We start from the raw sequence: 54,526 nt of genomic DNA on the forward strand, positions 1-54,526 counted from the left end.
TGTGTTTGCTCGCACGAACATCATCAATCAAATCGGCGTTCTTGTTTCTGTGTTTCCCGGGATTCCGTGAAGAACCATTTTTTTGTCTGGCGTTTGTCAGTGATAGAACTGCTGAAAGGTTTTTTCGTACACGTTCAGGGGCGTTTACGACGGGCGTTTTTCTGCGGCCAATGGCTTACATGATTGAAGGAATATTAGGGCCTTTGTTTTTTCCCAGAGCGCGCTAGAATGCGCCCCGAACGTGCGGAGAACTGTATGTGGCAACAGACTCTGATTACCCTGCGGGCGCGGCCCCGGGGCTTTCATCTGGTAACGGACGAGTTACTCGCCGGCTTGCCTGAACTCAAGGCGTGTCGGGTCGGTCTGTTGCATTTGTGGCTGCAGCATACCTCGGCGTCGTTGACCATCAACGAGAACGCCGATCCGGCGGTACGTCGCGACTTCGAACGATTTTTCAATCGTCTGATCCCACAAGGAACAGACGGCTATGAGCATAACGACGAAGGCCTGGACGACCTCCCGGCGCACTTCAAGGCCAGCGTGCTTGGCTGTCAGCTCAGTTTGCCGATCTCGGCAGGCCGACTGGCGCTGGGGACCTGGCAAGGTGTTTATCTGGGCGAGCACCGTGATTTTGGCGGTGCCCGTAAAGTCCTCGCCACCGTGCACGGTGAAGAGGCATGAACCGCTGGTCACCAGCGGTTATTGAATTTTTCCGGCAGCTGTCGACAGACGGTAAAGCTGGGCTATAACTAATCTGCTTTTCGCAAGAGTCATGAGGTAGAACATGAGCGACGATGATCTGGAAAACGACGACCTCGAAGTAGGCGACGACGACGAAACCGAAGAAGGTCTGGAAGCAGCGGCCGAAGACGTCGCTGAAGACGACGGTGGTGAAACGCCCGTTCCGACCGCCAAAGGCAAAGCCAAGGCTGCGGTATCGGTCGATGAGCTGCCGAGTGTCGAAGCCAAGAACAAGGAACGCGATGCTCTCGCGCGGGCCATGGAAGAGTTTTTGGCCAAGGGCGGCAAGGTGCAGGAAGTGGAGGCCAACGTGGTCGCCGATCCTCCCAAGAAGCCTGATAACAAGTACGGCAGCCGGCCTATCTAAGCGTCTGCCCTTGCTTGCTGAAAAAGCCCGCCGTCGCTGCGGGCTTTTTCATGGGTGAAACAAAACTCTTGAGCTCGACACGATCCCCTGTGGGAGCGAGCCTGCTCGCGAAGAGGCCCTCACATTCAAAATCCATGTCGGCTGACCCAGCGCTTTCGCGAGCAGGCTCGCTCCCACAGTTTTTGCGTCAACCCGAGACGGAGTTCCACAGGGCCAACAACGCCGGCAATTCAATCAGGCTGCGAATCTCCGCGTCCGGTGCCTTATCGGCTTCCCACGCTTTGCCTTGCGGGTTAAACCAGATCGCCCGCAACCCTGCCTGCTGTGCCCCGGCAATGTCATCACCCGGATGATCACCAATGTGCACTGCCGTCTCGGGCGTTGCCCCACCACGTTGCAACGCCTCATGAAACAACCGCGCATCCGGTTTGGCGATGCCGATATCTTCGGCGCACAACGCAAACTTGAAGTAATCCGCCAGCCCTAACCGACGCACATCGGCGTTGCCATTGGTGACCACGCCGAGGGCGTAGTGCTTGGCCAGTGTTTCCAGGGTCGGCTCGACGTCGGGGAACACGTCGATCTGATGCCGCGCATGCAGAAACACTTCAAAGCTTTGGTCGGCGAGATCGTTGGCCTGGTCATGGTCGTAACCGGCCTCTTCCAGCGCATGGAACAACACGCGGCGACGCAACGCGCTGATGCGATGTTTGAGCCCCGGTTCGCTGCTGAGGATCCGCTCGCGAATCGCCCACAAATGCTCCACCGGCACCGCCCCAAGGTTCGGCGCATGCTCGGTCAGCCATTCACGCAATACGGCTTCGGCGCTGAGGATTACCGGGGCGGTGTCCCACAGGGTGTCGTCGAGGTCGAAGGTGATCAATTGGATGGTCATGAGTCATCGCCTTTAATGCGTTTGGCCCGTGGATGGGCGCTGTCGTAAACCGTGGCCAGGTGCTGGAAATCCAGGTGGGTGTAGATCTGGGTGGTCTTGATGTCCGAGTGGCCGAGCAGTTCCTGCACCGCGCGCAGGTCCTGCGAGGACTCGAGCAGGTGGCTGGCAAAGGAGTGCCGCAGCATGTGCGGGTGCAGGTTTTGCCCCAACTCGCGTTCGCCGGCAGCCTTGACCCGCACCTGAATCGCTCGTGGTCCGAGGCGCCGGCCTTGCTGGCTGACGAACACGGCGTCGTCGGCTGGATTGGTCATGGCCCGCAGCGGCAGCCACAGCTCCAGCGCTTCGCGTGCTTTCTTGCCGACGGGCAACAGACGGGTTTTGCTGCCCTTGCCCAGCACTTGAACCATGCCATCGGCCAGGTCAAGTTGATCCAGATTAAGCCCGGTCAGCTCGGAAAGGCGCAATCCCGAGGAATAGAACAACTCCAGAATCGCCTGATCCCGCCGCGCCAGGAAATCATCCTCCACCGCGCCTTCCAGCAGTTGCAGCGCGCGGTCGGTGTCGAGGGTTTTCGGCAGGCGGCGCTCACCTTTGGGCGGCGCCAGGCCATTGGCCGGGTCGTGGTCGCACAGGCCTTCGCGATTCAGATAGTGGTAGAGCCCGCGAACCGCTGATAACAGTCTGGCCAGGCTGCGCGACGATTGGCCCTGTGAATGCAGGCGGGCGATCAGGCTGCGCAGGCGCTGGATGTCCAGCGCGGCCCAGCTGCCGATGTTCTGTTTGACGCAGAAGCCCAGCACCTTATCGAGGTCGCGGCGATAGGCGTACAGCGTGTGCGGCGACACCTGTCGCTCACTGCGCAGGTGTTCGCAGTAAGCGTCCAGTTGCCGTTCCATGCTCAGCGGACCGAGCGCAGGGAGCTGTTGACCCGTGGTAGCACGCGGCCCATGACTTCGGCGATGTAGCTCAGGAACAGGGTGCCGACCGAGCTTTTGTAGTGCTGCGGATCACGGCTGGCAATGGCCAGGATGCCGTGAATGCCTTGATGACTGATCGCGACGACGGCGGTGGAGCCGATTTGCTTGCGCTGTTCTTCGCCGAACAGGAAGTCCAGTTCGTGTTCACGCAGGCTGCCGCTGACGCTTTTGTCTTCCGAGAGCAAGCCACCGATGGCCGTTTGCGCCTCGGCGTGAGTCACCCAGCGACCCACCGGCATCGGGTTGTCACCCAGCAGGATCAGGCTGACAAAAGGCACCTGGAAGTCCTGGCGCAAGCTGTCTTCGACGCTGATCACCACGTCTTCCAGGCTGGTGGCGTCCATCAGCGCGAGAATCAGGCGGCGGGTCTTGTCGAAGAGGCGGTCGTTGTCGCGGGCCACGTCCATCAAGTGCGACAGGCGATGACGCAGCTCGATGTTACGGTCACGCAGGATGGTCATCTGCCGTTCGACCAGTGAAATGGTGTCGCCGCGACGGTGCGGAATGCGCATGGCCGGGAGCAGTTCTTCGTGCTCGATGAAGAAATCCGGATGAGCCTCCAGGTACGCGGCAATCGCCGCCGCCTCAAGGCTTTCGGAAGGGGATTCGTCGGGCTGCAGGGCGGGAACCTGGGGCTTGTCGGTCATGGATTTCGCTCACTCAAAGACGCACTTGTCCTTCGTATACGCGGACTGCCGGGCCGGTCATCATGACCGGTTGGCCAGGGCCTGCCCACTCAATGGACAAGCGCCCGCCAGGCAGGTCGATCAATAGCGGCGAATCCATCCACCCCTGGCTGATCGCGGCCACTGCGGCTGCGCAGGCACCGGTTCCGCACGCCTGGGTTTCCCCGGCGCCACGTTCCCAGACGCGCAACTGTGCACGGCTCCGGTCGATGACCTGGAGAAAACCGACATTGACCCGCGCCGGAAAGCGCGGGTGGTGTTCGATTTTCGGCCCCAGTTCATGCACCGGTGCGTTATTGATGTCGCTGACCCGCACCACGGCATGGGGGTTGCCCATGGACACGGCGGCCAGTTCGACCGGCGTGCCATCGACGTCGACCGGATAGCTCAGCGCTTGCTCCGGGGCCACAAACGGAATGTCCGCCGGTACCAGGCGCGGTGCCCCCATGTTGACGCTGATCTGGCCGTCGCTACGCACGTCCAGTTCGATGATGCCGCTTTTGGTTTCGACGCGAATCTGCCGTTTTGCGGTCAGGCGCTTGTCGAGCACGAAGCGGGCGAAACAGCGCGCACCGTTGCCGCACTGTTCCACTTCGGAGCCGTCGGAGTTGAAGATCCGATAACGGAAATCCACATCCGGGTTGCTCGGCGCTTCGACGATCAGCAACTGGTCGAAACCGATGCCGGTGTGCCGGTCGCCCCATTGCTTGGCGTGCTTGGGCAGGATGTGCGCGTGCTGGCTGACCAGGTCGAGGACCATGAAGTCATTGCCCAGGCCGTGCATTTTGGTAAAACGCAGCAGCATGGGGTTACTCCGGCAGCAGGCTTTCGCCAGCAAACAACTCGGCTACCGTCTCACGGCGACGCACTTCAACTGCCTGATCACCGTCCACCAACACTTCAGCGGCGCGGCCGCGGGTGTTGTAGTTGGAACTCATGACAAACCCGTAGGCGCCAGCCGAATGCACGGCCAGCAGGTCGCCTTCTTCCAGGGCCAGCTGACGATCCTTGGCCAGGAAGTCGCCGGTTTCGCAGATCGGGCCGACGATGTCGTAGGCACGCGCCGCGGTATCGCGTGGGCGCACGGCAGTGACGTCCATCCAGGCCTGATACAGCGCCGGGCGGATCAAGTCGTTCATGGCCGCATCGACGATGGCGAAGTCTTTGTGTTCGGTGTGCTTGAGGTACTCGACCTGGGTCAGCAGTACGCCGGCGTTGGCCACGATGAAGCGGCCCGGCTCGAACACCAGCGCCAGGTCACGACCGTCGAGACGCTCGCGCACAGCCTTGATGTAGTCGCCAGCCAATGGCGGCTCTTCGTCGCGGTAACGCACGCCCAAACCACCACCGAGATCGATGTGACGCAGGTAGATGCCGCAGTCGCCGAGGCGATCGACCAGGCCCAGCAGGCGGTCGAGGGCATCGATGAAGGGCGGCAGGGTGGTCAGTTGCGAACCGATGTGGCAATCGACGCCGACAATTTCCAGGTTTTGCAGTTGCGCAGCCCGGATGTACACGTCTTCGGCGTCGGCAATGGCGATGCCGAACTTGTTCTCTTTGAGACCGGTGGAGATGTACGGGTGCGTGCCCGCATCAACGTCCGGGTTCACACGCAGCGAGATCGGTGCGCGAACGCCCAGCTCGGCGGCGACCACTTGCAGGCGTTCCAGCTCATCGGTGGATTCGACGTTGAAGCAATGCACGCCGACTTCGAGGGCGCGACGCATGTCGTCACGGGTCTTGCCGACACCGGAGAAGACGATCTTGTCGGCGCTGCCGCCAGCGGCCAGCACACGTTCCAGCTCGCCACGGGAGACGATGTCAAAACCGGCGCCCAGACGCGCCAGGACATTCAGTACACCGAGGTTGGAGTTGGCCTTGACCGCGAAGCAGACCAGGTGCGGCATGCCGGCCAGCGCATCGGCGTAAGCCAGGTACTGGGCTTCGATGTGCGCGCGGGAGTAGACGTAGGTCGGTGTGCCGAAACGTTCGGCAATGGCCGACAGGGCCACACCTTCGGCAAACAGCTCCCCGCCACGGTAATTAAAAGCGTCCATGGCGTTCCCTTATTGGTAGACGTCGTGCTTGTGTGCTTTGGAGGCAGGCTGTTTTTGCGAGGACTTGGCCTGCTCGACAGGGTCCTGGTCTTCGTCTGGCAGATACAGCGGGCCTTTTTGACCACAGGCCGACACAAGGCAGGCAACCGCGACGAGCGCAGCAAGGGAAGAGATCAGGCGCTTCATGGCGAAATCCTTGAAAATGCGTTAATTGCGCCGGAGTATACCGGCCACCCGTCAGCTTGCCTATGCGACGGGGCTCCCGTCCGGCGGGGCTTGGCACGATGCCGGTCAGCCAGGCGCAATCCCTGTGGGAGCGGGCTTGCCCGCGAAAGCGGTGGTTCAGTCAACAAAGATATTGAATGTGCTGGCCTCTTCGCGGGCAAGCCCGCTCCCACAGGTACAGTGTTTGATGTACCTAAATCGGTGCTTGATCGTTATCCTTTGCAATCACCGGGGCTCGCCCGTATCTTGCGGCGCTTGAGCGTGAACAGACACTTTTTGAGGTTGCCGCAATGAGTTTGACCGAAGCCCGTTTCCACGATCTGGTCGATGCCACCCAGCAGACGCTGGAGGATATTTTTGACGAGTGTGACCTGGATATCGATCTGGAGAGCTCGGCCGGTGTGCTCACCGTCAAGTTCGAAAACGGCAGCCAGTTGATCTTCAGTCGTCAGGAACCGCTGCGTCAGCTGTGGCTGGCGGCGGTGTCCGGTGGTTTCCACTTCGACTATGACGAAGAGAGCGAGCGCTGGATGTGCGACAAGAGCGAAGAGCAGCTGGGCGAAATGCTCGAGCGCATCGTCAAGCAGCAGGCTGACGTCGAACTCGATTTCGAAGGTCTGTGAGATCGTGACCGAGCCCGCCGTCGTTCGCCCACCCAAGCCGCTCTACAGTAATGTCAGCCCGGCGGTCCCTTCGCCGTGCAGTGGTGTGTGCCGGCTGGACGAACAGAAGGTTTGCCTGGGATGTTTTCGCCATGTCGAAGACATCCGCGAATGGCGCTCGGCGGATGATGAGCGCAGGCGGGTTATCTGCGCCCAAGCGGTCCAGCGCAAATCCTTGGCATAAGGGTTTTTGTGGCGAGGGAGCTTGCTCCCGCTCGGTTGCGAAGCGACCGCAAGATTTTCAGGGCCGCTTCGCGCCCCAGCGGGAGCAAGCTCCCTCGCCACAGTGGTCTACACAGGCCCATGGTCGCACCTGACTTGTATATTTATTGAGCTGTGATAGTGTCCGGAAACGCCTCAACTCATCGAGGCTCGTGAAAACCCCGCCTTTTTCTGGCGGGGTTTTGCTTTTTCTGTGCAGAAGAAAGGAGTCTGCCTCAATCATGACCGCACCTTCCATCACCCTTACTCGTCTGGACGTGCAACGTCTGGAGCGCCTGATCGACAGCCTGGACGACACGCTGCCGGGCGTTATCGCGCTGCAAACCGAACTGGACCGCGCCGATACCCTGGTCGGTCACGATGAAGTGCCGGCCGATGTCGTGACGATGAATTCCCGTGTGCATTGCCGCGAAGAAGGCAGCGGCAAGGACTATCACTTGACGTTGGTCTACCCTAAAGACGCCAATGCCGACGAAGGCAAGATTTCCATTCTGGCGCCGGTCGGCAGCGCACTGCTCGGTCTCAAGGTTGGTCAGCACATCGACTGGCCGGCACCGGGCGGCAAGACACTGAAACTGACCCTGCTGGAAGTCGAATCGCAGCCGGCCGAGGGTGGCCACTTTCCGGAATAACCCCCTTCAGACCTGTTCGAGCGCCTCGTTCAACGAGCGCTCCAGGTCAGCCTTGTAACGCAGATACAGATTGCTGGAACTCTGACCGTCACCGAGCAGGCCCGAGAGGTCCAGGTCGGTGATGTAGCAGCGATAGCGTTCGGTTTCGCGTCGCTGATCGACAATCTCCTGCGCGACCACGCTGAACAGTTGGTCGCCATGTTCCAGCTCTGAAAACTCTCGCTGATTGCAATACAACGTCACCTGCACCTCGCCTGGCGCGGCTTTGCCGATGATGGCTTGCACGTCGTAGAAAGGTTTGTTGACCGGCGTTTGCGGCGCTGGCCGCGCTTCGACCCGACGCGCCCGCCCGGGGCCGGACGGCAGCAGTTGGTAGTACAACGTGTCCATGCTCACGGGTTGAGCGGCATCCATCGGCAACAAGGCATCGCGCCGGTACTGGATGGATTGCAGGAAGCGTTGCAGCGGCACCAACAGGCTCTGTTCGTCGTGATAGGGCAGGCGTTGTTGCCACAGCGCATTGAGCTCATCCAGCACGTAGAGATCAGCCTGATCCTCGTTGGTTCTGTAGAACACCTGAATGCACTCGGGCTGGCCCATCGGCAGGATCAGCGCGAGGTCGTGGTCTTCCAGCGCCATCGGGTCCAGGTGCAGCGGGCTGTAGCCTGTCAGCTCCTCACCCAGGTAATCGATCAACGCCGGCAAGGTGGCGATGGCGACGTGATTGACTTGGCCCGGCACCAGTTCCAGCACGTGATAGTGCTGCTGGACCTGGATCAGGTAGCGGTGATTGAGGTTGCTCAACAGAAGGTTCTGTGCAGTGTCGATCACCTCTTCTACCCGGCGGGCAATGAACTGCGCACGGTTATGGCAGAAGCAGCGAACCCGCAGCTTGGGCTGTTGTAGCCCGCTCGGCAGGTTGTTGAGGTAAGCGCGCAGGCAGTCGAGCAGGGCGTGAGGGCCGTCATAGCGGCTGACCAGCACTTCGTTCCAGCTGTTGAGCGTGACCTGGTCCAGCGTCAGCACGAGGTTCTCGCGAACCCCGGCATAGCTCAGCGAGTCGGTGCGTTCTGTGGTCATCAGGATGTTCAAGTCGCGATGGTGCTTGAGCGGGTCGACGCCAACGTTCACCAGGATCAACACCTCGCTCGGTACGCTGGCGCGCAGCAAGGGCTCTTCCGCCACTGTGGTCAGGGGCAGGGCGATGCACTGTTGCAGGCTGCCGAGCAGGTTGAACAGTTCGAATTCGCTCAGGTCGCTAATGCCAGGGTGTAGGGCGAGGCGCGTGCTGCTGTCGATCACGCCGTTGCGATGGCACCAGGTCAGGAGTTCCAGCAATTGGCGGCTGCGCTTGATCGGCGCGAAATGCTCCCACTCTTGAGCAGTCAGGCTGCCGTTGTACAAACCCCACTGGGTTTGCCCCGGTTCCTTCTTGTTCGGCGCCTGCACCAGCGTCAGCGTGTCTTCGGCCAGGTCCGGGGCGATGCCGGGGTTGATGAATTCGACTTTGTCGGCCTTGCGCTCGAAGGCGGCATACAGCCGCCGGCCCAACACGTTCAGGTCGCGTTTGTTGATCAGGCTGACGGTGTCTTCGGTGCGGGCGAACTGTGTCAGGAAGCGGTAGCTGTAATTCAGTTCGTTGACCAGCGCGCGGCGTTCAGCACTGACCTGGCGGACTTTCCACTGGCTGCGGCTATCGAGCAGCGCCAGTTGCCGTTGGTCCCAACCCCATTCCTGGGCCAGCCGCTCAAGCAATGAACGCTGCCAGCTCTGGGTGCGGGTGTTGCCGGTCAGTTTGCGATTGACCTTCAGGTACAGCGCGCGGCGCACCAGTTCCAGCCGTTCCGGTTCGCCCTGGGCCTTGAGGTATTCCTCGATGCGCCGGTAGACCACGATGTACGGGTCCAGCTCGTCGAGGTCCAGTTGATTGGCGAACACCGCTTGCTTGAAACGCAGGCTCAGGCAATGAACCTTGGGGTGTTCGCTGGCGTAGACCTCGGTCAGCAGCAGCTTGAGTACGGACTTGTAGGGCGACTCGATGCCCTTGAACAACTGCCAGAGCCCGGCACCGATGAATTCCCCCGGCGGTATGAATGCCAGATGGCCCAGGTCCAGGCTTTCGTCGGCACGGATGAAGCGTTTGGACAGCAGCGTGTGGGTGTAGCGGTCGTAGGCGGACTCTTCGTAGACCGGCACCAGCCACCAGATCGGCGTGCGACCGGCCAGCCAGATGGCGGTGCGATAGAACTCATCCAGCAGCAGGTAATGCTGGGTGGTGCCGCAGTCTTCGGAACTCAACTGGGTGTCGCGCTCACCGAGCACGAAGCGCGTCGGATCGATCAGGAAGAAATGCGCCTCGGCGCCCTGGCTGGCGGCCCAGACCTCCAGCAGTTGGCATTTTTTGCGCAGCTCGGCGAGTTCGCTTTCGCTGAGGTCCGGCGCGTGGCAGACCCAGACGTCCATGTCGCTTTGATCGGCTTGAGCCAGCGTGCCAAGGCTGCCCATCAGGAACAGGCCGTGGATCGGTCGCGGCGGATTGCTGCCGTGTCGCGGCTTGTAAGAGAACGAGCGGGTCAGGCGCTGGGCTTCAGCGAGGGCATTGGCATCTGGCTCGAAGTTCGACAGCCCGGCCGGCGTAGCGCCGGAAACATACCCCGGTAATAACGGATGATTGACGTGGAAAAACAGCGGTAGCAGCGTCAGCACCGTTTGCTGGCGGGTCGACAACCCTTCCATGGCCCGGGCCATGCGGCCTTCATTGAGTTTTAGAAAGCGTGCGCGCAGTTGGCTGAGAACCTTGCGGTCGATTCCCTCGTCCAGATCGGGGCGGATTTCATGGGTGCGGGTCATGTCAGCTCAAACCGGCTCGCGAGGCTCGGACGTGGGGGCGGCGAATGAGGGGCAGTTTAGCGCCTCGGGCCTGCCACTTTTAAGCTGAATTTGTATTTTTGACGTCAGATTTTTATCGCGGGGCGACAGCAGGCGCCGGGTTTGCCCGCGGAAATCCCGTGACAGGGGTTTCCGTGGGCGAAGCGGTGTTCTTCAGGCTGTTTCTTCGGCGCGCAGAATGGTCAGCACGGTTTGTACATTTTGCGCGGCGTCACGACCCAGGCTGGTCAGGTAACCGCCATCGGGCTGGTCGGTCAGTTCTTTTTCAAAAAGGCGTTGGGCGGCGGCAATGTGTTTCGGGGCAGCGGTCTGATGAATTTTCAGACCTTCCTGGGAACTGTCCAGGTTGAAGAGTGCGAGGACTTCCAGTTCGGCAACCAACTCAGGGGTAAGCGACATAAGGACTCCAGACTTTCTAGGAATTGGACGACAGCGCCCCTAAGGTGAGCCCACTCGTGCGGCATGTCCAGTGCCTGCATCAGGGTTTTTTCACCTCGGGAAGCATTCCCCGGCGGCTGGTGCGGCAGCGGGGTGCGTACCAGTGTAGTCAGGGTATGGGGGAAGGCAGGATTGATGGGTGACAATTTGTGTAGGAGCGGATTGTGTGGCGAGGGAGCTTGCTCCCGCTGGGGCGCGGAGCGGCCCCAAAAGTTTTGCGACTGCTCCGCAGCCGAGCGGGAGCAAGCTCCCTCGCCACAGAAGCTTGCTGTCCATCAAATCGGGTTTACTTCTTTTCCGGCGGCAATTCCGGCAGCGCGCGCAGCGCTGTTTCGTACCATTCGGTATTGAACGCGCGGTCTTCTTCGAGGATCGCGTCGATTTCTACCGCCAACACGTGTGCCATCAAATTGAGGATTTCTTCACGCTCGTAACCGACCAGCGTCAACTTGTTGAAGGTCGCCTTGGCAGCCGGCGGGTTGTCGCTTTCGATCTGGTTTTCGATGGCTTCGATCAGGGTGGTTTCGGTAAATTCTTCTTCGTCGCTATCGATGTCGGTTGGCTCGCTCATGGCAGGCTCCTCAAGTTAAGGCGGCCAGTTTACCTGCATTCAACGCTGTGATGCTGCTGGCAAGAATAGCGCGGGCGTTCTATAAAACAGGACTGCCAACCCCGCACGGCCTGGAGGCTTTGTGATGCTCAAGCTTTATGGATTTTCCGTCAGCAACTACTACAACATGGTGAAACTGGCGTTGCTGGAGAAGGGACTGCCGTTCGAAGAAGTGCTGTTTTACCCTGGCCCGAGCCCAGAAGCGCTGGCCATCAGCCCGCGCGGCAAGGTCCCTGTGCTGGGCACCGAACAAGGTTTCATCAACGAAACCGCTGTAATTCTCGAATACATCGAGCAGAGTCAGAAAGGCACGCCGCTGTTGCCGAGCGATCCTTTCGAGCGCGCACAGGTGCTGGCGCTGGCCAAGGAAATCGAGCTGTATATCGAGCTGCCGGGGCGCATGTGCTATGGCGAGGCGTTTTTTGGTTCGCCGGTGCCGGACGCGATCAAGGAGAGGACCAAGTCCGAGTTGCTGCTGGGGTTTGCCTCGCTCGCGCGGCACGGCAAGTTCGCCCCTTATGTGGCGGGCGACAGCCTGAGCATTGCCGATCTGTATTTCCTGTACAGCGTGCCGTTGGCCGCCGCGGTGGGGCAGAAGTTGTTTGGCCTGGATTTGTTGGCCGAGATGCCAGAAGCCAAGGCATTGCTGGAGCGACTGGGCGAGAACCCGAATGTAAAGCGGATTGCAGTGGACAAGGAAGCGGCGATGCCAGCGTTTATGGCGATGATCGCGTCCAAGAAGTAGTTTTTTGGTGTTTGTAAGATAGCCTTCGCGAGCAGGCTCGCTCCCACAGGGGAAAGTGTTGAACACACCGGACCCTGTGGGAGTGAGCCTGCTCGCAATGCTTTTAGCGATTAGCGGCTGGCGAGCAGCGCCTGGCCGCGAACCACCGCCTGCTTGACCTGCGCCGGCGCAGTGCCGCCGATATGGTCACGGGCATTCACCGAACCTTCCAGGGTCAGCACGGCAAATACGTCCTGATCGATCTGATCGCTGAACTTGCGCAGCTCTTCCAGGCTCATTTCCGCCAGGTCCTTGCCGCTTTCCACGCCGTACTTCACGGCATGGCCAACGATTTCGTGGCAGTCGCGGAACGGCAAGCCGCGGCGCACCAGATAGTCAGCCAGGTCGGTGGCGGTGGAGAAGCCACGCAGCGCCGCTTCGCGCATCATCGCGTGCTTGGGTTTGATCGCCGGGATCATGTCGGCAAAGGCCCGCAGCGAGTCGCGCAGGGTGTCAGCCGCGTCGAACAGCGGCTCTTTGTCTTCCTGATTGTCCTTGTTGTAGGCCAGCGGCTGGCCCTTCATCAAGGTCAGCAAACCCATCAGTGCGCCGAAGACGCGGCCGGATTTGCCGCGAACCAGTTCCGGCACGTCCGGGTTTTTCTTTTGCGGCATGATCGAGCTGCCGGTGCAGAAACGGTCCGGCAGATCGATGAACTGGAATTGCGCGCTGGTCCACAGCACCAGCTCTTCGGAGAAACGCGACAGGTGCATCATCGCGATGCTCGCCGCCGAGCAGAACTCGATGGCGAAATCACGATCCGACACGTTGTCCAGCGAGTTGCCGCCGACGGCGTCGAAACCCAGCAACTGCGCGGTGAATTCACGGTCGATCGGGTAGGTGGTGCCGGCCAGCGCAGCGCTGCCCAGCGGCATGCGGTTGGTGCGCTTGCGGCAGTCGACCAGGCGCTCGTAGTCGCGGCTGAGCATTTCGAACCAGGCCAGCATGTGGTGCCCGAAGGTCACCGGCTGTGCGGTTTGCAAGTGAGTGAAGCCGGGCATGATGCTGCCGGCTTCGCGCTCGGCCTGCTCCAGCAAGCCTTTTTGCAGACGGGTGATTTCGCTGAGGATCAGGTCGATCTCGTCACGCAGCCACAGGCGGATATCGGTGGCGACCTGGTCGTTACGGCTGCGGCCGGTGTGCAGCTTCTTGCCGGTGACGCCGATGCGATCGGTCAGGCGCGCCTCGATGTTCATGTGCACGTCTTCGAGGTCGATGCGCCAGTCGAACTGGCCGGCCTCGATTTCACCCTGGATGGTGTTCAGGCCATCGATGATGCTGTCGCGCTCGGCATCGGTCAGCACGCCGACCTTGGCCAGCATGGTGGCGTGGGCGATCGAGCCCATGATGTCGTGGCGATACAGGCGCTGGTCGAAAGTGACGGAGGCGGTGAAGCGGGCGACGAAGGCGTCGACGGGTTCACTGAAGCGGCCGCCCCAGGACTGATTGGTCTTGTCAGTGCTCATGAATTCGCTCGTATCGGCTGGAGAAAAGTGACGTTGAAAGCTGTCGCGGATAATAACAGGGTTGCCAATCCTGTCGCTGACACTGGTCGATACGTTTTTTTCTTATGGCGCGGTCCATACTCAAGGTGAGCCTTTGGGAAATTGCGCAACGATATTTTTCAATTGAGCAATAACGTCCCGGCAACCGTCTACAGTTGGACAGTAGGATCAGCGCACTTTTTGGTGCGACCACTGACTATAAGAAGAGGGGGTGTTCATATTGTGTATCGGCAAACCCTACGGCGATCCCTCGCCAACGCGGGCCAGAGCCTCCAATCACGCGGCAGTTGAAAATTTAGCCGCCGATCTTGCGGCACTTTTTGGCCCTCGCGCTAGTCTTAGCGTGGATCGCGGTGACGGACGTCACTTCACCTGTCTACGCTATCCTTGTGCGAGACTCACGCAGGAATCCAGCGCAATATGAATGTCCTGATCGTTGATGACGAACCCCTGGCCCGCGAGCGCCTGAGCCGAATGGTCGGCGAACTCGAGGGATACAGTGTCCTGGAGCCCAGCGCCACGAACGGCGAAGAGGCGTTGGCACTGATCGACAGCCACAAGCCGGATATCGTGCTACTCGATATCCGTATGCCAGGCCTTGACGGCCTGCAAGTGGCTGCGCGGTTGTGCGAACGCGAAACTCCGCCCGCTGTGGTGTTTTGTGCAGGACCCGATGAATTTGCCGTGGAAGCCTTACAGGCCAGCGCCGTAGGCTATGTGGTGAAACCTGTGCGTACTGAACAGCTTCACGAAGCATTAAAGAAAGCCGAGCGCCCCAATCGTCTCCAGCTCGCCGCCCTGACGCGTCCCGCCGCCGAAAGTGGCAGCGGCCCCCGCAGCCACATCAGCGCACGAACCCGAAAGGGCATCGAGCTGATCCCGCTGGATCAGGTGGTCTACTTCATTGCCGACCACAAATACGTGACCTTGCGCCATGAAAGCGGCGAAGTGTTGCTGGATGAACCGCTCAAGGCCCTTGAGGATGAGTTTGGCGACCGTTTCGTGCGAATCCACCGCAATGCCCTGGTCGCCCGCGAGCGCATCGAACGCCTGCAACGCACACCTCTGGGGCATTTCCAGCTGTTCCTCAAAGGTTTGAACGGCGACGCTTTGATCGTGAGCCGGCGCCATGTGTCCGGCGTGCGCAAGATGATGCAGCAGCTTTAATTCGCCGTTCACGGGGCGATCTTCACACCCGCTTGCCGGACAACCAGGCCAGGGAGGCCATGCAGTACCTGATACAAGTCAAAGTGGATTTGGCTGAGCTGTTATTATCCGCCGTATCTATTCAGTACGGATTGATCCATGTCCTCTCGCGAAATCCGCATCGCCACACGCAAAAGTGCCCTGGCCCTATGGCAGGCCGAATACGTCAAAGCCCGTCTGGAAGAGGCCCATCCCGGTCTGCTCGTGACACTGGTGCCCATGGTCAGTCGCGGCGACAAGCTGCTGGACTCGCCGCTGTCGAAAATCGGCGGCAAGGGCCTGTTCGTCAAAGAGCTGGAAACCGCGCTGCTGGAAAACGAAGCTGACATCGCCGTGCATTCGATGAAAGACGTGCCGATGGACTTCCCGGAAGGGCTCGGCCTGTTTTGCATCTGCGAGCGTGAAGATCCACGCGATGCGTTCGTCTCCAACACCTACTCCAGCCTGGATGAGTTGCCACAAGGCAGCATCGTCGGCACCTCCAGCCTGCGCCGTCAGGCCCAGTTGCTGACCCGTCGCCCGGACCTGCAGATCCGCTTCCTGCGTGGCAACGTCAATACGCGTCTGGCCAAGCTTGATGCGGGTGAGTACGACGCCATCATCCTCGCCGCCGCTGGCCTGATTCGCCTGGGCTTCGAAGACCGCATCACCTCGGCCATCAGCGTCGACGACAGCCTGCCGGCCGGTGGCCAGGGCGCAGTCGGTATCGAATGCCGCACCGCCGACAGCGAAATTCATGCCTTGTTGGCCCCGCTGCACCATCTCGACACCGCCACTCGCGTGACCGCCGAACGTGCCCTCAACAAACATTTGAACGGTGGCTGCCAAGTGCCGATCGCCTGCTACGCCGTGCTGGAAGGCGAGCAGATCTGGTTGCGAGGCCTGGTCGGTGATCCAAGTGGCGGCCTGCTGCTCAGCGCCGAAGCCCGTGCCCCCCGCGCTGACGCCCAAACCTTGGGTGTGCAAGTCGCCGAGGACCTTTTGAGTCAGGGCGCCGACGATATCCTCAAAGCGGTGTATGGCGAGGCAGGTCACGAGTGACTGGCTGGCGCTTGCTGCTGACGCGACCTGCGGATGAATCCGCGGCGTTGAGCGATGTTTTGGCGCAAGCGGGGATTTTCAGTAGCAGCTTGCCGCTTTTGGCAATCGAGCCGATCCCGGCCTCTGACACAATGCGCGGGCTGATTCAGGCACTGGATCGCTTTTGTGCGGTGATCGTGGTCAGTAAACCCGCGGCCAGAATCGCTGTTGATTTGGTCGACCAGGTTTGGCCGCAGCCCCCTGCGTTGAAGTGGTTCAGTGTCGGTGCCGCCACCGCGCAAATCCTTGAGGACCGCGGGCTGGACGTGAGCTTTCCAGCCGAAGGTGATGACAGCGAAGCCTTGCTGGAACTTCCCGGGTTGCGCGAGGCTATCAGCCGGCCCGATCCGCGCGTGTTGATCGTGCGCGGGGAAGGTGGACGCGAACTCCTGGCAGAGCGTTTGCGCGAGCTTGGTGCTAGTGTCGAGTATCTGGAGTTGTACCGTCGCGGCCTGCCTCATTACCCGCTGGCGGCGCTGCCTGACCGGATTGAAGCGGAACGCTTGAACGGGCTGGTGGTCAGCAGTGGACAAGGTTTTGAGCACCTGCATCAACTGGCCGGCGTTGCCTGGCCACAATTGGCGCGGTTGCCGTTGTTTGTTCCAAGCCCAAGGGTCGCCGAGCTGGCACGTGCCGCCGGGGCTCAAACAGTTGTGGATTGTCGCGGCGCCAGTGCCGCGGCTTTGCTGACGGCGTTACGGGAGCATCCCGAACCCGTTCTCTAATGCAAAGGATGGATACGTGAGCGAAACTGCCTTGCCTAAAGATGACGTCCAGCCAGTGCTTGATGCACCGGTTGAAACTCCGGTTGAAACGACGCCACCCGCTGACGTGCAGCGTCGAGGCAATGGGCTGGCAATCGTCGCGCTGCTGCTCGGCGCTGCCGGTGTTGCCGTGGGCGGCTGGGGTGTCTGGCAGGTGCGTCACCTGCAAGCCAATAACCAGCAGCAACTGGCTCAGGTGCAAGCGCTGAACGACCAGGCGCAAAGCCTCAAGCTCAATGAACAGCGCATCAGCACCCGTCTGGAGCAGTTACCCGCCGTTGATGAACTGGAGGCGCGCGCCCGTCTGGTCACGCAGTTGCAGGGTGATCAACAACGCCTGAACCAGCGCCTGGAAACCGTCCTCGGTGCCAGCCGCAAGGACTGGCGTCTGGCCGAGGCCGAGCATTTGTTGCGTCTGGCCAGCCTGCGTCTCTCTGCCTTGCAGGACATCAGCAGCGCGCAGGCGCTGGTGCAGGGGGCCGACGATATTCTCCGTGAACAGAACGATCCGGGCTCCTTCGCCGCTCGCGAGCAAGTGGCCAGAACCCTGGTGGCGTTACGCAGTACGGAACAGCCGGATCGTACCGGGTTGTTCCTGCGGCTGGGCGCGCTGCGTGATCAGGTGATCGACCTCACCGAACTGGCACCCGAGTACAAGGACCGGGGCGAGTCTCTACTGGGCCTGACCGCTGATGGCGACGGTGCCAGTCGTTGGGCGCAATGGTGGGATCAGATCTCCCGTTACATCCGCATCGACTTCAGTGCTGACAAAAATGTCCGTCCACTGTTGGCCGGGCAGAGCCTGAGCCAGGTGCGGCTTGCCCTGAGCCTGGCGCTGGAGCAGGCGCAATGGGCCGCGCTCAATGGCCAGGCCGCGGTTTACACCCAGGCGCTGGCGGAGGCTCGGGATGTGTTGACCGGCAACTTCAACCAGGACAACCCCCAGAGCAAAGTGATGCTGGAGCAGGTTGGCGAGCTGAGCAAGCAACGGGTCACGGTCGTGACACCGGATCTGACCGGCACGTTGAGCGCGGTCCAGGGGTATCTGGAGCGACGTAATGTCAACGCTGAAGACTCGATCAAGCCAATGGCCAAGCCTGCTGCAGGTACCGCTCAGGAGGCAACGCCATGAAGCGCCTCTATGTGATCGTGTTCCTGGTGATCGCCGCTGCTGCCGCGCTGGGATTGGCGATTGCCGAGCATGCCGGTTACGTGCTGATTGCCTATAAGAGCTTTCGTTACGAATCGAGCCTGTGGGCGACCCTCGCATTGGTCGCGGTGTTGTGGCTGCTGTTCTGGGGCATCAAGGTGCTGGTCGAGCTGGTGATGACCTCCAGTGGCGTGGTCAATCCCTGGTCGCGGCGCAATCGCAGTCGCCGGGTGCAAGTGGCGATCGAGCACGGTCAGCTGGATCTGGCGGAAGGTCGCTGGGCGAGTGCACAGCGTCATTTGCATCGCGCTGCCGAAGCTGAGCGCCAGCCACTGCTGTACTACCTTGGCGCGGCACGTGCCGCCAACGAGCAGGGTCATTACGAAGAAAGCGACAATTTGCTGGAGCGTGCCCTCGAGCGCCAGCCGCAGGCCGAATTGGCGATTGCCCTGAGTCACGCCCAATTGCAGACCGACCGTGGCGATACCGACGGCGCCTTGGCCACCCTGCAAGCCATGCATGAGCGTCATCCCCATAACGCCCAGACATTGCGCCAGTTACAGCGCTTGCTTCAGCAGCGTGGCGACTGGTCGGCGGTGATTCGCCTGTTGCCCGAGCTGCGCAAGGATAAAGTCCTGCCGCCCGCCGAACTGGCCGAACTGGAGCGCCGTGCGTGGGGTGAAAACCTGTCGCTGGCGGCGCATCAGGAAGAAGATGGCAAGGTCGGTTTGCAATCGCTCACTCGCGCCTGGCAACAGCTCACGTCGGCTCAGCGTCAGGAACCGCAATTGGTGCTGGCCTATGCCGAGCAGCTACGACAACTCGGGGCGCAGGTCGAGGCGGAGGAGGTTCTGCGCACGGCCCTCAAACGCCATTACGACAGTCATCTGGCGCGACTGTATGGACTGGTTCGCGGCAGCGATCCGGCGCGCCAACTGCAGACTGCCGAGGGCTGGCTCAAGGATCATCCGGCCGACCCGAGCCTGTTGCTGACACTGGGCCGCTTGTGCCTGCAAAACAGCTTGTGGGGTAAGGCGCGAGACTATCTGGAGAACAGTCTGCGGATTCAGCGTAACCCGGAAGCTTGTGCGGAACTGGCGCGGTTGCTGGCGCAACTGGGCGACACCGAACGCAGCAATCAGTTGTTCCAGGAAGGCTTGGGCATGCTCGATGAGCGTCTGCTGGCGGCACCGCTGCCAGCGCCCGTTTACGCCTGAGGCTGGTCCTGTAGCCGCAGGCTTCGCCAGCGGCTACAGGGGCGGGGCGGCGCTCTCTGGGTTCGAAACGCGTCGCGTGTTTGGCCTTGTAGTCCCTGATCGGAATCCTCCTACAGAGGACTACACCGATTCCTCTCGACACTGTCGGGAATTCCCTACACTTCTGGTGAAGTGTCCGTGCCGGCCTGCCTTGAAAGGCTTGCGCGCTTTCCTCTACCGTAACCACCTGTCTCTACTGGTACGGAAAAGCCATGTCTTTGGCCTGCTCACGCTCCTTGTTTTTCATGGTTTTCATTACAGGTTCCCTGGCCTTGGGCATTTCCTATTACCTGGAATATGCGGTCGGACTCAAACCTTGCGGCTTGTGCGTTTTGCAGCGGGCTTGTCTGGCGCTACTCACGGGTATCTGCCTGGCAGCCTCCGTGCAGGGTCCGGGGCGCTTTGGATCGTTCCTGTATTGGTTGCTCGGATTCTTCTGCAGTCTCGCGGGCATGATTACGGCGTGGCGGCAGATACTGCTGCAAAGTGATCCCATGCATCAGCTCTTGACGTGCTCGTCCAGCCTGGAGGTGACCTACGAGAACATGCCTTGGTTATGCCGGGTCACGGAGATGTTCAAGGGGGAGACCGATTGTGCCGAGATTTCCTGGACGCTGTTCGACCTGAGCATCCCGGAATGGAGCCTGCTGTTCTTTATCGGGGTGACGATTCTGGGGGTTTATCAATTGCTTCGCGTCGTTTGGCTCGCGTGTGAGCGACCGCTCAGCGGCGTGTCGTCGCACCGGGTGCAGATGGGCGATTAAACACTTGTATGAACTTTATCTCCTGCGTACCTTGAAGCCACAGTCGTGCGGGCATAATCTGGCCCGCACGTGTCATTGGAATTATGTTGCTCGATGACGCTCTGCCTGACCGCCCATTGACTTAACAAGAGGCGAGCAGGCATTGAGCAGCTGACCCACAAGGGAAGAGAGATCACCATGCTCGAAAGTTGTCAGAATGCTCAGGAACGTTGGGGTGGAGTGCATCTGCTGATCGATCGTTGGTTGCAGGAGCGTCACGAACTGGTTCGGGCCTATGATGCTCTCGGCGCCAAGCCTGAGGCACTAGGCGAGAACCGCAAGCCGTTGCAGGAATTCTGCGGCGTGCTGGTCGATTATGTGTCGGCGGGGCATTTCGAGATCTACGAACAGCTCACCGGTGAAGCCAAGGCATTTGGCGACACGCGTGGTCTGGAGCTGGCCGAGACAATCTACCCGCGCATCGATGTCATCACCGAGAAGCTGCTGGCGTTCAACGACCTGTGTGATGCAGGCAAGTGCGTCGCGGAGAAATTCAAGGAGTTGGGCGGCCTGTTGCATGAACGCTTCGAACTGGAAGATTGCCTGATCGAAGTGCTGCATACCGCTCACAAGGAAGAGGATTCGGTTCAGGCCTGAATCCCTCCCGGCAAACTAAAAACGGTGCGCACTGCGCACCGTTTTTTTATGCCTGTAATTCAGCTGGTAGCGCCGCGCAATTCGACTTCAAATACCAGCGGGGTGAACGGTGCGATCAGGTCGCCGGCGCCGTCCGCGCCATAGGCTTGAGACGATGGAATCACCAAGCGCCATTTCGCACCGACCGGCATATTTTGCAGTGCGCTGCGCCAGCCGCTGATCACGCTGTCGAGACTGAACCACTGCGGCTGACTGTTCTGATCGAACACCGTGCCATCCGGCAGGCGCCCGACATACAAAACCTGGACCTTGCCATTAGGGCCGGCCTTGGCGCCGGTGCCGGGAGTCAGCTCCGTCAGCAACACGCCATCCGCCAATTCGCGAACACCCGGTTTGGCTTTTTCCTCGGTGAGAAAGCGCTGCTCTTTTTCCAGTGCGGCTTCGCTTTGCGGGAGCGCCGGCTGCTCGGCGAGCTGGGCTTCATGCTCGGCCAGGATTCGCTCGATCTGCTCGTCCTTCAACGCCAGTGGCTTGCCTTGATACGCTTGTTGCAGACCCTCCAGCAGTGCCTGAAGTTGCAGATCGGGGACCTCCTGACGCAGGCGTTCACCGAGGCTCGCGCCCAGGCTGTAAGCAAGATCGTGAGGGTTATTTGCGGAGGTTTTTTCGTCGGCTTGAGCCACTGAAAAAAACACGCACAGCGATAGAAAAAGGTAGCGCGACATGGGCACTCTCCGACCTGGAATGCGGTGGATTATGCCAGTGAGAATGGGCACAAAGGTGAACTGGTTTTGCGCAAGCGCAGAAGTTTTTCGATCCGTTGCAACGCAACGCTTTCGATACTGTCAACATGCCCTAGCGGCGGTAGCAGCAGAGGTCTAGTATGAGCCGCACCCACGTCAGCCAGGAGGTAAACCATGTCGGCCACCAAGAAGCCTGTAAATACCCCGTTGCACTTACTCCAACAACTCTCGGGCAGCCTGCTCGAGCATCTGGAAAATGCTTGTTCCCAAGCCTTGGCTGATGCAGAAAAACTGCTCGCCAAACTGGAAAAGCAGCGCGGAAAAGCGCAGGAAAAATTGCACAAGTCCCGTACCAAATTGCAGGACGCTGCGTCGGCCGGCAAAGCCAAGGCACAAGCCAAGGCGAAGGACGGCGTGCAGCAACTCGAAGACGTGCTCGATGCCCTCAAGGATCGTCAGTCCGACACCCGTGCCTACATTCTGCAACTCAAGCGCGATGCTCAAGAAAGCCTGAAACTGGCCCAGGGCGTCGGTCGTGTTCAAGAGGCTGTCGGCAAGGCGTTGTCCCTGCGTGCGGCCAAACCTGCTGCTACACCTGCCAAGAAAACCGCCGCCAAACCGGCTGCTGCAAAAGCACCGGCCAAGCCTGCTGCCAAGGCTCCGGTTAAAGCTGCTGCAAAACCTGCCGCTGCAAAAAACCCAGCCGCTGCCAGCGCTGCCAAACCGGCCGCTAAAACTGCCGCTGCGAAACCTGCCGCCAAGCCAGCTGCTGCGAGAACCGCTGCCGCCAAGCCAGCTGCAAAATCGCCTGCTGCCAAACCTGCTGCAGCAAGAACCACAGCCGCTAAACCGGCTGCCAAACCTGCCGCCAAAACGGCTGCTGCAAAACCTGCTGCCAAGCCAGCTGCTGCGCGAACCGCTGCTGCCAAGCCTGCCGCGAAACCGGCTGTAAAAGCTGCTGCCAAACCTGCTGCTAAACCGGCTGTAAAAGCCGCCGCTAAACCCGCTGCTAAACCTGCTGTAAAAGCTGCAGCCAAACCAGCCGCGAAACCGGCTGCTGCCAAGCCAGCCGCTGCCGCCAAGCCAGCCGCCGCTAAACCAGCAGCTAAACCAGCCGCTGCTAAACCGGCTGCAAAACCAGCAGCTAAACCTGCCGCTGCAAAACCAGCAGCCAAACCAGCTGCTGCAAAACCTGCCGTTGCCAAGCCGACCCCAGCGCCCGCTGCCAAGCCAGTGACTCCAGCGCCAGCAGCATCGGCTGCACCCGCAGCTACCACCTCGACAGCCACGCCTGCGCCAACGCCAGCCGCCCCGTCGAGCGCCAGCACCACCCCAACCAGCGCTTCCTAAGTGCCGGTTACCGCGACGCGCAGCTGATGCAGCGCGTCGCGGTCCAGGTTGGCGGCGCCTGCCGCCACACCTTCCAACCAGGCCGTCAGATCGGTCGCCTCACCCTGCGGCCAGCTCTGCGCCGTTCGCTCCAGCCGCAACAACAGATGCCGCTCGGCTTCCAACTCCAGTGCCTTCACGTGTTCACGCAGCTTTTTCAGCTCGGCATCGTCAGTCGCGACGACTTTCCAACGCATGCGCAAGGCGCGCAACGGTTGCACGACATCCCCATCCCAGGGCTCCGCCACTGTGCGCAGTAGCTTGATTCGCTGTTCATTGCAGGCGACGCCACGCTGTCCCAGCCATGCTGCGCAGAGCAGCAAACACACATTGACGCCATCCGACTGCAACTGCAGGCACGCGCGTTCAACGCCGGGACGGGCGTAAGTCGTCAGGGAAAAGCTCCACAGGTCAGAGGACATAGTGCTACTCGCGCCAGTTGCGAGCGAAGCTGGTAGACTCCGCCGCCATTATGATTCGACTTCAGAACCTGACTTTACAGCGTGGCCCTCAACGTCTGCTAGAAGACGCTGAGCTGACCCTGCACGCCGGCCACAAAGCCGGCCTCATCGGTGCCAACGGCGCCGGCAAATCGAGCCTGTTCGCCTTGATTCGGGGCGAACTGCACCCGGACTCGGGTGACTGCTTCCTGCCGGCCGACTGGCGCATCGCCCATATGCGCCAGGAAATCGAGACGCTCGAACGCCTGGCGGTCGACTACGTGCTCGATGGCGACCTGCGCCTGCGTGAGGTGCAACGCGACCTCGCCGCAGCCGAAGCGGCCCATGACGGTGCCGCTCAGGCCCGCCTGCACTCGGAACTCGACAGCGCCGACGGTTACACCGCCGACGCCCGTGCCAGAAAGCTGTTGGCCGGCCTTGGGTTCACCAACGAGCAGATGGATCGTCCGGTAGGAGATTTCTCTGGTGGCTGGCGGATGCGTCTGAATCTGGCGCAGGCTTTGATGTGCCCTTCGGACTTGTTGCTACTCGACGAACCCACCAACCACTTGGACCTCGACGCCATCATCTGGCTCGAAGAGTGGCTGAAAAGTTACCCCGGCACGTTGTTGCTGATTTCCCACGACCGGGATTTCCTCGATGCCGTGGTCGATCACGTGGCTCACGTCGATCAACGCAAGATCACGCTGTACCGCGGTGGCTATAGCGCTTTCGAACGCGCCCGCGCCGAACGTCTGGCCCAGCAACAACAGGCTTACGAGAAGCAGCAGGCGCAACGTGCGCACATGGAAAGCTACATCGCCCGCTTCAAGGCCCAGGCCACCAAGGCCCGTCAGGCCCAGAGCCGGATCAAGGCGCTGGAGCGGATGGAAGAACTGTCCGCCGCCCACGTCGATTCGCCGTTCGATTTCGTCTTCCGTGAATCGCAGAAAATCTCCAGTCCGCTGATCGACCTGTCCGATGCCCGTTTGGGTTATGGCGACAAAGCCGTGCTGGAAAAGGTCAAGCTGCAACTGACCCCTGGCGCGCGCATCGGTTTGCTCGGCCCTAACGGCGCTGGTAAATCGACCCTGATCAAGAACCTCGCCGGTGAGCTCGAACCGTTGTCCGGTCGCCTGACCCGTGGCGAAAACACCGTCGTGGGTTACTTCGCCCAGCATCAGTTGGACTCTCTCGACGCCAAGGCCAGCCCGTTGCTGCACTTGCAGCGTCTGGCCCCGACCGAGCGTGAGCAGACCCTGCGCGACTTCCTCGGTGGTTTCGACTTCCGTGGTGCGCGCATCGATGAGCCGGTGCTGAATTTCTCCGGCGGCGAAAAGGCCCGTCTGGCCCTGGCGTTGATCGCCTGGGATCGGCCGAACCTGCTGCTGCTCGACGAACCGACCAACCACCTGGACCTGGAAATGCGCCTGGCATTGACCATGGCGCTACAGGAGTTCAGTGGTGCGGTTCTGGTGGTTTCCCACGATCGTCATTTGCTTAAAAGCACGACCGATAATTTCTATCTGGTGGCGGACGGCAAGGTCGAGGAATTCGACGGCGACCTGGAAGACTACGCCCGTTGGCTGGTCGACTATCGCCAGCGCAATGCGCCGGTCAACACCACGCCGGTCAATCCGGACAAAACCGACAAGAAGGCCCAGCGCCAGGCCGCTGCTGCGTTGCGTCAGCAACTGGCGCCGCACAAGCGTGAGGCTGACAAGCTGGAAGCCGAGCTGGGCAAGCTGCACGAGAAGCTGGCGAAGATTGATGCCAGCCTTGGCGACAGCGATATCTACGAACCGGCGCGCAAGAATGATCTGCGCGATCTGCTGGCTGAACAGGCCAAGCTGAAGGTGCGTGAAGCAGAGCTGGAAGAATCCTGGATGGAAGCGCTGGAACTGCTGGAAAGCATGCAGGCGGAGCTGGAGGCACTGTCTTGATGGAGGCGTTCAAGCTGCCGTTGCCGGCGGTGTGGATCGAGCCCCTCTGGCTGGTCGTGCAGATTCTGCTGATTCTACTGGCCGGCTACTTCACCCAACGCTTTGTGGCCAAGGGCCTGACCCGGCTGGGCGAGCGCTATCCGTTTCCGCCGCAGTTGCTGATGCCGCTGCGGGGCGGGCTGCGCTGGCTGATCATGGGCAGCGCGCTGATTTTCGTGCTGGAACGCCTTGGCGTGTCAGCCACCGTACTCTGGACCGCGTTGTCCGGTTTCGTCGCGGTGGCGGCGGTGGCGTTCTTCGCCATGTGGAGTGTGCTTTCCAACCTGCTGTGCGCGATCCTGATTTTCACCGTCGGCCCGTTTCGCCTCGGCGACGTGGTCGAGTTGGTGGACACCACCGATAAGCCTGGCGTCAAAGGCCGGGTGGTGGCGATCAATCTGCTGTACACCACGTTGATCGAAGCGGAAGAACTCGGGACTGGCAGTGCGATGGTTCAGGTGCCTAACAGCCTGTTCTTCCAGCGCTCGGTTCGGCGCTGGCGGGGGAGTGATGTATTCCCTTCGAGCGGGTTTGAAAAGTAAGGCTTCTGTTGCCTGACATGCCGCCTTCGCGAGCAGGCTCGCTCCCACACTATTTTTTGGTCGTTCACAAAATGGGCTGCAAACGCTGGTCGGCAGCCGCAACATCCGGCAAAAAATCGATAGTCATCCGCCCAAAGCCGCATTAGCTTAGACGTCTGTCACGAGTCTGAGTCGAGGTGTGCAATGGAGCTTCAAACATGGCTGGCGTTTTTTGCCGCCTGCTGGGTGATCAGTCTGTCGCCTGGTGCCGGCGCCATTGCGTCGATGTCCAGCGGTCTGCAATACGGTTTCTGGCGCGGTTACTGGAATGCCCTGGGCCTGCAATTGGGCCTGGCGGTGCAGATCGCGATTGTCGGCGCTGGCGTGGGCGCGATCCTCACCGCTTCAGCGTCCGCCTTCTATGCGATCAAATGGTTCGGCGTGGCGTACCTGGTGTACCTCGCCATCAAGCAATGGCGCGCGTTGCCCAGCGACATGAGCGATGACGCGGCTGTGCGTCAGATCGGCAAGCCGATGGCGCTGGTGTTCCGTGGTTTCCTGGTCAACATCAGCAACCCCAAGGCGCTGGTGTTCATGCTCGCGGTGTTGCCGCAGTTCATTGATCCGCATGCACCGTTGCTGGCCCAGTACCTGATCATCGGCGTGACCATGATCTGCGTCGACCTGATCGTCATGGCCGGTTACACCGGGCTGGCGTCCAAGGTGCTGCGCCTATTGCGCACACCCCAGCAGCAAAAACGCATGAACCGCACGTTTGCCGGGCTGTTTATTGGCGCAGCGGCATTTATGGCGACGCTGCGTAAAGCCGCGGTGTAAACGCTGTCAGGCACAAAAAAGGCGACCTTTAACGGTCGCCTTTTTCATTTCAGGCGTCAGCGCAGAATGACCGGCGCGGTATCCGCTGGCAGGTCGTTGCGCGGCTCGGGTTGCCCCGACGGCTGATAACTGCCATCCCCGAGCTGCTCGCTCAATTGCCGCGCCACATCCTCACCCAGTGACCTGGACACTTCGCGCACCACCCGGGGTCGGTTCAGCGAGACGTGGGTGTCCCGATCATTCACCAGTTTGGTGTCTTGAGCCTCACCCATCGCGGTGAAGGCCGAGGTGATCTCGTAGGTCTTGGTGTTGATCAGGCTGAAGTCCGCCACCAGGGTCAGCGCCAGCACCGCCGAATAGCTGTCGGTGTTGGCCAGCTCGTTCATGTCCTGGGTGAAGTCGATGTCTGACAGCGTGCCGAACAGCACGTAGTCAGCACCTTCGAAATCACCGGCCTTGATGCGTTTGATCACGTCATACACATCGCGTTTGGCGTTGGCGGTGTAGGGCGTCCCCTGAATCAGCTGGAACATGCCGGTCTTGAGCATCTGACCTTTGATATCACCGCTGAACCGACGGATTTCGGTCTGTTCCAGATAACTGTTCTGGGTCGTGTACTCGTCATAACTGGACGAGCCGCTGGCGCCGTAATAGTCCTGCTGATGATCGTCACGGGACGAAATCACGTGGACGTATTGATCCACGCTGGCCTCGTAGGCGATGTCGGTGACAGCGATTTTCGGGGCGGCCTGAACGCCCAGGGCGCAAGTCAGGGCCATGATGCCAATCCATGCACGCATTGCTTAGCGCTCCGTGGTCTTGCGGATTTCTTTCTCGTCCATCCATTCGGCCAGCCCGCTTTCGACATCGATCAATTGCAGGCTGAATTTGTAGAAGACGTCCTTGTAATCGTTGCTGCGCTTGATGATCGAGCTGATCGAGCCTTCCAGGCGATAACGGGCGGCGATCATGTTGCCGGTTTTGGCCACCGTACTTTTCTTGTACAGGCCGCTCTGGTTTTGCAGCTTGAGTTGATCGACCTGGCTCTGCATGTCGGTGTTATCACTGGCAAAGCGTGCGGTGCCGGAGCGCATCAGTTGGGTCTTGATCGACGTGGTGATGTCGCGCGTGTCGATGTACTCGCTGGTCTTGTTCCGCACGTCGTACACCTGAACCACCGGCCGACCTTTCAGGACCCCGGACTGGGCAAGCGAGCGGGTCATGCTTTCAGCGATCATCTGCAGGTCGGTGGAGCCGAATTCGTTGGTCACCAGTTCCACGGCTTTCGGGTCGCCGTAACTGATGTTGCCGCTGCCCAGCACCGGCGACTTATTGGCCGCGCAGCCGCCGATCAGCAGGGCGCTCAAGGCAAGGAACGACAAGCGTACAAACATGGGCAGGTTCTCGTGTGGACGGTTCACGGTGTATTGATCTCCAGACGGAAATCCACGGCTTGTGGCACGGGAGCGATCGCCGGCAGGAAACTCGTCTGCTCGGCATACAGGGTCAGGCTTTTCCAGGACTCGGCTTCGGCCACTGGAAAACCTTCCGGTCCGAGCCACAGATAGCGGTAGTAGAGCGTTTTGTTACGGGTGTCGGCGTTGCTCAGCTGCGTGCTGACGGTCAGGAAACCGTTTTCCCGGGCCATGCGCATCGGGCCGATAGCCAGGTCCTCGATCGGTCCCGTGGCCAGGACTTTGCTGGCAGCACTGCCCGGTTCCGGTGGCGGTGGGGTGGCGCAACCGGCCAACAGGGCCAGCGCGACAATGGCGATGCATTTCAATCCCATGAAGATCTCCGTTCAGGGTTGAGCGCGGCTGGTGACAGCCTGCGGTGCGTAAGGGGGGTTGAGCTCCAGAGCAACATCGGCGGCGAAAATCCGGTTAGTCACTGCGCGCAGGCTGAAGGCTTGATGGGGCTGGTCGATCCTGAACCTGACCGGAGCTTGTTCCGGGGCATTGGGCAGGGTCAGTTGATGCTCGCCTTTCTTGAGTCGCAGGCGAGCGACCAGCGTCCTGTCCGGTAGCGTGCGCCAGCCTCGTGTGTCCGCATCCTCGCGTTGAGTTTGCTGCAGGAGCGTCTCCTCAATTTTCTCGGGTTTGTGTTTTTTCAGATAGGCCAGGTACTCGACATTGGACCGGGCGCGGTGGAGCGTGCGCTGGATGATGCCCGGCATGTCGTCACGCAAGGTGCGCCGCGACATGTCGCCATAGCTGTTGAGAAAGGTCAGCTTGTGTTTTTTGCCGTCCACGATGACGAAGTCCACCGGTGGCGTAGAGGTATCGGAGACAAGGATCGGGAACGACATGTTGGTGATGTAGGTTTCGCCCTCGACATCCACCGAAATCGGCACGCGCACCGAGTTGCGTGCAGGTGCCAGGCCGGTTTGCACGATCAGCAAGACATCGCTTTCGCCGGCCTTGAGCGGCGATTTGTCGAGATTGCGCAGCGCCTGCTCCAGCAGCGGTGTGTTGGGGCGCAACTCAATGGCCTTGCGATACCCCGGCGCGGCGAGGTCTTTTTCGTTCAGCGTTTCATAGACGAAACCTGCCAGGTAATGACTGAACGCACTTTGGTAGCTGTTTTTCAGGGCAATCACTTCGGGCGCATCAAGGGTCGCCACCGGGTAGCCCTGAAGGTTCTGGTATTTCAGGGCCGCGCCTTGTTCCTGGGCCTGGTTCTCCAGTGCCAGATATTGCAAGTCGCGCTTTTCGGCAATGGTTGCCTCGCGCTCGTGGGTTTTCTTGATCATCACCCGAGCGAGTTCGACGTCGGCACTGGACAGGCTTGTCAGGGCCATTTGCGTGGTCAGGGCGACCTTCTCGAAGTCGTAGCCATCGTACAAACGCACTTTGTCATTGGCGCCGTAACTGTTGAACTCGGTGAAGGCTTTGAAGGTGCCGAACAGTGGCGAGTTTTCCCACCCCTCAATCAGCCGGTCGGCGTAATCCCAACTGGCGTAACTACCGGTCATATCGCCAGTGAGCCGCAGCAGTTCGCCCTTCTCAAAGTTATAGAGCAGGTCGCCCGGGGCAATGGGATTGTTTCGGTCCAGTACAGCAACGGCGGAGTCGACCTGGCCGGCTTTGAAATAGTCGAGGGTCTCGCTCAGCTCCGCGTTGTAGTCCCGCATGGTAGGGCAACCACTCAGTAGCAAGCAGGCACCGAGTACAAATATGAAGCGCAGGCGGGTGGCCATGTGCTGTGTGTCTTCCTTGAAGATAAGCCGCCAAGAGGCGGCAAACTATAGAGGAGAATGATGGCACTTTGTTCCCCTTCCTCTGATCTCTTCTTGCAGACAAAGCTTGAGTGAAAGTGATTGGGAGGGAACAATGTGTTACTTCGTATTACCAATTGAGATTCATTCATGACTGCCCCGTCCCGTTTACTGGCCTGGCTGGTGTTTCCGCTGTTTGCCTTGTGCAGTTTCAATCTGCTGGCCGACACCTTGGAAGGCGCACCGCAAGCGCTGCATTTGCTCGACTTCATCAGCGCGGACTACCCGCAAACCGTGCAAGCGGGCAAGGTGATTGATGAGTCCGAGTACCGCGGGCAGCTGGAATCCATCAAGACGTTGCAGGGCCTGATCGCGGCGATGCCGGCCAAGCAGGAGAAGGCGGGTCTGGAGCAGGGCGTCGGTTCGCTGCGCAGTGCCATCGCTGCCCGTCAGGACGGCGCGGACGTCTCTCGTCAGGCCCGGCAGCTGGGTGCGAAACTGGCCGTGACTTATGAAGTCAGCCAGGCACCGATCATTACGCCGGACCCGACCCGCGGTGCGCCGCTGTATGCCCAACACTGTTCGGTATGCCACGGTGATGCTGGGGCCGGTGATGGCCCGGCGGGCGTGGGGCTAACGCCGCCACCGTCCAATCTGCGTGATGCGACACGCCTGGATCACCTGAGCCTCTACGCGCTCTACAGCACGCTGGGCCTGGGGGTTGAAGGCACCGACATGCCGGCCTTCGCCGATCAGCTGGATGATCGTCAGCGCTGGGACCTGGCGACCTACATCGCCAGCTTCAGCGCCGATCCGGCGGCTGCAAAATCCGACAAGACCTACAACATCGCCGACCTCGGGCGTCAGACTCCGGCCGAAGTGCAGGCCGCTGACGGCCCACAAGCCGCTGCGACGTTCCGTGCGCAACGGGCGCAACCGCCGCAGGTCAAGCGCGGCCCGGCGCAGTTGCTCGATTACACCGCGGCGACGCTGGACAAGAGCATCGCCGCCTACCGTGCCGGCGATCACGATCAGGCCTATGACCTGTCTGTGGCAGCGTATCTGGAAGGTTTCGAGCTGGTCGAAAGCTCTCTCGACAACGTCGACGCCAACGTGCGCAAAGACACTGAAAAGTCGTTGATGGCTTACCGTCAGTCGTTGCAGGACGGTTTGCCGGTGGCTCAGGCCCAGCAGCGTCTGGACACGGCCAAGGCCAAGCTGAAGGAATCCGCCGACCTGCTGGGCAGCGATGGCCTGAGCTGGACCTTGAGCTACATCTCCGGTTTGCTGATTTTGCTGCGTGAAGGCCTGGAGGCGATTCTGGTGCTGGCGGCGATCCTCGCCTTCCTGCGCAACACCGGCCAGCAATCGGCTGTGCGCAGCGTCAACGTCGGCTGGGGCCTGGCATTGTTGGCCGGTCTGGGGACCTGGGCGCTGGCGGCGTACGTGATCGATGTCAGCGGCTCGCAGCGCGAATTGCTGGAAGGCGCGACGGCGCTGTTTGCCGCAGTCATGGTGCTCTGGCTCGGCGTATGGATGCACGACCGTCGCCATGCGGCGGCGTGGCAGGATTACATCAAGAGCAGCCTGGTGGGCGGCGGCGGGCGTTTCGGCTTTGCGATCCTGGCGTTCTTCTCGGTGTATCGCGAGTTGTTCGAAGTGATTCTGTTCTACGAAACCCTGTGGCTGCAGGCCGGGCCTGCCGGGCACAACGCAGTGTTGGCCGGCGGCGCGACGGCGCTGGTGCTGTTGGTGGGTCTGGCGTGGGTGATCTTGCGCGGGTCGGCGAAGTTGCCGCTGTCGTTGTTCTTCAGCATCAACGCTGGCCTGCTGTGCGCGTTGTCGGTGGTGTTCGCCGGGCATGGCGTGAAGGCGTTGCAGGAAGCGGGTATTTTCGGCACCCGGCCGGTGCCGTTCTTTGATTTTGACTGGCTGGGCATTCATGCGGATGCGTATTCGTTGAGTGCTCAGGCGCTGGCGATCATTGCGATCGTTGTGCTGTATAGCCGCAGTCGGATGGCGGAGAAGCAGCGGGTGACTGCCTCTTAACGGCATTCGCTGCGCTCGTGATCGCGGGCAAGCCACGCTCCCACAGGTTTAGGGTTAACCTTGTGGGAGCGAGCTTGCTCGCGATTTTTTTTGGAAGAGGAAAACATGATGCGAGTCTGGATCGACGCTGACGCCTGCCCTCGGGCGGCCAAGGATCTGGTGGTGAAATTCGCCCTCAAGCGCCAGTACGAAGTGGTGCTGGTGGCGGGGCAGCCGCAGATCAAGCCGGGGCTGGCGCTGGTGAAGTTGATCGTGGTGCCGAGTGGCCCGGACGCCGCTGATGACTACTTGGTGGAGCACGCGGTGCCGGGTGAGCTGGTGATCTGCAGCGACGTGCCGCTGGCGGATCGCCTGGTGAAGAAGGGCGTGGCCGCGCTGGACCCGCGAGGCAAGGAGTTCGATGCGCAGAACATGGGCGACCGGCTGGCGGTGCGCAACCTGTTCACCGATCTGCGTGAACAGGGGCAGATGGGCGGCGGGCCGGCACCGTTTGGTGATCGCGAGAAGCAGGCGTTTGCCAATGCGCTGGACCGGATACTCACCCGGCTGACCCGTAAACAATGAACCAGACAGTGAACCCTGTGGGAGCGAGCCTGCTCGCGAAGGGGTCAGCACATCCAACGATGATGTTGATTGGCAGTCCGTCTTCGCGAGCAGGCTCGCTCCCACAGTTAGATCGGGTCAGGCGTCGTCTTCGTGGGTCAGCTCGAGGACGCGGTCGACCATTTTGTTGATGCCGGACGCGGCTTCGCTGATGCTCTGCGCCAGCATATACGCCGGTGTACTCACCAGTTTGCGCGCCCGGTCCTCGACGATTTCGGTCACCGCGCAATCAGTATGCGTCGCACCCATTTTGTTCATGGCTGCCGCGGTCTCGGCGTCGTTGCCGATGGTGCAGTTAACCCCCGGGCCATAGATCTTCGCCGCCAGCGCGGGCGAGATGCACATCAAACCGACCGGTTTGCCCGCTTCAGCGAATGCTTCGGTTAGCGCCAGGACATCCGGTTGTACCGTGCAACCCGCACCTTCAATCGCAAAGTTCGACAGGTTCTTGGCCGAGCCAAATCCGCCGGGAACGATCAACGCATCAAAATCGTCGACGTCGGCGTCGCGAATGTCCTTGATATTGCCCCGGGCGATCCGCGCCGATTCCACCAGTACGTTGCGCGACTCGGGCATTTCCTCTCCGGTCAGGTGATTGATTACATGCAATTGCGCAATGTTCGGCGCAAAGCACTGCACCTGAGCGCCACGCTGGTCCAGTCTCAGCAGGGTAATCACGCTTTCGTGGATCTCGGCGCCGTCGTACACGCCACAGCCGGAAAGGATCACTGCAATTTTTTTGCTCATGGGTTGTTCTCCAGATTCATGGCGTTAAATGTCCACTAATTTGTCGCTCGTTGCCATAGGGTAAATGGGCGGCTACACCTAGCATCTGTCCTCAAGATTCCGATCAGGGCGCGTCATGGACTTCATTCTGTATGCGGTGCCGTTTTTCATTGTGCTGATCGCTGTCGAACTGCTGGCTGATCGTTGGCGCGGGGTCAGTCATTATCGCGTGGCCGATGCGATCAACAGCATGAGCACCGGTGTGCTGTCGACCACCACGGGCCTGTTGACCAAGGGTGTCGGGCTGCTCACCTATGGGTTTGCCCTTGAGCATGTGGCGCTGTTCGAGCTGTCGGCCGACAGCGTCTGGGTCTGGGTGTTGGCCTTTGTCCTCTACGACTTCTGCTACTACTGGCTGCACCGCATGGGCCACGAACGCAATATCCTCTGGGCCGCGCACTCGGTGCATCACCAGAGCGAGGAGTACAACCTCTCCACGGCGTTGCGCCAGACCAGTACCGGCTTCCTGCTGGGCTGGATTTTCTACCTGCCGATGGCGGTGCTCGGCGTGCCACTGCTGGTGTTCGTCAGCGTCGCGGCGCTGAATCTGCTGTATCAGTTCTGGGTCCATACCAGGCACATTCCCAAGCTTGGCTGGTTCGAATGGTTCTTCGTGTCGCCGTCCAATCATCGGGCCCACCATGCGCAGAACGCTCTCTACATGGATCGCAACTACGGCGGGGTGTTCATTATTTGGGACCGTCTGTTTGGCTCATTCCAGGAAGAAGACGATAACGAGCCGGTGATTTTCGGTGTGACCACGCCGTTGGCGAGCTGGAATCCGCTGTGGGCCAACGTGCAGTTTTATGTGCAACTGTGGGATGACGCGCGGCGGGCCGAGCGCACGTGGGACAAACTGCGGATCTGGTTCATGCGCACCGGTTGGCGTCCGGCGGATGTGGCGGCCAGGTACCCGATGAACAAGCCCGACTTGAACCTGTTCCGCAAATTCGAGGTGCCGCTGGACGGCCGTCAGCAACTGTATGTGGCGCTACAGTTCTGCGCCTACATCGCGTTGGGCAGCTACTTGATGAATCTGGAGCGCAGCTTGCCAACCGCCGCATTGGTACTCGGCTGGAGTGCGGTGGCGCTGGGGTTGTTTACGTTGGGCGTGGCCCTGGAGAATCGCCCGTGGGCGTTGAAGCTGGAGCTGCTGCGATTGGCATCGAACGTGCCGTTGGTATGGCTGGCGCCAGTGGTCGGGCTGTGGCCGGCCAGCACAGTGGGCTGGATCGGCCTGCTCAGTTACAGTCTGCTTAGCGCTATCGGTCTCTACTGTTGCAGAAACCGCTTCACTCGCTTGGCGTCTTAGGCACTTCGGCGTGAGCCCTGGCGGCTTTCAGGGCTTGCTCGTCGGCGTAAATTTTCTTCGCCAGACGGGCATTCTTGAAACGCCGACGCAGCCACAGGCCCAGGCCCAGTACCAGCAACGCGCCGAGCACCCACAGCTCGTACTTCTTGACGCTGCCGAGCATGCCTTCCAACACGGCGCCAAAGTGGTAAGCCGCCGCCGCCAGGGCTGCCGCCCAGATCGCCGCACCAATGCCGTTGAGCAGCAGATAACGTCCCGGCGGATAACCTGACAGGCCGATGGCCACCGGCATCACCGTGCGCAAACCGTAGACAAAGCGGAAGCTCAGCACCCAGATGTCCGGGTGCTTGCGGATATGTTCCAGCGCCCGATCGCCCATCATCTGCCAGCGCGGCTTGCGGGCCAGCAATTTGCGCCCGTGCTTGCGCCCCAGGAAGTACCACAGCTGGTCACCGGCATAACTGCCGAAGAACGCCACGACCACCACCAGGTTGATGTCCATGTATCCGCGGAACGCGAGGAAGCCGGCGAGCACAAGAATGGTTTCGCCTTCGAAGAACGTGCCGAGAAACAGGGCAAAGTAGCCGAAGTCATGCAGAAATTGTTGGAGCATTGTCTGGGTGCTGGCGAAATGAACGCGCAGCCTAACCCTTCGTGCACATTCATGAAAGTGTCCAAATGTGTCTCGACGTGAACATTTCCTACAACGACAATGGAATGCGGCTACCTGTTACAGGGGTGCACATAACTGTAATACGTTCGTCATAATGGCCGCTTATAACTGTCACGCTCGCCCGTAAGCGCGGGCTCAGGAGTCTGCCGTGAGCTTTACCCCCGCCAACCGTCTGTTCCCCGCAACCCGCCTGCGCCGTAACCGTCGTGATGATTTTTCGCGTCGACTGGTCCGTGAAAACGTTCTGACCGTCGATGACCTGATCCTGCCGGTGTTCGTCCTGGACGGTGAAAACCGTCGCGAAGCGGTGGCCTCGATGCCGGGTGTCGAACGCCTGACCATCGACCTGTTGCTGGAAGAAGCGGCCAAATGGGTCGAACTGGGGATTCCGGCGCTGGCGCTGTTCCCGGTCACGCCGCCGGAGCTCAAGACACTGGACGCCGCCGAGGCCTGGAACCCGAACGGTATCGCCCAGCGCGCCACTCGCGCCCTGCGTGCGCAATTTCCGGAACTTGGAGTGATCACCGACGTTGCCCTTGACCCGTTTACCACCCACGGTCAGGACGGCATCATCGACGAAGAAGGCTACGTGCAGAACGACATTACCGTCGATGCACTGGTCCGCCAGGCCCTGTCCCACGCCGAGGCCGGCGCCCAAGTGGTGGCTCCCTCGGACATGATGGACGGCCGCATCCAGGCGATCCGCGAAGCCCTCGAGCTGGCTGATCACGTCAACGTGCGGATCATGGCCTATTCGGCAAAATACGCCAGCGCCTACTATGGCCCGTTCCGCGATGCGGTGGGTTCGGCGCTGAACCTGGGCAAGGCCAACAAGGCCAGTTATCAGATGGACCCGGCCAACAGCAACGAAGCCCTGCACGAAGTGGCGGCGGACTTGTCAGAAGGCGCGGACATGGTCATGGTCAAGCCAGGCATGCCGTACCTGGACATCCTTTACCGGGTCAAAGAAGAATTCAAAGTGCCGACGTTTGTTTATCAAGTCAGCGGCGAATACGCCATGCACATGGCGGCGATCCAGAATGGCTGGTTGAGCGAAGGGGTGATTCTCGAATCCCTGACCGCTTTTAAACGTGCAGGCGCCGATGGCATCCTGACTTACTTTGCCGTCCGCGCCGCTCAACTGTTACGAGAGCAAAAATAGCCCTCCCAGGAACATTCCATGAATACCGAAGGACTCACTGAAGTTGCCGTAAAAGAGGCTCAACCCCTGGTCGAGCAAATCGCCGAAACCCCACCGGAGCTGGAGCCTGCTCCGCCCGCGGTGGTGGCCGAAACCGCTGCCGCAGCCGCGGCGCCGGCGATTGCCATTCCCGGTCTGGATGACAGCAGCCTGTACATCCACCGCGAGCTCTCGCAACTGCAATTCAACATTCGCGTGCTGGAACAGGCGCTGGATGAGTCCTACCCTTTGCTGGAACGGCTGAAATTTCTGCTGATCTTCTCCAGCAACCTGGACGAGTTCTTCGAAATTCGTGTGGCCGGCCTGAAGAAGCAGATCACCTTCGCCCGTGAACAAGCCGGCGCCGACGGTCTGCAGCCGCATCAGGCCCTGGCCCGCATCAGCGAACTGGTGCACGGTCACGTTGACCGCCAATACGCGATCCTCAACGACATCCTGTTGCCGGAACTGGAAAAACATCAGGTCCGCTTCATCCGTCGTCGTTACTGGACCACCAAGCTCAAGACCTGGGTGCGCCGTTATTTCCGCGACGAGATCGCGCCGATCATCACCCCGATCGGCCTCGACCCGACGCACCCGTTCCCGTTGCTGGTGAACAAGAGCCTGAACTTCATCGTCGAACTCGAAGGCATCGACGCCTTCGGTCGCGATTCCGGTCTGGCGATCATCCCGGCACCGCGCCTGCTGCCGCGCGTGATCAAGGTGCCGGAAGAGGTCGGCGGCGCCGGCGACAACTATGTGTTCCTGTCGTCGATGATCCACGCTCACGCCGATGACCTGTTCCAGGGCATGAAGGTCAAGGGCTGCTACCAGTTCCGCCTGACCCGAAACGCCGACCTGGCGCTGGACTCCGAAGATGTGGAAGACCTGGCCCGTGCATTGCGCGGCGAGTTGTTCTCGCGTCGCTACGGTGACGCGGTGCGTCTGGAAGTGGCGGATACCTGCCCGAAACACCTGTCGGACTACCTGCTCAAGCAATTCAACCTGAGCGAGTCCGAGCTGTATCAAGTCAACGGTCCGGTGAACCTGACGCGTCTGTTCAGCATCACCGGCCTGGACAGCCAGCGCGAGCTGCAATACCTGCCGTTCACGCCGCAGATCCCGAAGCTGCTGCAAAACAGCGAAAACATCTTCAGCGTGATCAGCAAGCAGGACATCCTGCTGCTGCACCCGTTCGAATCGTTTACCCCGGTGGTCGACCTGCTGCGTCAGGCCGCCAAGGACCCGCACGTTCTGGCCGTCCGCCAGACCCTGTACCGTTCGGGTGCCAACTCGGAAATCGTCGATGCGCTGGTGGATGCCGCGCGTAACGGCAAAGAGGTCACGGCGGTGATCGAATTGCGCGCACGCTTCGACGAAGAGTCCAACCTGCAACTGGCCAGCCGTCTGCAAGCGGCCGGTGCGGTGGTGATTTACGGCGTGGTCGGTTTCAAGACCCACGCCAAGATGATGCTGATCCTGCGTCGCGAGGCGGGCGAAATCGTTCGTTACGCGCACTTGGGCACGGGCAACTATCACGCCGGCAACGCGCGCCTCTACACCGACTACAGCCTGCTGACCTCCGACGACGCTTTGTGCGAGGACGTCGGCAAACTGTTCAGTCAATTGATCGGCATGGGTAAAACCCTGCGCATGAAGAAGCTGCTGCATGCGCCGTTCACGCTGAAGAAGGGCATGCTCGACATGATTGCCCGGGAGACTCAGTTCGCTCTCGACGGCAAACCGGCGCACATCATCGCCAAGTTCAACTCGCTGACCGATCCGAAGATCATCCGCGCGCTGTACAAGGCCAGCCAGTCGGGCGTGCGTATCGACCTCGTCGTACGCGGCATGTGCTGCCTGCGTCCGGGCATCGCCGGGGTTTCGCACAACATCCATGTGCGCTCGATCATCGGCCGCTTCCTGGAGCACACCCGGGTCTTCTACTTCCTCAATGGCGGCGACGAACAGATGTTCCTCTCCAGTGCCGACTGGATGGAGCGCAACCTCGACAAGCGCGTCGAGACTTGCTTCCCGGTGGAAGGTCGCAAGCTGATTGTGCGGGTCAAGAAGGAGCTGGAGCTGTACCTCACCGACAACACCCACAGCTGGAGCCTGCAGTCGGACGGTCGTTACATCCGCAACACGCCGACCGGCAACCAGAACCCGCGCAGTGCGCAGGCGACGTTGCTGGAGCGTTTGGGCAGTCCGATCCTGACCGTTCGTTAACCCACAGGGGATTGTGTCGCTTGCTGAATCGCGAGCATAAAAAAGGCCTTCCGAAGAAGGCCTTTTTCAGTTTCAGCGGGCGTTCAGGACAATGTCGACACGGGTGAGCCATTCCGCTTCGATGGCGAAGTCGGCCTGGGTCAGTTGGTTGTCGTCCAGCCATTGGTCCGGGAACACCACCTCCAGACTGTTGCCATTGGCGTGCAGTTCCACCTGAGGCATTTGCTGAGTGCCGCGGATGTGATGGAACAGGATCGCAAAACGCAGCAGCACGCACAGGCGAATCAGCTTGATGCCGTCATCGCCGAACTCGGCGAATTTGTCCTTGGGAATGTTGCGTCGGTGACCACGCACCAACAGCGCCAGCATTTGCTGGTCCTCGCGGGAGAACCCGGCCAGGTCCGAGTGTTCGATCAGGTAGGCGCCATGCTTGTGGTACTGATAGTGAGCGATGTCCAGGCCCACTTCGTGGACCTTGGCGGCCCAGCCGAGCAGTTCGCGCCAGACACCGTCATCCAGGCCCCAATCCTTGGCCACTTGATCGAAGGCGTGCAACGCCTTGCGCTCGACCCGCACCGCTTGTTCCTGATCGACGTGATAACGCTCCATCAACGAACTGAGCGTGCGCTCACGGACGTCTTCGTGATGATGGCGACCCAACAGGTCGTAGAGCACACCTTCACGCAGGGCACCTTCGCAGTGGTCCATGCGCTGGAGTTCGAGGGCGTCGAAAATAGCCTCGAGGATCGCCAAACCGGCCGGGAAAATCGCCCGGCGGTCAGGCTTGATGCCGTCGAAGTCGATTTTATCGACATCGCCGAGCTTGATCAGTTTGCGTTTGAGCCAGGCCAGGCCTTCGGCATTCACCTCGCCCGTGCCGTGGCCGCCGGCCTTCAGTGCCAGGCCGATGGCGCGGATGGTGCCCGAGGAGCCGATGGCTTCATCCCAGGTCAGGCGGTGCAGGGCGTGCTCGATGCTCATGATCTCCAGCCGCGCCGCGGTGTACGCCTGGGCGTAACGGGCCGGGGTGATCTTGCCGTCCTTGAAATAGCGCTGGGTGTAGCTGACGCAGCCCATTTGCAGGCTTTCGCGCAGCAGCGGCTCGAAGCGCTGGCCGATGATGAATTCGGTACTGCCACCGCCGATGTCGGCCACCAGGCGTTTGCCCGGAGTGTCGGCGAGGGTGTGGGACACGCCGAGGTAGATCAGGCGCGCTTCTTCACGGCCGGAGATGACTTCCACCGGGTGCCCGAGGATGTCTTCGGCGCGGCGGATGAATTCGGCGCGGTTACGGGCCTCGCGCAGGGCGTTGGTGCCGACGATGCGCACGGCGCCCGGGGGCATGCCGTTGATCAGTTGGGCAAAACGCTTGAGGCAGTCGAGCCCGCGTTGCATGGATTCTTCGTTGAGATGGCGCTCTTCGTCGATGCCGGCGGCCAGCTGGACCTTCTCCCCGAGACGCTCGAGAATACGGATTTCGCCGTTCTGGGCCTTGGCCACGACCATGTGAAAGCTGTTGGAGCCCAGGTCGATTGCGGCGATCAGGGACAGATTCTTGGCTTGGGATTGCGGCATGGTCAGGGGGTCTCGGTCGATAACCTCGACATCGTGCCACGATCAAAGGCTGGCGCCAACGCGCAGTGTTCAAAGCGTTGATCCAGCACAGTAATGCCAGTGACCGCGCCAAATGTCGCATTGCGTACCGAAATCTGCTGCCTCCGGTCCCGGCCCTCCCTGTCTTGAGCTATACCCAAACTCATGGACCACCATAGCGAGACTCAATCATCTGCACCTTCCTGAACGAAGGAAGGGCGGCTATGATGGGCCACGTTTTTTTGCTTACAACCTGGAGACTTCCATGAGCAGCGATCTTATTAAACACGTCACCGACGCTAGCTTCGACGTCGACGTCCTCAAGGCCGAAGGCGCTGTACTGGTCGACTACTGGGCTGAATGGTGCGGCCCATGCAAAATGATCGCTCCTGTTCTGGACGAGATTGCTGAAACCTACAAAGGCAAGCTGACCGTTGCCAAGCTGAACATCGACGAAAACCAGGAAACCCCGGCCAAGCATGGCGTGCGTGGTATCCCGACCCTGATGCTGTTCAAGAACGGCAACGTTGAAGCGACCAAGGTCGGCGCACTGTCCAAGTCGCAACTGGCTGCCTTCCTCGACGCCAACATCTAAGCGTCGATCAAAGCGTGATCAAAAAGGCCCCGCACATTGCGGGGCCTTTTCGTTATTCAGGGCTAGACGCTCCGAAACTCAGGTGGTACATTCGGCCCCGCACTGGTTTCTCCATTGCCCCCTGCTAGCCGTCGCCGACGCACTCCTTTTCGAATAAGTACGCGATCCTGTCGCCTTCTCTGCGGCGCGGCCTCATTAAGCCAAAAGCTTAATTTCCCCCCTCCATAAATGATTACGTCATTCCTATATGAATCTGACTGAACTCAAGCAAAAGCCGATTACCGAACTGCTCGAATTGGCCGAACAGATGGGCATAGAAAATATGGCCCGTTCGCGCAAGCAGGACGTGATTTTCTCCCTGCTCAAAAAGCACGCTAAAAGCGGCGAGGAAATCTCCGGTGATGGCGTGCTGGAGATTCTCCAGGACGGCTTCGGCTTCCTGCGCTCCGCTGACGCTTCCTATCTCGCCGGCCCGGACGATATCTACGTCTCGCCGAGCCAGATCCGCCGTTTCAACTTGCGCACCGGTGACACCATCGTTGGCAAGATCCGCCCTCCAAAGGAAGGCGAGCGTTATTTCGCGCTGCTCAAGGTCGACACGATCAACTACGATCGTCCCGAGAACGCGAAAAACAAGATTCTCTTCGAGAACCTGACCCCGCTGTTCCCGACTGTGCGCATGAAGATGGAAGCCGGCAACGGTTCCACCGAAGACTTGACCGGTCGTGTCATCGACCTGTGCGCCCCGATCGGCAAAGGCCAGCGCGGTCTGATCGTTGCACCGCCGAAAGCCGGTAAAACCATCATGCTGCAGAACATTGCAGCGAACATCGCCCGTAACAACCCTGAAGTTCATCTGATCGTGCTGCTGATCGACGAACGTCCGGAAGAAGTGACCGAAATGCAGCGCACCGTGCGCGGCGAAGTGGTTGCCTCGACGTTCGATGAACCGCCAACCCGCCACGTGCAGGTTGCCGAAATGGTGATCGAGAAGGCCAAGCGCCTGGTCGAACACAAGAAAGACGTGGTGATCCTGCTCGACTCCATCACCCGTCTGGCTCGCGCCTACAACACCGTGATCCCGAGCTCCGGCAAAGTGCTCACCGGTGGTGTCGATGCCCACGCCCTGGAGAAACCGAAACGTTTCTTCGGCGCCGCGCGGAACATCGAGGAAGGCGGTTCGCTGACCATCATCGCCACCGCGCTGGTTGAAACCGGCTCGAAGATGGACGAAGTGATCTACGAAGAATTCAAAGGCACCGGCAACATGGAACTGCCTCTGGATCGCCGTATCGCTGAAAAACGCGTCTTCCCGGCCATCAACATCAACCGTTCCGGCACCCGCCGCGAAGAGTTGCTGACCGCCGACGACGAGTTGCAACGCATGTGGATCCTGCGCAAGCTGCTGCACCCGATGGACGAAATCGCTGCCATCGAGTTCCTGGTCGACAAGCTGAAAACGACCAAGACCAACGACGAGTTCTTCTTGTCGATGAAGCGTAAGTAAGACGGTTTTTCAGCCGCTGAAAATGGCGTCCTTCGGGGCGCCATTTTTTTTGCAGAAAAAAGGGAGGTTTGCGGCTGGGATTGGTCTGTACAGAATCGAAAGGGTCGACGGACCCAAAACTCAAATCTGAACGGCATTTTTTGTTTATGAGCACTCTTGCTTATCGAAGGGATATCGACGGCTTACGCGCAATCGCGGTGATTGCGGTGGTGTTGTTCCATTTTGGTGTTCCTGGCTTCACCGGCGGCTTCGTCGGTGTTGATATCTTCTTCGTGATTTCCGGCTACCTGATCACCTCGATCATCTGGAATCAGCGCCAGGCCGGGCGCTTCAGCTTTGTGGATTTCTGGGCGCGTCGTGCGCGGCGGATCCTGCCGGCGCTGTTCGTGATGATTCTCGCGGTGCTGGCGGTGGGCTGGTTTCTGATGGCGCCCAAGGATTACGAAGAACTGGGCCGCTCGGTGCGTTACCAGGTGATGTTCGTTTCCAACATCCTGTTTATGCGTCAGGACGGCTATTTTGATGCTGCTTCCGATCTCAAACCGTTGTTGCACATGTGGTCGCTGGCGGTTGAAGAGCAGTTCTATATTGTCTTCCCGCTGTTGCTGACGGTGCTGTCGAGTCGCCTCAAGCATTGGCGACTGGCGTTGTTCGGCGTGTTGTTGGTGTCATTCGGGCTCAGCGTCTGGGCCGTGGCGCATCATCCCGAGAAAGCCTTTTTCCTGTTGCCGATGCGCGCCTGGGAGCTGTTGGCCGGCGCCATGCTGGCGGTTGCGCCAAGAACTGGCTGGCGCCTGACCTCTACGGGGGCGCAAGTGGTGAGCCTGGCCGGCTCTGCTTTGATTCTGCTGGCCGTGTTCTGCTATGACAAAAGCACGCCATTCCCCGGCGCCGCCGCATTGCTGCCGACGCTGGGCGTGGTGGCGCTGATCTGGGCCAACGGCCATCGGCAAACACTGGTCGGTGGCTTGCTCGCCAGCCGTTTGTTGGTCGGGCTCGGGCTGATTTCCTATTCCTGGTACTTGTGGCACTGGCCGGTGTTCGTCTTTGCCAGCTATGCCAGCGTCGATGAGCCAGGCCCGTTTGATATTTCGGGGTTGATTCTGCTCAGCCTGGTGCTGGGTTATCTGTCGTGGCGATTCGTCGAGACGCCATTGCGCGAGCGGCGATTGTTGGCGGAGCGTCGGCAGATTCTGCTCGCGGCGGCCTGTGGTGTGCTGGTGCTGGGGCTGGCCGGCCAGACGTTGCGCTGGACCGATGGTTTGCCCGCGCGCCTGCCTGAGCAGGCCTTGCAGTACGCCAAAGGGAAAGAGTGGCGTGCGGAACTGATGCGTTGCCTGGCCAATGACAAAACCCCTGACGACAAGCTCTTTTGTCATTACGGGACGCCCACACCTACCGCATCAAAGGCGCTGGTCTGGGGCGACAGTCATGCCACGGCGCTGATTCCGGTTTTCGACGATGGCGCGCAAAAACACGGCGTCAGCGTGATACTCGCCAGTTCCCCGGGCTGCATTCCGGTCGCAGGGCTGGAGCACCATTCGCAGTGTGCCCGCTTCAACCGCCGGGTCGAGCAGGCCATGAAGCCGCAATCGGTGGGCGATGTGGTGCTGGTCGCACGCTGGAGCCTGTACCTCTATGGCGATGTGAAAGGAGACCTCGGGTATGTGCTGCGCGACTCCCAGGGCCGTTATGACCGGGCGATCGCCGAACAACGCCTGGCCGAAGGGTTAACGGCGACTGTCCGGCAGCTGCGCAATGACGGGCATCGCGTCTGGCTGGTCAAAGAGGCGCCGCTGCAACAGTTCAGCCCGCCTTACCGCCTCAGCCGCTTGGCGATGTTGCATCGGCCAACCGATGATGTTGGATTGCCGGTGGCGGAGCACTTCAAGCGTCAGGCCTTCATCAGCCAGTTGTTCGCGCAAATAGCGGCCGCCAATCCCGGCGTAACCGTGGTCGACCCCGCGCCGCTGCTGTGCGATGACGAAGGTCTTTGCCGCGCCGAACTCGACGGTCATTCGCTGTACACCGACGACAATCACTTGTCCGAGGTCGGGGCACGGTTCATCGCGCCGGCACTTGAGCCGTTGTTCAGGCACCTGCAAGCCCGGTCAACACTCGGCAATGGCAACCAAAATGCGGTCAGGTAATCAGCGATAAGCTGCCAGCGGACGGCAGAGCAGGTAGGATGTACGCCTATTTTAGGGGTGCCATCGTCAATGAAATTCAAGGACCTTCGGGATTTCGTGCAGCAGCTTGAGCAGCGCGGAGAGTTGAAACGCATCCAGATCCCCGTCTCTCCAGTGCTGGAGATGACCGAAGTCTGTGATCGCACACTGCGGGCCAAAGGCCCGGCGCTGCTGTTCGAAAACCCTACCGGCTACGACATTCCGGTGCTCGGCAACCTGTTCGGCACCCCCGAGCGGGTCGCCATGGGCATGGGCGCCGAGGCGGTCAGCGAGTTGCGCGAAATCGGCAAGTTGCTGGCCTTCCTCAAGGAACCCGAGCCACCGAAGGGCTTGAAAGACGCCTGGTCGAAGTTGCCGATCTTCCGCAAGATCATCGCCATGGCGCCGAAAGTCGTCAAAGACGCGGTGTGCCAGGAAGTGGTTATCGAAGGCGACGACGTCGATCTGGCGATGCTCCCCGTGCAAACCTGCTGGCCCGGCGACGTCGGCCCGCTGATTACCTGGGGCCTGACCGTCACCAAAGGTCCGAACAAGGACCGCCAGAACCTCGGTATCTACCGTCAGCAAGTGATTGGGCGCAACAAGGTCATCATGCGCTGGTTGAGCCACCGTGGCGGCGCGCTGGATTACCGCGAATGGTGCGAAAAGCATCCCGGCCAGCCGTTCCCGGTCTCCGTGGCGTTGGGCGCTGACCCGGCGACCATCCTCGGTGCCGTGACGCCGGTGCCGGACAGCCTCTCCGAATACGCGTTCGCCGGTCTGCTGCGCGGCAATCGCACCGAGCTGGTGAAGTGCCGCGGCAACGACCTGCAAGTCCCGGCCACTGCCGAGATCATCCTCGAAGGCGTGATCCATCCGGGTGAAATGGCTGATGAAGGCCCGTACGGCGACCACACCGGTTATTACAACGAAGTCGACAGCTTCCCGGTGTTCACCGTCGAGCGCATCACCCACCGGATCAAGCCGATCTACCACAGCACCTACACCGGCCGTCCACCGGATGAGCCAGCGATTCTCGGCGTGGCGCTGAACGAAGTGTTCGTGCCGATCCTGCAGAAGCAGTTCCCGGAGATCACCGATTTCTATCTGCCGCCCGAAGGCTGCTCGTATCGCATGGCCATCGTGACCATGAAGAAGTCGTATCCTGGGCACGCCAAGCGGGTAATGCTCGGTGTCTGGTCGTTTTTGCGACAGTTCATGTACACCAAGTTCGTTATCGTCACTGACGACGATATCAACGCGCGGGACTGGAACGACGTGATCTGGGCCATCACCACGCGCATGGACCCCAAGCGCGACACGGTGATGATCGACAACACGCCGATCGACTACCTCGACTTCGCCTCGCCGGTCTCGGGCCTGGGCTCGAAAATGGGCCTGGATGCCACGCATAAATGGCCGGGCGAAACCACTCGCGAGTGGGGCCGGGTGATCGTCAAGGACGACGCCGTGACCCAACGGATCGATGCCATCTGGAATCAGTTAGGAATAGATTGATGCGTGTAACCTTGCAGCCCTCCGGAGCAGTGCTGGATATTCTGCCCGGCGAGCGGATTCTCGATGGCGCGCGGCGCCTGGGCTATGAATGCCCGCAAAGCTGCCGCAACGGCAATTGCCACGTGTGCGCGGCGTTGCTGGTGGAAGGGCGGGTCGAACAAGCCGGCAATGTGCACGACCACGGCGAGTTCTACACTTGCATAGCAGAGCCGCTGGAAGACTGCATTTTGCTGTGGGATGGCGTGCTCGCGCTGGGAGAACTGCCGGTGCGCAGCGTGTCGTGTCAGGTCATTGAATGCAGGGACGTCGGCGGCGATACCTGGCGCGTGCGCCTGCGCACGCCGGCCGGCAAGCCACCGCGTTATCACGCGGGCCAGTATTTGATGATCGAACGTGAGAGTGGCGAAAAATCCGCGTTCTCCCTCGCGTCGGCTCCTCATGGCGGGCGGGATCTGGAAATTCATGTATTGGCGCGCGAAAGCAGTGCGCTAAGCCTGATCGAGCAGCTGCAACGAAATCCCATGGTGCGAGTCGAGCTGCCCTTCGGCGATACCCATCTGGCGGAATTGCCGGACGGCCCGTTAGTGCTGATCGCCGCTGGCACGGGCATGGGCCAGATCCACAGCCTGATCGAACACTGCCGCGCCACCGGCTTCAAGCACCCGGTGCACCTGTATTGGGGCGTGCGTCGCCCTGAAGACTTTTACCAGATCGAGCATTGGGATGAATGGCTGAAGCTGCCAAATCTGTTCCTGCACAAGGTCGTCAGTGATCAGTGCGGTTGGCAGGGGCGGTGCGGGATGCTGCATGAGGCGGTGTGTGAGGATTTCCCGGACCTGAAAGCCCTGCATGTCTACGCCAGCGGCTCACCGGCCATGGTCTACGGCACATTGGATGCGTTGGTCGAAGCGGGAATGGATGCGCATCAGATGCGTGCGGATGTTTTCGCTTACGCGCCAAGATCCTAGGCCATTGTGGCGTGTCAGAAGCGCACGCCAGTCGTCACCATGGCGGCATTGAAGCCGAGCAGTACCAGCTCGGCCGCCAGCGGTCCGTAATGCGCGCCGAGTGAGGGGATAATCACCGGCGCAACCCCGAAGTGATTCAACGGGATCTTGTCCTGATACTTGCCGCTGTAGCCCTCCAGAAGACCACCGGTAAGTTTTATATACACCGGATAGTTGGCGCTCTCATAACGTTTGCCCGCATAGGCGTAATAAGACCGCTGGCTGAACGAGTTGCGAAAAGTGGCGCCGCCAAACAACCAGCCTGACGCATCGTCACGTTCAAGGCCAATCAGGTCCTGATTATTATTGTGCTCAGGGTCGGGCGAATAGTGTTTGGTGTAGACACTGGTTTGCAGATACCAGGAGCCGGTGTCTTTGGCGGGTGTCTCGGCAGCCAGTGCAAGCGGTGCCAAGAGCATTGGCAGTAGCCCGAACATCCAGGGGGTTTTCATCATTCAATCTCTTGTGATAGCCGTTGGCATGCGCCTGAGGGTCGCTGTTATACGCGACTCCCAATGGGGCGAGCAGGCGAAAAATCAGAAGAAGACGTAGGAAAAGTCTTGTATGCGGGTTCGATCCTGATCGGGCCTAAGGCTTATGTATATTTCATTCCGGTATTTAGAATATTGCCAAGATTACATTAGGGTATATGAACAGTTCCTGAACCCTTCTGTTGTTTGTTGGACCTAGGTCCTTTAGCACTTTTCGTTTCACCATTACTGCTATATGTTCTATAACGATTAAGTTGCTTACATTTTGCAATACTCGCAGGGCCGAAACTCCATTGCCATGAATGCCGTTGAATCTGCTTTTTTGAATCTGGCTTACCCTCCGCAGCTCGATCTGGGGCCGCAGCTCACGCACGAACAATTACTCTGCTCCATGCAGTCGACCATGGCGCGCCACAAGGGCGGGCCAGTCTGGTTGTTCGCTTACGGTTCGCTGATCTGGCGTCCTGAATGCGCCGCAGTAGAACGCGTGCGCGGCCGGGTGCATGGTTACCATCGCGGTTTGTACCTGTGGTCCCACGAACATCGCGGCACACCCGAAGTGCCTGGCCTGGTGTTTGGTCTGGATCGTGGCGGTTCTTGCAGCGGCTTCGCGTATCGCTTGCCCGAAGAACAACTTGAAGCCTCGCTTTACGCACTCTGGCAGCGCGAAATGCCATTCCCGTCCTATCGCCCACACTGGCTCAACTGCCGTCTTGAAGACGGAAGCCAGGTTCAGGCGTTGGGATTTGTACTGGAGCGGCACCTGCCCAGCTATGCCGGCAACTTGCCGGATCATGTGCTGAGCCATGTGTTTGAAAACGCTTGCGGGCGCTACGGTACCACTCGCGATTATGTCGAGCAGACCGCTCACGCCCTGCGTAGCCACGCCATGCCAGACCGGAATCTGGAGGCGCGGCTCAAGCGCTGCAAATCACAATCCGATCAGGCGATCGCTTCGCGGGTCTGACTGGCGACGTTCTTGTGGCCCAGCGTGGGCGCCAGGAACGCCATCGCCAGCAGGCAGGCAACGACCAGCAGAATGAAACCGCCATCCCAGCCAAAATAGTCCACGGTGTAACCCATCAGGGCACTGGCCGCGACTGAACCACCCAGATAACCGAACAGACCGGTAAAGCCCGCGGCAGTCCCGGCGGCTTTCTTCGGCACCAGTTCCAGCGCTTGCAAGCCGACCAGCATCACCGGGCCGTAGATCAGGAAGCCGATGGCGAACAGCGAGATCATGTCGATCATCGGGTTACCCGGCGGGTTCAGCCAGTACACGATTGTCGCCACGGACACCAACGCCATGAACACCATGCCGGTCAGGCCACGGTTGCCGCGGAAGATCTTGTCCGACATCCAGCCGCACAGCAGCGTGCCCGGAATACCGGCCCACTCGTACAGGAAGTAAGCCCACGAGGTCTTGTCGAAGTCGAAGTGCTTGACCTCTTTGAGGTAGGTCGGCGCCCAGTCGAGGATGCCGTAGCGCAGCAGGTAGACGAAGACGTTGGCCAGGGCGATGAACCAGAGCATTTTGTTGCGCAGCACGTATTTGACGAAGATGTCCTTGGCGCTGAATTCTTCTTCGTGGCTGGCGTCGTAGCCGTCCGGGTAATCGTTTTTGTATTTCTCGATTGGCGGCAGGCCGGTCGATTGCGGTGTATCGCGCATCACAATGAAGGCGAACACGGCGACCAGCAGCGCCACGGCAGCGGGTACATAGAACTTGCTGTGCCAGTCGTTGAACCAGCCCATGCCGAGAATCGCCAACGGGCCGATCAAACCGCCGCCCACGTTATGCGCGGTGTTCCACACCGACACCACCTGACCGCGTTCTTTCTGCGACCACCAGTGCACCATTGTCCGGCCACTTGGCGGCCAGCCCATGCCTTGGGCCCAGCCGTTGATGAACAACAGGATGAACATCATGGTCACGCTGGACGTTGCCCAAGGTGCGAAACCGAACACGAACATGACCCCGGCGGAGACCACCAGGCCAAAGGGCAGGAAGTAGCGCGGGTTGGAGCGGTCGGACACGATGCCCATCAGAAACTTGGACAGGCCGTAGGCGATCGCAATCGCCGACATGGCCACGCCCAGTTGACCCTTTGTGTAGCCTTGGGCAATCAGGTCCGGGAACGCGAGGGTGAAGTTCTTGCGCAGCAGGTAGTAACCCGCATAGCCAATGAATATCCCGGCGAAGATCTGCCAGCGGAGGCGTTTGTACGTGTCATCGATTTTTTCGTCAGGCAATGGAGCCTGATGTGCGGCAGGGCGAAAGAAAGCAAACATTCAAGAGCTCCAGATTTCTTGTTTTGACTGCGGATGCGAATGTTACAGTTTCGTTACCGAAAATAGCACCGGTTCGCATTAGCAAAACAGCGGAAATGTGGGCAATCGAGTGTTCCTTTATGAACATGTCGCACAGGTATAAGTGAAGGGCGTTGTGGGAAACGTCTTTGGCACGCTTTAACGACGCATTTCAGTCCGGGGTAGGACGAGGCTTTGGGAAATGTCCTGCGTTGGAATGGGACGTCGCGGCGTTTTGCAGGAAAGGCATTTAGAATCGTCAGGGAATGCCGGGCAAGTCCAGTGCGCAGGTATGTGAGTCTGCTGCCGGAGGAGGTTCGGAAGTTGTTTTAGTCCCGGCCAATAAAAATGCGGTCTGGACAATCCAGACCGCATTTTCCGGCTCAGCGAACCTGAACCACGACTTTCCCGACCGCCTTGCGCTGGCCGAGATCGTTGATCGCTTGCGCCGCGTTGTTTAGCGGATACACCTGCGACACCAGCGGCTTCAACTTGCCCTCGGCAAACCAGCCAAACAGTTGCTGGAAGTTCGCCGCGTTGTCTTGCGGCTGGCGCTGGGCAAACGAACCCCAGAACACACCAACCACGGCCGCGCCTTTGAGCAGCGCGAGGTTGACCGGGAATTCCGGAATGCGGCCGCTGGCGAAACCGACCACCAGCAGGCGGCCGTTCCAGGCGATGGCGCGCACGGCCTGGTCAAACAGGTCGCCGCCGACCGGGTCGTAGATCACGTCGGCGCCCTGGCCATCGGTCAGGCGCTTGATCTCGTCCTTGAGGCTGGTTTCGCTGTAGTTGATCAGCTCATCGGCGCCGGCCGCCTTGGCCACGGCAAGTTTTTCGGCGCTGCTGGCGGCGGCAATCACGCGGGCGCCCATGGCTTTGCCGATTTCCACGGCCGCGAGGCCCACACCGCCGGAAGCGCCCAGCACCAGCAGGGTTTCGCCGGGTTGCAGGTTTGACCGCTGCTTGAGGGCGTGCATCGACGTGCCGTAGGTCATGCTAAAAGCGGCGGCGGTGTTGAAGTCCATCGAGGGTGGAATCGGCAGCACGTTGTAGCCCGGCACGGCGACCTGTTCGGCAAAGCTGCCCCAGCCGGTCAGGGCCATGACGCGATCACCGACCTTGAGGTGGCTGATCTTTTCGCCCACCGCGCTGACCACGCCGGCCGCTTCACCGCCCGGCGAAAACGGGAAGGGCGGCTTGAACTGGTATTTGCCCTCGATGATCAGCGTGTCCGGGAAATTCACCCCGGCGGCGTGCACGTCCAGCAGGATTTCGTTCTTCTTCGCGACAGGACTGGCGACGTCTTCCAGCACCAGCGATTCGGCAGGGCCGAAGGCTTTGCACAGCACGGCTTTCATCAGGGCTATTCCTTTGGGAGTAATGGCCGATAAGTGTAGGTGTGTGATTCGATGGGTCAACGAGCATGCCCGACCCTGATAGTCAGCCATAAGCTTGTGCTTGAGCTGCGGGTCGTTATGCTAGGCCGCAAACCGGATAAGGAGCGAATTGTGAAAGCGTGGATCATGTTGTTGCTGGCCCTGTCTCTGCCTGTGGCAGCGATGGCCGAAGAAGCCAAAGAAGGTGAAGCTCCGAAGGTCAATTACATCACCCTGAGCCCACCGTTCGTGGGCAACTACGGGCTGGACGGTACGCCGAAGCTCAAGGTCTACAAGGCTGATGTGGCCTTGCGCGTGACCGGTGATGATGCCACCAAAGCGGTGAAGGCCAACGAACCGTTGATCCGCAATCAACTGGTGGCGTTGTTTGCCCAGCAGACGACCGAGACGATGAGCAATGTTGAAGCCAAGGAAAAGCTGCGCCAGGAAGCTTTGAAGCAGACTCAACAAGTAATGAACGACGAGACCGGCAAGCCGGTGGTTGAGGATTTGTTGTTCAACAACCTGATCATTCAATAAGTCATTCGCTGTCCGGGCTGGCCTCTTCGCGAGCGGGCTCGCTCCCACACTGGATCTGCATTCACTGAAGATCCCCTGTGGGAGCGAGCCTGCTCGCGAAAGCATTCTTGCAGCCGCAAAAAGTCTCAAGGCTTTAGCGCAATCACCGCCGCCCATTGCTCAGCCGTTACCGGCATCACCGACAATCTCGACCCCTTTTGCACCAGTGGCATCTCGGCCAACGCCGTCTGCTGCTTCAAATAATCCAGCTTCAACACCCTGGCAAACGTCTCGACATGCTCGACATCAATCGCACTCCAGGCGTTTTTCTCAGGCGTGGCCTTGGGATCGTAGTAATGACTCTCCGGCTCCAGCGCTGTCGGGTCCGGATACGCCGCTTCGACAATTTTTCCGATTCCGGCAATTCCCGGCTCGGGGCAGCTGGAGTGATAGAAGAAAAACGCATCACCGACCGCCATGGCGCGCAAAAAGTTACGCGCCTGATAGTTGCGAACCCCGTCCCAGCGCGCTCGGCCCAGCTTCTCCAGACCTTTGATCGAGAGTTCGTCGGGCTCGGATTTCATCAGCCAATAGGCCATGGATTTTGCTCCTTGCGAGGTGTGTGGACAGGTTGTCGGGCAATTTTATGACAAACCGACAGTCGGTTGACGCCAGCGTTTGCGTGTCAGTTCACGTTGTCGCAAAATGCCGGCCTTCTAAGCTTGACGCTGCTGCACGGCCTACACCCGAAACGGAACCGCTGCTGTCATCGTGTTGATGTGCCTTTGGGGGGCAATCGATGAAACGCAAACCGGATTTACTATGGATTTTGGTTATCTTGTTCGGCCTCGGCGTCGTAACCACCGGTTATGCCCAAAGCCTGTGGAATAACAAGACCGACGCGCCGATCGAAATCGCGCAGCAGCAACAGCAGCCATCGGCGTTCAAGCGCTAAACCGGTCTTTTGGACGCCGCTGATCGCAGTGGCGTCTAGCCTGCGAAATACCACGCCTTGTCTGTCACCGTTCCTTGCAACGGCACATCCCAACTCGCCTGAGCCAATCGTTCGACTTTCTGACATTCATGGGCCAGCCCCAGCAGCGTCGGCTTGCGCCAGGTTTTGCGGCGCGCCAGGTACGCGAGGCTTCGATCGTAGAAGCCGCCGCCCATGCCCAGGCGCCCGCCGACATCGTCAAAACCCACCAGCGGCAACAGAATCAGATCCAGCGCCCAGACTTTGCGTTGTCGGGCGAGGTTGTGCAGGGGTTCGAGAATTCGAAAGCGGTTGGGTTTGAGTTTTTCGCCGGGGCGAATGCGCTGGAACACCATTTTGGTGCGCGGCCAGGCACTGAGCACCGGCAGATACGTCGCCTTACCCCGACGTTGGGCGGCACGCAGCAGAACGCGCGGGTCGATTTCACCGTCGGTCGGCAGGTACAGGGAGATGTGTCTGGCGCGTCGAAACAACGGCTGTTGAGCCAATTGCTTGTACAGCCCGCGAGCAGCCTGGCGCTGTTGACTGGGAGTCAGTGCGCGGCGGGCCTTGCGCAGCATGCGTCGAAGTTGCGGGCGGGGCAGCAGCGCAGGTTCGGTCATGGATTAAGGCTTCGACAGGACGAATACGTAAAGCGTACCCGTAAAAAAGCCGATGCCGGTAATTAAACCGGCATCGGACTGGAATCAGGCTCCCCGGATGAACCGCTGCTGACTTAGCCCTTGAACCCGAAAGTTCAAGGTGGAAGATGCAGTAGGCTTTAAGGCTTTCCGTCTAGCGGACATGCACACCAGCCCAACGTGCAGCCTCCAGGGTAGTGCGAATCGGCTCAGGGACGTGGTCAACTGGCAAGCACCCCAGGGAGTGATGCGAGTATACCCCAAGCGGTTTCGTGTTTCAGCCCTTGGTGACGTCCGGATCGGTAGCGAGCACCAGATCGACGCGGTCCAGCAGGTCGCGCACCTGTTCACGAGTCGAGCCGCTGGCCTGTACATCCGGGCGTTCTTCCTTGTGCAGCAGGTCATGCGTGATGTTCAGCGCGGCCATGACGGCGATGCGGTCGGCGCCGATGACTTTGCCGCTGCTGCGGATTTCGCGCATCTTGCCGTCCAGGTAGCGGGCGGCACTCACCAGATTGCTGCGTTCTTCCTGGGGGCAGATGATCGAATATTCTTTATCGAGGATCTGCACGGTAACGCTATTGCTTGAACTCATGAGTCTTGCTCCAGGGCCTTGAGGCGCGAAATCATCGATTCAACCTTACGCCGGGCGATTTCGTTTTTTTCAATGAGGTGCGCGCGTTCCTCGCGCCAGGTCTTTTCCTGAGCTAGTAAGAGTCCGTTTTGGCTCTTTAGTTGCTCGACTCGACTAATTAGCAGTTCGAGTCTGGCCATCAGCGCTTGCAGGTCGGTGTCTTCCATTGTGTCCACTGAATGTGTGCTTGATGGGGGTAGCTGGCGGACAGCCTTTAATAGTCTTGGCGAGTCTGTCGATGTAGGATACAAGGCCTTCATTCTAGACATAGCGCCGTCTGGCGCCTAGCTGCCCATGACCATTCAGAATTCCCCGTACCAAGCCTTCGCCACACTGCTGACCTCCAGCGGTCATAACGTCTCGCCTGCCGAACTGCATGGCCTGTTGCTCGGCCGCAGTTGCGCCGGTGCCGGTTTCAATGCCGAAGAGTGGTTGATCGATGCCGCCGAACTGCTGGAAAGCGAACCGCAGGACAATGTCCGCAACGCCTTGATCGGCTTGCAGGAGATGGTCAAGGGCGAGCTGACCGGCGACGACGTGACCGTTGTTCTGCTGCTGCCGACCGATGACGCGCCCCTGGTTGACCGTGCCGTCGCACTGGGTGAGTGGTGCCAGGGCTTCCTCAGCGGTTTCGGCTTGAACTGCCGGGACAGCAGCACGCTCAGCACTGAAGCCACCGAAGTA

General features: G+C 60.2%; 57 protein-coding genes and 1 other RNA gene (1 of these 58 cut by a window edge). 31 read left to right on the forward strand and 27 right to left on the reverse strand.

The genetic code is table 11. From position 1 onward, the window contains the following. Positions 1-255 precede the first annotated feature (255 nt). Positions 256-681, forward strand: coding sequence for a secondary thiamine-phosphate synthase enzyme YjbQ (locus ACWKV5_RS27035; RefSeq protein ID WP_008030499.1), 426 nt, complete (start codon positions 256-258; stop codon positions 679-681). A 103-nt stretch (positions 682-784) separates the two neighbouring features. After that, positions 785-1,108 (forward strand): transcriptional regulator SutA, encoded by a 324-nt coding sequence (gene sutA / locus ACWKV5_RS27040; protein ID WP_094470027.1) that lies wholly within the window; start codon positions 785-787, stop codon positions 1,106-1,108. A 187-nt stretch (positions 1,109-1,295) separates the two neighbouring features. Here the strand turns inward: sutA and ACWKV5_RS27045 are convergent, their stop codons facing one another. Genes ACWKV5_RS27045 through lptM form a run of 6 tightly spaced genes read right to left on the reverse strand, consistent with a single transcriptional unit; the run spans position 1,296 to position 5,909 of the window. Further along, positions 1,296-2,003: an HAD family hydrolase gene (locus ACWKV5_RS27045; protein ID WP_483843749.1), complete on the reverse strand. Its 708-nt coding sequence runs from the start codon at positions 2,001-2,003 to the stop codon at positions 1,296-1,298. Further along, positions 2,000-2,899 carry a tyrosine recombinase XerC gene (gene xerC / locus ACWKV5_RS27050; protein WP_008040629.1) on the reverse strand — a complete coding sequence of 300 codons (900 nt, stop codon included), beginning with the start codon at positions 2,897-2,899 and terminating at the stop codon, positions 2,000-2,002. The genes ACWKV5_RS27045 and xerC overlap by 4 nt, the downstream gene beginning before the upstream one ends. A 2-nt stretch (positions 2,900-2,901) precedes the next feature. Next, positions 2,902-3,627 (reverse strand): DUF484 family protein, encoded by a 726-nt coding sequence (locus ACWKV5_RS27055; protein WP_483843750.1) that lies wholly within the window; start codon positions 3,625-3,627, stop codon positions 2,902-2,904. Positions 3,628-3,640: 13 nt separating this feature from the next. Then, a complete protein-coding gene (gene dapF, locus ACWKV5_RS27060) occupies positions 3,641-4,471 on the reverse strand; it encodes a diaminopimelate epimerase (RefSeq protein ID WP_483843751.1) in 831 nt (276 codons plus the stop codon). A 4-nt stretch (positions 4,472-4,475) separates the two neighbouring features. Next, complete coding sequence (gene lysA, locus ACWKV5_RS27065; protein ID WP_483843752.1) at positions 4,476-5,723, reverse strand: diaminopimelate decarboxylase; 1,248 nt, start codon at positions 5,721-5,723, stop codon at positions 4,476-4,478. Positions 5,724-5,732: 9 nt separating this feature from the next. Next, positions 5,733-5,909, reverse strand: a complete 177-nt coding sequence (lptM, locus tag ACWKV5_RS27070) for an LPS translocon maturation chaperone LptM (protein WP_483843753.1) — start codon at positions 5,907-5,909, stop codon at positions 5,733-5,735. 329 nt (positions 5,910-6,238) lie between these two features. On the opposite strand from lptM, the gene cyaY reads away from it, so the two are divergent. The 3 genes from cyaY (at position 6,239) to rnk (ending at position 7,464) form a co-directional block, all read left to right on the forward strand. After that, entirely contained in the window at positions 6,239-6,571 is a 333-nt protein-coding gene (gene cyaY / locus ACWKV5_RS27075; protein WP_123434872.1) for an iron donor protein CyaY, read from the forward strand. A 4-nt stretch (positions 6,572-6,575) separates the two neighbouring features. Further along, complete coding sequence (locus ACWKV5_RS27080) at positions 6,576-6,794, forward strand: DUF1289 domain-containing protein (protein WP_483843754.1); 219 nt, start codon at positions 6,576-6,578, stop codon at positions 6,792-6,794. Positions 6,795-7,053: 259 nt separating this feature from the next. Continuing rightward, positions 7,054-7,464 (forward strand): nucleoside diphosphate kinase regulator, encoded by a 411-nt coding sequence (rnk, locus tag ACWKV5_RS27085; RefSeq protein WP_046045088.1) that lies wholly within the window; start codon positions 7,054-7,056, stop codon positions 7,462-7,464. 6 nt (positions 7,465-7,470) lie between these two features. On the opposite strand, the gene ACWKV5_RS27090 is transcribed toward rnk, so the two are convergent. The 3 genes from ACWKV5_RS27090 to ACWKV5_RS27100 form a co-directional block, all read right to left on the reverse strand. Then, positions 7,471-10,314 carry a class I adenylate cyclase gene (locus ACWKV5_RS27090; RefSeq protein ID WP_483843755.1) on the reverse strand — a complete coding sequence of 948 codons (2,844 nt, stop codon included), beginning with the start codon at positions 10,312-10,314 and terminating at the stop codon, positions 7,471-7,473. A gap of 192 nt (positions 10,315-10,506) precedes the next feature. Next, entirely contained in the window at positions 10,507-10,752 is a 246-nt protein-coding gene (locus ACWKV5_RS27095) for a TIGR02647 family protein (RefSeq protein ID WP_123434869.1), read from the reverse strand. Between the two features lie 325 nt (positions 10,753-11,077). Beyond that, positions 11,078-11,362, reverse strand: a complete 285-nt coding sequence (locus ACWKV5_RS27100; protein ID WP_010465083.1) for a hypothetical protein — start codon at positions 11,360-11,362, stop codon at positions 11,078-11,080. 124 nt (positions 11,363-11,486) lie between these two features. On the opposite strand from ACWKV5_RS27100, the gene ACWKV5_RS27105 reads away from it, so the two are divergent. Then, a complete protein-coding gene (locus ACWKV5_RS27105) occupies positions 11,487-12,146 on the forward strand; it encodes a glutathione S-transferase family protein (protein WP_483843756.1) in 660 nt (219 codons plus the stop codon). Positions 12,147-12,256: 110 nt separating this feature from the next. Here ACWKV5_RS27105 and argH read toward each other — a convergent pair whose 3' ends face one another. Then, entirely contained in the window at positions 12,257-13,651 is a 1,395-nt protein-coding gene (argH, locus tag ACWKV5_RS27110; RefSeq protein ID WP_483843757.1) for an argininosuccinate lyase, read from the reverse strand. Positions 13,652-14,110: 459 nt separating this feature from the next. Here argH and ACWKV5_RS27115 point away from each other — a divergent pair, with 459 nt between their 5' ends. The 7 genes from ACWKV5_RS27115 to ACWKV5_RS27145 all read left to right on the forward strand — a co-directional run bounded on the left by ACWKV5_RS27115 (position 14,111) and on the right by ACWKV5_RS27145 (position 20,546). Beyond that, positions 14,111-14,857 carry a LytR/AlgR family response regulator transcription factor gene (locus tag ACWKV5_RS27115; protein WP_483843758.1) on the forward strand — a complete coding sequence of 249 codons (747 nt, stop codon included), beginning with the start codon at positions 14,111-14,113 and terminating at the stop codon, positions 14,855-14,857. 138 nt (positions 14,858-14,995) lie between these two features. Next, positions 14,996-15,937 carry a hydroxymethylbilane synthase gene (gene hemC, locus ACWKV5_RS27120; protein WP_483843759.1) on the forward strand — a complete coding sequence of 314 codons (942 nt, stop codon included), beginning with the start codon at positions 14,996-14,998 and terminating at the stop codon, positions 15,935-15,937. Further along, entirely contained in the window at positions 15,934-16,701 is a 768-nt protein-coding gene (locus tag ACWKV5_RS27125; protein ID WP_483843760.1) for a uroporphyrinogen-III synthase, read from the forward strand. Before hemC ends, ACWKV5_RS27125 begins: the two co-directional genes overlap by 4 nt. A gap of 16 nt (positions 16,702-16,717) precedes the next feature. Continuing rightward, positions 16,718-17,872, forward strand: coding sequence for a uroporphyrinogen-III C-methyltransferase (locus ACWKV5_RS27130; RefSeq protein ID WP_483843761.1), 1,155 nt, complete (start codon positions 16,718-16,720; stop codon positions 17,870-17,872). Beyond that, positions 17,869-19,107 (forward strand): heme biosynthesis HemY N-terminal domain-containing protein, encoded by a 1,239-nt coding sequence (locus tag ACWKV5_RS27135; protein ID WP_483843762.1) that lies wholly within the window; start codon positions 17,869-17,871, stop codon positions 19,105-19,107. The genes ACWKV5_RS27130 and ACWKV5_RS27135 overlap by 4 nt, the downstream gene beginning before the upstream one ends. Before the next feature lie 251 nt (positions 19,108-19,358). After that, positions 19,359-19,910: a disulfide bond formation protein B gene (locus tag ACWKV5_RS27140; RefSeq protein ID WP_483843763.1), complete on the forward strand. Its 552-nt coding sequence runs from the start codon at positions 19,359-19,361 to the stop codon at positions 19,908-19,910. Between the two features lie 177 nt (positions 19,911-20,087). Further along, positions 20,088-20,546, forward strand: a complete 459-nt coding sequence (locus ACWKV5_RS27145) for an Rsd/AlgQ family anti-sigma factor (RefSeq protein WP_007899333.1) — start codon at positions 20,088-20,090, stop codon at positions 20,544-20,546. A 59-nt stretch (positions 20,547-20,605) separates the two neighbouring features. On the opposite strand, the gene ACWKV5_RS27150 is transcribed toward ACWKV5_RS27145, so the two are convergent. Next, positions 20,606-21,271, reverse strand: coding sequence for an FKBP-type peptidyl-prolyl cis-trans isomerase (locus ACWKV5_RS27150; protein WP_483843764.1), 666 nt, complete (start codon positions 21,269-21,271; stop codon positions 20,606-20,608). Positions 21,272-21,463: 192 nt separating this feature from the next. Between ACWKV5_RS27150 and ACWKV5_RS27155 the strand changes: the two genes are divergently transcribed. Then, a complete protein-coding gene (locus ACWKV5_RS27155) occupies positions 21,464-22,639 on the forward strand; it encodes an AlgP family protein (protein WP_483843765.1) in 1,176 nt (391 codons plus the stop codon). Here ACWKV5_RS27155 and ACWKV5_RS27160 read toward each other — a convergent pair. After that, complete coding sequence (locus tag ACWKV5_RS27160) at positions 22,636-23,100, reverse strand: TIGR02444 family protein (RefSeq protein ID WP_483843766.1); 465 nt, start codon at positions 23,098-23,100, stop codon at positions 22,636-22,638. The two genes, ACWKV5_RS27155 and ACWKV5_RS27160, sit on opposite strands and share 4 nt — an antisense overlap. Before the next feature lie 50 nt (positions 23,101-23,150). On the opposite strand from ACWKV5_RS27160, the gene ACWKV5_RS27165 reads away from it, so the two are divergent. The 3 genes from ACWKV5_RS27165 (at position 23,151) to rhtB (ending at position 26,458) form a co-directional block, all read left to right on the forward strand. Next, complete coding sequence (locus tag ACWKV5_RS27165; protein WP_483843767.1) at positions 23,151-25,061, forward strand: ATP-binding cassette domain-containing protein; 1,911 nt, start codon at positions 23,151-23,153, stop codon at positions 25,059-25,061. Further along, the gene (locus ACWKV5_RS27170) at positions 25,061-25,642 is read left to right on the forward strand and encodes a mechanosensitive ion channel family protein (RefSeq protein ID WP_027926426.1); all 582 of its coding nucleotides are present in this window, start codon (positions 25,061-25,063) and stop codon (positions 25,640-25,642) included. Before ACWKV5_RS27165 ends, ACWKV5_RS27170 begins: the two co-directional genes overlap by 1 nt. A gap of 183 nt (positions 25,643-25,825) precedes the next feature. Next, positions 25,826-26,458 (forward strand): homoserine/homoserine lactone efflux protein, encoded by a 633-nt coding sequence (gene rhtB / locus ACWKV5_RS27175; RefSeq protein ID WP_027926427.1) that lies wholly within the window; start codon positions 25,826-25,828, stop codon positions 26,456-26,458. A gap of 56 nt (positions 26,459-26,514) precedes the next feature. Here the strand turns inward: rhtB and ACWKV5_RS27180 are convergent, their stop codons facing one another. Genes ACWKV5_RS27180 through ACWKV5_RS27195 form a run of 4 tightly spaced genes read right to left on the reverse strand, consistent with a single transcriptional unit; the run spans position 26,515 to position 29,657 of the window. Continuing rightward, positions 26,515-27,258: a penicillin-binding protein activator LpoB gene (locus ACWKV5_RS27180; RefSeq protein WP_483843768.1), complete on the reverse strand. Its 744-nt coding sequence runs from the start codon at positions 27,256-27,258 to the stop codon at positions 26,515-26,517. Between the two features lie 3 nt (positions 27,259-27,261). Further along, complete coding sequence (lpoB, locus tag ACWKV5_RS27185; RefSeq protein ID WP_483843802.1) at positions 27,262-27,852, reverse strand: penicillin-binding protein activator LpoB; 591 nt, start codon at positions 27,850-27,852, stop codon at positions 27,262-27,264. Between the two features lie 23 nt (positions 27,853-27,875). Further along, the gene (locus ACWKV5_RS27190; RefSeq protein WP_483843769.1) at positions 27,876-28,247 is read right to left on the reverse strand and encodes a YcfL family putative periplasmic lipoprotein; all 372 of its coding nucleotides are present in this window, start codon (positions 28,245-28,247) and stop codon (positions 27,876-27,878) included. Positions 28,248-28,259: 12 nt separating this feature from the next. After that, positions 28,260-29,657, reverse strand: coding sequence for a COG3014 family protein (locus tag ACWKV5_RS27195; protein WP_483843770.1), 1,398 nt, complete (start codon positions 29,655-29,657; stop codon positions 28,260-28,262). A 168-nt stretch (positions 29,658-29,825) separates the two neighbouring features. On the opposite strand from ACWKV5_RS27195, the gene ACWKV5_RS27200 reads away from it, so the two are divergent. Beyond that, a complete protein-coding gene (locus tag ACWKV5_RS27200; protein WP_483843771.1) occupies positions 29,826-31,724 on the forward strand; it encodes an FTR1 family protein in 1,899 nt (632 codons plus the stop codon). Positions 31,725-31,832: 108 nt separating this feature from the next. Further along, positions 31,833-32,288, forward strand: a complete 456-nt coding sequence (locus tag ACWKV5_RS27205; RefSeq protein WP_483843803.1) for a YaiI/YqxD family protein — start codon at positions 31,833-31,835, stop codon at positions 32,286-32,288. A gap of 117 nt (positions 32,289-32,405) precedes the next feature. Here the strand turns inward: ACWKV5_RS27205 and elbB are convergent, their stop codons facing one another. Continuing rightward, positions 32,406-33,074, reverse strand: coding sequence for an isoprenoid biosynthesis glyoxalase ElbB (elbB, locus tag ACWKV5_RS27210; protein ID WP_483843772.1), 669 nt, complete (start codon positions 33,072-33,074; stop codon positions 32,406-32,408). A 115-nt stretch (positions 33,075-33,189) separates the two neighbouring features. Here elbB and ACWKV5_RS27215 point away from each other — a divergent pair, with 115 nt between their 5' ends. Next, positions 33,190-34,425 carry a sterol desaturase family protein gene (locus ACWKV5_RS27215; RefSeq protein ID WP_483843773.1) on the forward strand — a complete coding sequence of 412 codons (1,236 nt, stop codon included), beginning with the start codon at positions 33,190-33,192 and terminating at the stop codon, positions 34,423-34,425. On the opposite strand, the gene ACWKV5_RS27220 is transcribed toward ACWKV5_RS27215, so the two are convergent. Beyond that, the gene (locus ACWKV5_RS27220; RefSeq protein ID WP_483843774.1) at positions 34,406-35,038 is read right to left on the reverse strand and encodes a DedA family protein; all 633 of its coding nucleotides are present in this window, start codon (positions 35,036-35,038) and stop codon (positions 34,406-34,408) included. The genes ACWKV5_RS27215 and ACWKV5_RS27220 overlap by 20 nt on opposite strands. A 208-nt stretch (positions 35,039-35,246) precedes the next feature. Between ACWKV5_RS27220 and hemB the strand changes: the two genes are divergently transcribed. Both hemB and ppk1 read left to right on the forward strand, forming a co-directional pair. Further along, positions 35,247-36,260, forward strand: a complete 1,014-nt coding sequence (gene hemB / locus ACWKV5_RS27225) for a porphobilinogen synthase (protein ID WP_027926437.1) — start codon at positions 35,247-35,249, stop codon at positions 36,258-36,260. Between the two features lie 18 nt (positions 36,261-36,278). Further along, on the forward strand, positions 36,279-38,507 hold the full coding sequence (ppk1, locus tag ACWKV5_RS27230; protein ID WP_483843775.1) for a polyphosphate kinase 1: 2,229 nt from the start codon (positions 36,279-36,281) through the stop codon (positions 38,505-38,507). A 72-nt stretch (positions 38,508-38,579) separates the two neighbouring features. On the opposite strand, the gene ppx is transcribed toward ppk1, so the two are convergent. Beyond that, positions 38,580-40,082, reverse strand: coding sequence for an exopolyphosphatase (gene ppx / locus ACWKV5_RS27235; protein ID WP_483843776.1), 1,503 nt, complete (start codon positions 40,080-40,082; stop codon positions 38,580-38,582). Positions 40,083-40,365: 283 nt separating this feature from the next. On the opposite strand from ppx, the gene trxA reads away from it, so the two are divergent. The 5 genes from trxA to ACWKV5_RS27260 all read left to right on the forward strand — a co-directional run bounded on the left by trxA (position 40,366) and on the right by ACWKV5_RS27260 (position 46,856). Beyond that, entirely contained in the window at positions 40,366-40,695 is a 330-nt protein-coding gene (gene trxA, locus ACWKV5_RS27240; protein WP_008150340.1) for a thioredoxin TrxA, read from the forward strand. Between the two features lie 247 nt (positions 40,696-40,942). Further along, on the forward strand, positions 40,943-42,202 hold the full coding sequence (gene rho, locus ACWKV5_RS27245; protein WP_007942421.1) for a transcription termination factor Rho: 1,260 nt from the start codon (positions 40,943-40,945) through the stop codon (positions 42,200-42,202). 146 nt (positions 42,203-42,348) lie between these two features. Beyond that, positions 42,349-44,352, forward strand: a complete 2,004-nt coding sequence (locus ACWKV5_RS27250; RefSeq protein ID WP_483843777.1) for an acyltransferase family protein — start codon at positions 42,349-42,351, stop codon at positions 44,350-44,352. Positions 44,353-44,421: 69 nt separating this feature from the next. Continuing rightward, the gene (gene ubiD, locus ACWKV5_RS27255; RefSeq protein ID WP_007942423.1) at positions 44,422-45,888 is read left to right on the forward strand and encodes a 4-hydroxy-3-polyprenylbenzoate decarboxylase; all 1,467 of its coding nucleotides are present in this window, start codon (positions 44,422-44,424) and stop codon (positions 45,886-45,888) included. Next, positions 45,888-46,856 carry a CDP-6-deoxy-delta-3,4-glucoseen reductase gene (locus ACWKV5_RS27260; RefSeq protein ID WP_483843778.1) on the forward strand — a complete coding sequence of 323 codons (969 nt, stop codon included), beginning with the start codon at positions 45,888-45,890 and terminating at the stop codon, positions 46,854-46,856. The genes ubiD and ACWKV5_RS27260 overlap by 1 nt, the downstream gene beginning before the upstream one ends. A 14-nt stretch (positions 46,857-46,870) precedes the next feature. Here the strand turns inward: ACWKV5_RS27260 and ACWKV5_RS27265 are convergent, their stop codons facing one another. Further along, on the reverse strand, positions 46,871-47,347 hold the full coding sequence (locus tag ACWKV5_RS27265; RefSeq protein ID WP_483843804.1) for a sn-glycerol-3-phosphate transporter: 477 nt from the start codon (positions 47,345-47,347) through the stop codon (positions 46,871-46,873). 337 nt (positions 47,348-47,684) lie between these two features. On the opposite strand from ACWKV5_RS27265, the gene ACWKV5_RS27270 reads away from it, so the two are divergent. Beyond that, a complete protein-coding gene (locus tag ACWKV5_RS27270) occupies positions 47,685-48,353 on the forward strand; it encodes a gamma-glutamylcyclotransferase (protein ID WP_483843779.1) in 669 nt (222 codons plus the stop codon). Here the strand turns inward: ACWKV5_RS27270 and glpT are convergent. Together glpT and ACWKV5_RS27280 are read right to left on the reverse strand one after the other, a co-directional pair. Next, positions 48,329-49,678 (reverse strand): glycerol-3-phosphate transporter, encoded by a 1,350-nt coding sequence (gene glpT, locus ACWKV5_RS27275; protein ID WP_483843780.1) that lies wholly within the window; start codon positions 49,676-49,678, stop codon positions 48,329-48,331. The genes ACWKV5_RS27270 and glpT overlap by 25 nt on opposite strands. 401 nt (positions 49,679-50,079) lie before the next feature. Further along, positions 50,080-51,057, reverse strand: coding sequence for an NADPH:quinone oxidoreductase family protein (locus ACWKV5_RS27280; RefSeq protein WP_483843781.1), 978 nt, complete (start codon positions 51,055-51,057; stop codon positions 50,080-50,082). Between the two features lie 150 nt (positions 51,058-51,207). Between ACWKV5_RS27280 and ACWKV5_RS27285 the strand changes: the two genes are divergently transcribed. Beyond that, positions 51,208-51,615, forward strand: coding sequence for a flagellar basal body-associated protein FliL (locus ACWKV5_RS27285; RefSeq protein WP_123434831.1), 408 nt, complete (start codon positions 51,208-51,210; stop codon positions 51,613-51,615). 125 nt (positions 51,616-51,740) lie between these two features. Here the strand turns inward: ACWKV5_RS27285 and ACWKV5_RS27290 are convergent, their stop codons facing one another. After that, positions 51,741-52,193 (reverse strand): EVE domain-containing protein, encoded by a 453-nt coding sequence (locus tag ACWKV5_RS27290; RefSeq protein ID WP_483843782.1) that lies wholly within the window; start codon positions 52,191-52,193, stop codon positions 51,741-51,743. A gap of 200 nt (positions 52,194-52,393) precedes the next feature. On the opposite strand from ACWKV5_RS27290, the gene ACWKV5_RS27295 reads away from it, so the two are divergent. Further along, complete coding sequence (locus tag ACWKV5_RS27295; RefSeq protein WP_172825923.1) at positions 52,394-52,549, forward strand: hypothetical protein; 156 nt, start codon at positions 52,394-52,396, stop codon at positions 52,547-52,549. A 35-nt stretch (positions 52,550-52,584) separates the two neighbouring features. On the opposite strand, the gene ACWKV5_RS27300 is transcribed toward ACWKV5_RS27295, so the two are convergent. The 4 genes from ACWKV5_RS27300 to ACWKV5_RS27315 all read right to left on the reverse strand — a co-directional run bounded on the left by ACWKV5_RS27300 (position 52,585) and on the right by ACWKV5_RS27315 (position 54,009). Further along, positions 52,585-53,190: a 5-formyltetrahydrofolate cyclo-ligase gene (locus ACWKV5_RS27300; RefSeq protein WP_483843783.1), complete on the reverse strand. Its 606-nt coding sequence runs from the start codon at positions 53,188-53,190 to the stop codon at positions 52,585-52,587. An 86-nt stretch (positions 53,191-53,276) separates the two neighbouring features. Then, positions 53,277-53,455: non-coding RNA, 6S RNA (ssrS, locus tag ACWKV5_RS27305), on the reverse strand. A 30-nt stretch (positions 53,456-53,485) separates the two neighbouring features. After that, complete coding sequence (locus ACWKV5_RS27310; protein WP_007942435.1) at positions 53,486-53,803, reverse strand: cell division protein ZapA; 318 nt, start codon at positions 53,801-53,803, stop codon at positions 53,486-53,488. Further along, complete coding sequence (locus tag ACWKV5_RS27315; RefSeq protein ID WP_007942437.1) at positions 53,800-54,009, reverse strand: TIGR02449 family protein; 210 nt, start codon at positions 54,007-54,009, stop codon at positions 53,800-53,802. Before ACWKV5_RS27315 ends, ACWKV5_RS27310 begins: the two co-directional genes overlap by 4 nt. Positions 54,010-54,136: 127 nt before the next feature. Here ACWKV5_RS27315 and ACWKV5_RS27320 point away from each other — a divergent pair, with 127 nt between their 5' ends. Further along, positions 54,137-54,526, forward strand: the 5' portion of a protein-coding gene (locus tag ACWKV5_RS27320; RefSeq protein ID WP_483843784.1) for a YecA/YgfB family protein. The gene runs 171 nt beyond the window's last position; the window shows 390 of its 561 coding nt (coding positions 1-390); its start codon is at positions 54,137-54,139; its stop codon lies beyond the right edge, outside the window.

The organism is Pseudomonas oplopanacis, from assembly GCF_057128725.1.

Excerpts from the sequence above, each read along its gene's own strand:
- ACWKV5_RS27035 (WP_008030499.1), top strand. The coding sequence starts at position 256 with ATGTGGCAACAGACTCTGATTACCCTGCGGGCGCGGCCCCGGGGCTTT.
- sutA (WP_094470027.1), top strand. The coding sequence starts at position 785 with ATGAGCGACGATGATCTGGAAAACGACGACCTCGAAGTAGGCGACGAC.
- ACWKV5_RS27045 (WP_483843749.1), bottom strand. The coding sequence starts at position 2,003 with ATGACCATCCAATTGATCACCTTCGACCTCGACGACACCCTGTGGGAC.
- xerC (WP_008040629.1), bottom strand. The coding sequence starts at position 2,899 with ATGGAACGGCAACTGGACGCTTACTGCGAACACCTGCGCAGTGAGCGA.
- ACWKV5_RS27055 (WP_483843750.1), bottom strand. The coding sequence starts at position 3,627 with ATGACCGACAAGCCCCAGGTTCCCGCCCTGCAGCCCGACGAATCCCCT.
- dapF (WP_483843751.1), bottom strand. The coding sequence starts at position 4,471 with ATGCTGCTGCGTTTTACCAAAATGCACGGCCTGGGCAATGACTTCATG.
- lysA (WP_483843752.1), bottom strand. The coding sequence starts at position 5,723 with ATGGACGCTTTTAATTACCGTGGCGGGGAGCTGTTTGCCGAAGGTGTG.
- lptM (WP_483843753.1), bottom strand. The coding sequence starts at position 5,909 with ATGAAGCGCCTGATCTCTTCCCTTGCTGCGCTCGTCGCGGTTGCCTGC.
- cyaY (WP_123434872.1), top strand. The coding sequence starts at position 6,239 with ATGAGTTTGACCGAAGCCCGTTTCCACGATCTGGTCGATGCCACCCAG.
- rnk (WP_046045088.1), top strand. The coding sequence starts at position 7,054 with ATGACCGCACCTTCCATCACCCTTACTCGTCTGGACGTGCAACGTCTG.
- ACWKV5_RS27090 (WP_483843755.1), bottom strand. The coding sequence starts at position 10,314 with ATGACCCGCACCCATGAAATCCGCCCCGATCTGGACGAGGGAATCGAC.
- ACWKV5_RS27095 (WP_123434869.1), bottom strand. The coding sequence starts at position 10,752 with ATGTCGCTTACCCCTGAGTTGGTTGCCGAACTGGAAGTCCTCGCACTC.
- ACWKV5_RS27100 (WP_010465083.1), bottom strand. The coding sequence starts at position 11,362 with ATGAGCGAGCCAACCGACATCGATAGCGACGAAGAAGAATTTACCGAA.
- ACWKV5_RS27105 (WP_483843756.1), top strand. The coding sequence starts at position 11,487 with ATGCTCAAGCTTTATGGATTTTCCGTCAGCAACTACTACAACATGGTG.
- argH (WP_483843757.1), bottom strand. The coding sequence starts at position 13,651 with ATGAGCACTGACAAGACCAATCAGTCCTGGGGCGGCCGCTTCAGTGAA.
- ACWKV5_RS27115 (WP_483843758.1), top strand. The coding sequence starts at position 14,111 with ATGAATGTCCTGATCGTTGATGACGAACCCCTGGCCCGCGAGCGCCTG.
- hemC (WP_483843759.1), top strand. The coding sequence starts at position 14,996 with ATGTCCTCTCGCGAAATCCGCATCGCCACACGCAAAAGTGCCCTGGCC.
- ACWKV5_RS27135 (WP_483843762.1), top strand. The coding sequence starts at position 17,869 with ATGAAGCGCCTCTATGTGATCGTGTTCCTGGTGATCGCCGCTGCTGCC.
- ACWKV5_RS27140 (WP_483843763.1), top strand. The coding sequence starts at position 19,359 with ATGTCTTTGGCCTGCTCACGCTCCTTGTTTTTCATGGTTTTCATTACA.
- ACWKV5_RS27145 (WP_007899333.1), top strand. The coding sequence starts at position 20,088 with ATGCTCGAAAGTTGTCAGAATGCTCAGGAACGTTGGGGTGGAGTGCAT.
- ACWKV5_RS27150 (WP_483843764.1), bottom strand. The coding sequence starts at position 21,271 with ATGTCGCGCTACCTTTTTCTATCGCTGTGCGTGTTTTTTTCAGTGGCT.
- ACWKV5_RS27155 (WP_483843765.1), top strand. The coding sequence starts at position 21,464 with ATGTCGGCCACCAAGAAGCCTGTAAATACCCCGTTGCACTTACTCCAA.
- ACWKV5_RS27160 (WP_483843766.1), bottom strand. The coding sequence starts at position 23,100 with ATGTCCTCTGACCTGTGGAGCTTTTCCCTGACGACTTACGCCCGTCCC.
- ACWKV5_RS27165 (WP_483843767.1), top strand. The coding sequence starts at position 23,151 with ATGATTCGACTTCAGAACCTGACTTTACAGCGTGGCCCTCAACGTCTG.
- ACWKV5_RS27170 (WP_027926426.1), top strand. The coding sequence starts at position 25,061 with ATGGAGGCGTTCAAGCTGCCGTTGCCGGCGGTGTGGATCGAGCCCCTC.
- rhtB (WP_027926427.1), top strand. The coding sequence starts at position 25,826 with ATGGAGCTTCAAACATGGCTGGCGTTTTTTGCCGCCTGCTGGGTGATC.
- ACWKV5_RS27180 (WP_483843768.1), bottom strand. The coding sequence starts at position 27,258 with ATGCGTGCATGGATTGGCATCATGGCCCTGACTTGCGCCCTGGGCGTT.
- lpoB (WP_483843802.1), bottom strand. The coding sequence starts at position 27,852 with ATGTTTGTACGCTTGTCGTTCCTTGCCTTGAGCGCCCTGCTGATCGGC.
- ACWKV5_RS27190 (WP_483843769.1), bottom strand. The coding sequence starts at position 28,247 with ATGGGATTGAAATGCATCGCCATTGTCGCGCTGGCCCTGTTGGCCGGT.
- ACWKV5_RS27195 (WP_483843770.1), bottom strand. The coding sequence starts at position 29,657 with ATGGCCACCCGCCTGCGCTTCATATTTGTACTCGGTGCCTGCTTGCTA.
- ACWKV5_RS27200 (WP_483843771.1), top strand. The coding sequence starts at position 29,826 with ATGACTGCCCCGTCCCGTTTACTGGCCTGGCTGGTGTTTCCGCTGTTT.
- ACWKV5_RS27205 (WP_483843803.1), top strand. The coding sequence starts at position 31,833 with ATGCGAGTCTGGATCGACGCTGACGCCTGCCCTCGGGCGGCCAAGGAT.
- elbB (WP_483843772.1), bottom strand. The coding sequence starts at position 33,074 with ATGAGCAAAAAAATTGCAGTGATCCTTTCCGGCTGTGGCGTGTACGAC.
- ACWKV5_RS27215 (WP_483843773.1), top strand. The coding sequence starts at position 33,190 with ATGGACTTCATTCTGTATGCGGTGCCGTTTTTCATTGTGCTGATCGCT.
- ACWKV5_RS27220 (WP_483843774.1), bottom strand. The coding sequence starts at position 35,038 with ATGCTCCAACAATTTCTGCATGACTTCGGCTACTTTGCCCTGTTTCTC.
- ppk1 (WP_483843775.1), top strand. The coding sequence starts at position 36,279 with ATGAATACCGAAGGACTCACTGAAGTTGCCGTAAAAGAGGCTCAACCC.
- ppx (WP_483843776.1), bottom strand. The coding sequence starts at position 40,082 with ATGCCGCAATCCCAAGCCAAGAATCTGTCCCTGATCGCCGCAATCGAC.
- trxA (WP_008150340.1), top strand. The coding sequence starts at position 40,366 with ATGAGCAGCGATCTTATTAAACACGTCACCGACGCTAGCTTCGACGTC.
- rho (WP_007942421.1), top strand. The coding sequence starts at position 40,943 with ATGAATCTGACTGAACTCAAGCAAAAGCCGATTACCGAACTGCTCGAA.
- ACWKV5_RS27250 (WP_483843777.1), top strand. The coding sequence starts at position 42,349 with ATGAGCACTCTTGCTTATCGAAGGGATATCGACGGCTTACGCGCAATC.
- ubiD (WP_007942423.1), top strand. The coding sequence starts at position 44,422 with ATGAAATTCAAGGACCTTCGGGATTTCGTGCAGCAGCTTGAGCAGCGC.
- ACWKV5_RS27260 (WP_483843778.1), top strand. The coding sequence starts at position 45,888 with ATGCGTGTAACCTTGCAGCCCTCCGGAGCAGTGCTGGATATTCTGCCC.
- ACWKV5_RS27265 (WP_483843804.1), bottom strand. The coding sequence starts at position 47,347 with ATGAAAACCCCCTGGATGTTCGGGCTACTGCCAATGCTCTTGGCACCG.
- ACWKV5_RS27270 (WP_483843779.1), top strand. The coding sequence starts at position 47,685 with ATGAATGCCGTTGAATCTGCTTTTTTGAATCTGGCTTACCCTCCGCAG.
- glpT (WP_483843780.1), bottom strand. The coding sequence starts at position 49,678 with ATGTTTGCTTTCTTTCGCCCTGCCGCACATCAGGCTCCATTGCCTGAC.
- ACWKV5_RS27280 (WP_483843781.1), bottom strand. The coding sequence starts at position 51,057 with ATGAAAGCCGTGCTGTGCAAAGCCTTCGGCCCTGCCGAATCGCTGGTG.
- ACWKV5_RS27290 (WP_483843782.1), bottom strand. The coding sequence starts at position 52,193 with ATGGCCTATTGGCTGATGAAATCCGAGCCCGACGAACTCTCGATCAAA.
- ACWKV5_RS27295 (WP_172825923.1), top strand. The coding sequence starts at position 52,394 with ATGAAACGCAAACCGGATTTACTATGGATTTTGGTTATCTTGTTCGGC.
- ACWKV5_RS27300 (WP_483843783.1), bottom strand. The coding sequence starts at position 53,190 with ATGACCGAACCTGCGCTGCTGCCCCGCCCGCAACTTCGACGCATGCTG.
- ACWKV5_RS27310 (WP_007942435.1), bottom strand. The coding sequence starts at position 53,803 with ATGAGTTCAAGCAATAGCGTTACCGTGCAGATCCTCGATAAAGAATAT.
- ACWKV5_RS27315 (WP_007942437.1), bottom strand. The coding sequence starts at position 54,009 with ATGGAAGACACCGACCTGCAAGCGCTGATGGCCAGACTCGAACTGCTA.